51 protein-coding genes and 1 pseudogene (2 of these 52 only partly in view) are annotated in these 57,671 nt (G+C 70.7%); 22 read left to right on the top strand and 30 right to left on the bottom strand.

From position 1 onward, the window contains the following. Window positions 1–2,143 carry the 5' portion of a S8 family serine peptidase gene (locus KCH87_RS05295; protein ID WP_210584541.1) on the bottom strand. It extends 1,652 nt beyond the left edge of the window, so the window shows 2,143 of its 3,795 coding nt (coding positions 1–2,143); it begins with the start codon at window positions 2,141–2,143; its stop codon lies off the left edge, out of view. Window positions 2,144–2,347: 204 nt separating this feature from the next. Here KCH87_RS05295 and KCH87_RS05290 point away from each other — a divergent pair, with 204 nt between their 5' ends. The 3 genes from KCH87_RS05290 to KCH87_RS05280 all read left to right on the top strand — a co-directional run bounded on the left by KCH87_RS05290 (window position 2,348) and on the right by KCH87_RS05280 (window position 4,384). Next, entirely contained in the window at window positions 2,348–3,337 is a 990-nt protein-coding gene (locus KCH87_RS05290; protein WP_210584540.1) for a LuxR family transcriptional regulator, read from the top strand. Window positions 3,338–3,373: 36 nt separating this feature from the next. Continuing rightward, a complete protein-coding gene (locus KCH87_RS05285; RefSeq protein ID WP_210584538.1) occupies window positions 3,374–3,856 on the top strand; it encodes a DUF456 domain-containing protein in 483 nt (160 codons plus the stop codon). Window positions 3,857–4,012: 156 nt separating this feature from the next. Next, entirely contained in the window at window positions 4,013–4,384 is a 372-nt protein-coding gene (locus KCH87_RS05280; RefSeq protein WP_210584536.1) for a PPOX class F420-dependent oxidoreductase, read from the top strand. Between the two features lie 90 nt (window positions 4,385–4,474). Here KCH87_RS05280 and KCH87_RS05275 read toward each other — a convergent pair whose 3' ends face one another. The 12 genes from KCH87_RS05275 to KCH87_RS05220 all read right to left on the bottom strand — a co-directional run bounded on the left by KCH87_RS05275 (window position 4,475) and on the right by KCH87_RS05220 (window position 18,304). Then, window positions 4,475–4,954, bottom strand: a complete 480-nt coding sequence (locus tag KCH87_RS05275) for a methylated-DNA--[protein]-cysteine S-methyltransferase (protein ID WP_210584534.1) — start codon at window positions 4,952–4,954, stop codon at window positions 4,475–4,477. Further along, complete coding sequence (locus tag KCH87_RS05270) at window positions 4,951–6,327, bottom strand: DNA-3-methyladenine glycosylase 2 family protein (RefSeq protein WP_210584532.1); 1,377 nt, start codon at window positions 6,325–6,327, stop codon at window positions 4,951–4,953. Before KCH87_RS05270 ends, KCH87_RS05275 begins: the two co-directional genes overlap by 4 nt. 63 nt (window positions 6,328–6,390) lie before the next feature. Continuing rightward, the gene (gene rsgA, locus KCH87_RS05265; protein ID WP_210584530.1) at window positions 6,391–7,503 is read right to left on the bottom strand and encodes a ribosome small subunit-dependent GTPase A; all 1,113 of its coding nucleotides are present in this window, start codon (window positions 7,501–7,503) and stop codon (window positions 6,391–6,393) included. A gap of 235 nt (window positions 7,504–7,738) precedes the next feature. After that, entirely contained in the window at window positions 7,739–9,211 is a 1,473-nt protein-coding gene (locus KCH87_RS05260; RefSeq protein ID WP_210584528.1) for an aldehyde dehydrogenase family protein, read from the bottom strand. A gap of 1 nt (window position 9,212) precedes the next feature. Beyond that, entirely contained in the window at window positions 9,213–10,556 is a 1,344-nt protein-coding gene (locus KCH87_RS05255) for an MmgE/PrpD family protein (protein WP_210584527.1), read from the bottom strand. A 124-nt stretch (window positions 10,557–10,680) separates the two neighbouring features. Beyond that, complete coding sequence (locus KCH87_RS05250) at window positions 10,681–12,291, bottom strand: thiamine pyrophosphate-binding protein (RefSeq protein WP_210584525.1); 1,611 nt, start codon at window positions 12,289–12,291, stop codon at window positions 10,681–10,683. A gap of 1 nt (window position 12,292) precedes the next feature. Then, a complete protein-coding gene (tcuB, locus tag KCH87_RS05245) occupies window positions 12,293–13,330 on the bottom strand; it encodes a tricarballylate utilization 4Fe-4S protein TcuB (RefSeq protein ID WP_210584523.1) in 1,038 nt (345 codons plus the stop codon). After that, window positions 13,317–14,705: an FAD-dependent tricarballylate dehydrogenase TcuA gene (gene tcuA / locus KCH87_RS05240; protein WP_210584521.1), complete on the bottom strand. Its 1,389-nt coding sequence runs from the start codon at window positions 14,703–14,705 to the stop codon at window positions 13,317–13,319. The genes tcuB and tcuA overlap by 14 nt, the downstream gene beginning before the upstream one ends. Continuing rightward, window positions 14,702–15,736 (bottom strand): ABC transporter substrate-binding protein, encoded by a 1,035-nt coding sequence (locus KCH87_RS05235; RefSeq protein ID WP_210584519.1) that lies wholly within the window; start codon window positions 15,734–15,736, stop codon window positions 14,702–14,704. The genes tcuA and KCH87_RS05235 overlap by 4 nt, the downstream gene beginning before the upstream one ends. Then, window positions 15,733–16,599: an ABC transporter permease gene (locus KCH87_RS05230; protein WP_210584517.1), complete on the bottom strand. Its 867-nt coding sequence runs from the start codon at window positions 16,597–16,599 to the stop codon at window positions 15,733–15,735. The genes KCH87_RS05235 and KCH87_RS05230 overlap by 4 nt, the downstream gene beginning before the upstream one ends. Continuing rightward, window positions 16,596–17,357 carry an ABC transporter ATP-binding protein gene (locus KCH87_RS05225; protein WP_210584515.1) on the bottom strand — a complete coding sequence of 254 codons (762 nt, stop codon included), beginning with the start codon at window positions 17,355–17,357 and terminating at the stop codon, window positions 16,596–16,598. Before KCH87_RS05225 ends, KCH87_RS05230 begins: the two co-directional genes overlap by 4 nt. After that, window positions 17,354–18,304, bottom strand: coding sequence for a DUF6282 family protein (locus KCH87_RS05220; RefSeq protein ID WP_210584513.1), 951 nt, complete (start codon window positions 18,302–18,304; stop codon window positions 17,354–17,356). Before KCH87_RS05220 ends, KCH87_RS05225 begins: the two co-directional genes overlap by 4 nt. A gap of 112 nt (window positions 18,305–18,416) precedes the next feature. Between KCH87_RS05220 and KCH87_RS05215 the strand changes: the two genes are divergently transcribed. After that, entirely contained in the window at window positions 18,417–19,214 is a 798-nt protein-coding gene (locus KCH87_RS05215) for an NAD(P)-dependent oxidoreductase (protein ID WP_210584511.1), read from the top strand. Window positions 19,215–19,252: 38 nt separating this feature from the next. Here the strand turns inward: KCH87_RS05215 and KCH87_RS05210 are convergent, their stop codons facing one another. The 3 genes from KCH87_RS05210 to KCH87_RS05200 form a co-directional block, all read right to left on the bottom strand. Continuing rightward, window positions 19,253–20,749, bottom strand: coding sequence for a cellulose-binding domain-containing protein (locus KCH87_RS05210; RefSeq protein ID WP_210584509.1), 1,497 nt, complete (start codon window positions 20,747–20,749; stop codon window positions 19,253–19,255). A gap of 116 nt (window positions 20,750–20,865) precedes the next feature. Continuing rightward, window positions 20,866–21,264 carry a hypothetical protein gene (locus tag KCH87_RS05205; protein WP_210584507.1) on the bottom strand — a complete coding sequence of 133 codons (399 nt, stop codon included), beginning with the start codon at window positions 21,262–21,264 and terminating at the stop codon, window positions 20,866–20,868. Window positions 21,265–21,292: 28 nt separating this feature from the next. Further along, window positions 21,293–22,612: a radical SAM protein gene (locus tag KCH87_RS05200; protein ID WP_210584506.1), complete on the bottom strand. Its 1,320-nt coding sequence runs from the start codon at window positions 22,610–22,612 to the stop codon at window positions 21,293–21,295. A 163-nt stretch (window positions 22,613–22,775) separates the two neighbouring features. Here KCH87_RS05200 and KCH87_RS05195 point away from each other — a divergent pair, with 163 nt between their 5' ends. The 10 genes from KCH87_RS05195 (at window position 22,776) to KCH87_RS05150 (ending at window position 36,355) form a co-directional block, all read left to right on the top strand. Beyond that, complete coding sequence (locus tag KCH87_RS05195) at window positions 22,776–24,020, top strand: FAD-binding protein (protein ID WP_210584504.1); 1,245 nt, start codon at window positions 22,776–22,778, stop codon at window positions 24,018–24,020. Window positions 24,021–24,223: 203 nt separating this feature from the next. Continuing rightward, window positions 24,224–25,471, top strand: coding sequence for an ROK family protein (locus tag KCH87_RS05190; RefSeq protein ID WP_210584503.1), 1,248 nt, complete (start codon window positions 24,224–24,226; stop codon window positions 25,469–25,471). Window positions 25,472–25,488: 17 nt separating this feature from the next. Further along, entirely contained in the window at window positions 25,489–27,333 is a 1,845-nt protein-coding gene (locus KCH87_RS05185; RefSeq protein WP_210584501.1) for a glycoside hydrolase, read from the top strand. Between the two features lie 227 nt (window positions 27,334–27,560). Continuing rightward, window positions 27,561–28,823, top strand: coding sequence for an ABC transporter substrate-binding protein (locus KCH87_RS05180; RefSeq protein WP_210584499.1), 1,263 nt, complete (start codon window positions 27,561–27,563; stop codon window positions 28,821–28,823). A 20-nt stretch (window positions 28,824–28,843) separates the two neighbouring features. Then, the gene (locus tag KCH87_RS05175; protein ID WP_210584498.1) at window positions 28,844–29,809 is read left to right on the top strand and encodes a carbohydrate ABC transporter permease; all 966 of its coding nucleotides are present in this window, start codon (window positions 28,844–28,846) and stop codon (window positions 29,807–29,809) included. Next, entirely contained in the window at window positions 29,806–30,702 is an 897-nt protein-coding gene (locus KCH87_RS05170) for a carbohydrate ABC transporter permease (RefSeq protein ID WP_374198957.1), read from the top strand. Before KCH87_RS05175 ends, KCH87_RS05170 begins: the two co-directional genes overlap by 4 nt. Window positions 30,703–30,729: 27 nt before the next feature. After that, window positions 30,730–33,594, top strand: a complete 2,865-nt coding sequence (locus KCH87_RS05165) for a glycoside hydrolase family 2 TIM barrel-domain containing protein (RefSeq protein WP_210584497.1) — start codon at window positions 30,730–30,732, stop codon at window positions 33,592–33,594. 131 nt (window positions 33,595–33,725) lie between these two features. Further along, complete coding sequence (locus KCH87_RS05160; RefSeq protein WP_210584496.1) at window positions 33,726–34,733, top strand: ATP-binding cassette domain-containing protein; 1,008 nt, start codon at window positions 33,726–33,728, stop codon at window positions 34,731–34,733. 1 nt (window position 34,734) lies between these two features. Beyond that, window positions 34,735–35,538 (top strand): ABC-2 family transporter protein, encoded by an 804-nt coding sequence (locus KCH87_RS05155; RefSeq protein WP_210584495.1) that lies wholly within the window; start codon window positions 34,735–34,737, stop codon window positions 35,536–35,538. 1 nt (window position 35,539) lies between these two features. Continuing rightward, a complete protein-coding gene (locus tag KCH87_RS05150) occupies window positions 35,540–36,355 on the top strand; it encodes an ABC transporter permease (RefSeq protein WP_247195709.1) in 816 nt (271 codons plus the stop codon). Window positions 36,356–36,358: 3 nt separating this feature from the next. Here the strand turns inward: KCH87_RS05150 and KCH87_RS05145 are convergent, their stop codons facing one another. Further along, entirely contained in the window at window positions 36,359–37,045 is a 687-nt protein-coding gene (locus tag KCH87_RS05145) for a TetR/AcrR family transcriptional regulator (RefSeq protein ID WP_210584494.1), read from the bottom strand. Between the two features lie 120 nt (window positions 37,046–37,165). Here KCH87_RS05145 and KCH87_RS05140 point away from each other — a divergent pair, with 120 nt between their 5' ends. Continuing rightward, window positions 37,166–37,801, top strand: coding sequence for an NADPH-dependent FMN reductase (locus tag KCH87_RS05140; RefSeq protein ID WP_210584492.1), 636 nt, complete (start codon window positions 37,166–37,168; stop codon window positions 37,799–37,801). Window positions 37,802–37,806: 5 nt separating this feature from the next. Beyond that, window positions 37,807–39,222 (top strand): DHA2 family efflux MFS transporter permease subunit, encoded by a 1,416-nt coding sequence (locus KCH87_RS05135; RefSeq protein ID WP_210584490.1) that lies wholly within the window; start codon window positions 37,807–37,809, stop codon window positions 39,220–39,222. Window positions 39,223–39,224: 2 nt separating this feature from the next. On the opposite strand, the gene KCH87_RS05130 is transcribed toward KCH87_RS05135, so the two are convergent. From KCH87_RS05130 to KCH87_RS05095, 8 genes are all read right to left on the bottom strand, one after another. After that, entirely contained in the window at window positions 39,225–40,496 is a 1,272-nt protein-coding gene (locus KCH87_RS05130) for an MFS transporter (protein ID WP_210584488.1), read from the bottom strand. A 37-nt stretch (window positions 40,497–40,533) separates the two neighbouring features. Then, entirely contained in the window at window positions 40,534–41,256 is a 723-nt protein-coding gene (locus KCH87_RS05125) for a hypothetical protein (RefSeq protein WP_210584486.1), read from the bottom strand. Between the two features lie 7 nt (window positions 41,257–41,263). Further along, entirely contained in the window at window positions 41,264–41,902 is a 639-nt protein-coding gene (locus tag KCH87_RS05120; protein WP_210584484.1) for a sigma-70 family RNA polymerase sigma factor, read from the bottom strand. Continuing rightward, window positions 41,899–42,096: a hypothetical protein gene (locus KCH87_RS05115; RefSeq protein WP_210584482.1), complete on the bottom strand. Its 198-nt coding sequence runs from the start codon at window positions 42,094–42,096 to the stop codon at window positions 41,899–41,901. Before KCH87_RS05115 ends, KCH87_RS05120 begins: the two co-directional genes overlap by 4 nt. Window positions 42,097–42,433: 337 nt before the next feature. Beyond that, complete coding sequence (locus KCH87_RS05110) at window positions 42,434–43,705, bottom strand: MFS transporter (RefSeq protein ID WP_210584481.1); 1,272 nt, start codon at window positions 43,703–43,705, stop codon at window positions 42,434–42,436. Further along, entirely contained in the window at window positions 43,702–44,298 is a 597-nt protein-coding gene (locus tag KCH87_RS05105) for a helix-turn-helix transcriptional regulator (RefSeq protein WP_210584480.1), read from the bottom strand. Before KCH87_RS05105 ends, KCH87_RS05110 begins: the two co-directional genes overlap by 4 nt. Before the next feature lie 87 nt (window positions 44,299–44,385). After that, window positions 44,386–44,898 carry a hypothetical protein gene (locus tag KCH87_RS05100; protein ID WP_210584479.1) on the bottom strand — a complete coding sequence of 171 codons (513 nt, stop codon included), beginning with the start codon at window positions 44,896–44,898 and terminating at the stop codon, window positions 44,386–44,388. Beyond that, window positions 44,895–46,613 (bottom strand): PHP domain-containing protein, encoded by a 1,719-nt coding sequence (locus tag KCH87_RS05095; RefSeq protein WP_210584478.1) that lies wholly within the window; start codon window positions 46,611–46,613, stop codon window positions 44,895–44,897. Before KCH87_RS05095 ends, KCH87_RS05100 begins: the two co-directional genes overlap by 4 nt. Before the next feature lie 260 nt (window positions 46,614–46,873). On the opposite strand from KCH87_RS05095, the gene KCH87_RS05090 reads away from it, so the two are divergent. The 5 genes from KCH87_RS05090 to KCH87_RS05070 all read left to right on the top strand — a co-directional run bounded on the left by KCH87_RS05090 (window position 46,874) and on the right by KCH87_RS05070 (window position 51,916). After that, complete coding sequence (locus KCH87_RS05090) at window positions 46,874–48,190, top strand: jacalin-like lectin (RefSeq protein WP_210584477.1); 1,317 nt, start codon at window positions 46,874–46,876, stop codon at window positions 48,188–48,190. Between the two features lie 140 nt (window positions 48,191–48,330). Further along, entirely contained in the window at window positions 48,331–48,915 is a 585-nt protein-coding gene (locus KCH87_RS05085) for a TetR/AcrR family transcriptional regulator (RefSeq protein WP_210584476.1), read from the top strand. Beyond that, complete coding sequence (locus KCH87_RS05080) at window positions 48,908–49,723, top strand: alpha/beta fold hydrolase (protein ID WP_210584474.1); 816 nt, start codon at window positions 48,908–48,910, stop codon at window positions 49,721–49,723. Before KCH87_RS05085 ends, KCH87_RS05080 begins: the two co-directional genes overlap by 8 nt. Before the next feature lie 51 nt (window positions 49,724–49,774). After that, window positions 49,775–51,154 carry a hypothetical protein gene (locus KCH87_RS05075; RefSeq protein WP_210584473.1) on the top strand — a complete coding sequence of 460 codons (1,380 nt, stop codon included), beginning with the start codon at window positions 49,775–49,777 and terminating at the stop codon, window positions 51,152–51,154. A gap of 36 nt (window positions 51,155–51,190) precedes the next feature. Beyond that, complete coding sequence (locus tag KCH87_RS05070; RefSeq protein ID WP_210584472.1) at window positions 51,191–51,916, top strand: hypothetical protein; 726 nt, start codon at window positions 51,191–51,193, stop codon at window positions 51,914–51,916. On the opposite strand, the gene KCH87_RS05065 is transcribed toward KCH87_RS05070, so the two are convergent. From KCH87_RS05065 to KCH87_RS05045, 5 genes and pseudogenes are all read right to left on the bottom strand, one after another. Next, window positions 51,903–52,328: an NUDIX hydrolase gene (locus KCH87_RS05065; RefSeq protein ID WP_374198956.1), complete on the bottom strand. Its 426-nt coding sequence runs from the start codon at window positions 52,326–52,328 to the stop codon at window positions 51,903–51,905. The two genes, KCH87_RS05070 and KCH87_RS05065, sit on opposite strands and share 14 nt — an antisense overlap. Before the next feature lie 127 nt (window positions 52,329–52,455). Further along, window positions 52,456–53,205, bottom strand: coding sequence for an isocitrate lyase/phosphoenolpyruvate mutase family protein (locus tag KCH87_RS05060; protein WP_210584471.1), 750 nt, complete (start codon window positions 53,203–53,205; stop codon window positions 52,456–52,458). Window positions 53,206–53,262: 57 nt separating this feature from the next. Next, window positions 53,263–53,634 carry a VOC family protein gene (locus tag KCH87_RS05055; RefSeq protein WP_210584470.1) on the bottom strand — a complete coding sequence of 124 codons (372 nt, stop codon included), beginning with the start codon at window positions 53,632–53,634 and terminating at the stop codon, window positions 53,263–53,265. Between the two features lie 461 nt (window positions 53,635–54,095). Continuing rightward, window positions 54,096–55,878: pseudogene (locus KCH87_RS05050) on the bottom strand (DUF2264 domain-containing protein). Between the two features lie 143 nt (window positions 55,879–56,021). Continuing rightward, the gene (locus KCH87_RS05045) at window positions 56,022–57,086 is read right to left on the bottom strand and encodes a rhamnogalacturonan acetylesterase (protein ID WP_210584469.1); all 1,065 of its coding nucleotides are present in this window, start codon (window positions 57,084–57,086) and stop codon (window positions 56,022–56,024) included. Between the two features lie 197 nt (window positions 57,087–57,283). Here KCH87_RS05045 and KCH87_RS05040 point away from each other — a divergent pair, with 197 nt between their 5' ends. Continuing rightward, on the top strand, window positions 57,284–57,671 hold the start of the coding sequence (locus KCH87_RS05040; RefSeq protein ID WP_210584468.1) for a rhamnogalacturonan lyase B N-terminal domain-containing protein. Its footprint extends 1,292 nt past the window's final position; only the first 388 of its 1,680 coding nucleotides appear in the window; the start codon lies at window positions 57,284–57,286; its stop codon lies off the right edge, out of view.

Below are 57,671 nucleotides of genomic sequence, written 5' to 3'. Positions count from 1 at the left end.
CCAGCTGCGGACGGGCCACGAAGGCGAGGGAGTTGATGAGCGTGCCTTCGGTCTCCGGCGTGGTGATGAAGCTGGAGAGGAAGTAGCTGCCCGGGCGGATCGCGTACGTCTGGTCGGTCGCGCCGTCGTTGAACCGCCGCTCGCCGCTGAGCGAAGTCGGCAGCGGTTCGGCATCGCCCTGAAGGGGCGCGGGGAACTGCGCGACCAGCCACGACGGACCCGCAGACGACCGACGCCCAATCGTGGCACTTCCCGCGGAGCGCTCGGTGCCGATGACGTCGACGGAGGAGGCGCCGTCGGCGGGCTTGCCGAGGCGGTCGACGAGCTTGACCCGCAGGGTGACCGTCTCAGGCTGGACGTAGAGGGAGAAGGGCGTCGAGACGGTGACGCCGTCGGCCGTGGCGACGACGCGGCCGGTGATGTCGCCGTACTGGGCACGCTTGAGGCTCGCGGTCGGGTCGACGGCGAGCGGGACCTCGACGGTCTTCCCCGCCGGGACGGCGACGGAGCGGGCCGTGAGGTGGGCGATCGGTGAGCGGACGGTGGAGCCGTCGTTGCCGGTTACGGCGGGCACCGACAACTTCAACTCCACCGCCCTGTCCGTGGTGTTGGTGTAGGGCACGGCGACCGTCGTGCGGTCGCTGCGGTCCTGCGGCCAGTTGAAGCTGCCGCCCTGGACCGCGGGGGCGCCGAGCACCGGCTGGTCGATCGCGGTCGCCACGTCGAGTCGTCCGCCGCCCGCCTCCCGGACGTCGCCGGGGATGTCCGCGTCGGCCGAGGAGACCAGGGCCGCCTTGATCTGCTGGGCGGACCAGTCGGGGTGGCGCTGCTTGACCAGCGCCGCCGCGCCCGCGACATGCGGCGTCGCCATCGACGTACCACTCATGGACTGGTACGCGTAGACGCCACGGCCGCCCGCGTTGGCGGCGGAGATGCCGACGCCCGGGGCGGTGATCTCGGGCTTGAGGGTGTGGGAGCCGTACGCCGGGCCGCGGCTGGAGAAGGAGGCTGTGGAGTCGTCGCGGTCGACGGCGCCGACGGTGAGGACGCTCGGGGCGCAACCGGGCGAGGAGACGGTGTTGTTGCCGGGTCCGGTGTTGCCGGCGGCGATGACGAACAGGGTGTCCTTGCTCGACCTGGCGAGTTCCTCGGTGGCCTGGGCCATCGGGTCGCCGCAGTCGGTGCGGGCCGGGTTGCCGAGGCTCATGGAGACGACGTCGGCGCCCTGGTCGACCGCCCACTGCATGCCGGCGATGATCCAGGAGGTCTCGCCGTAGCCGTAGTCGTTGAGGACCTTGCCGTTGAGGAGTCCGGCGCCCGGCGCGACGCCCTTCTTCCTGCCGTCGCTCGCCGCGCCCGTGCCGCCGACCGTGGAGGTGGTGTGGGTGCCGTGGCCGTCGCGGTCGGCAGCGTCCTCGGAGTCGGTGAAGTTCTTCGCCGCGGTGATCCGGCCCTTGAGGTCCGGGTGGTCGGCGTCGGCCCCGGTGTCGAGGACGGCGACCTTGGTGCCCTTGCCGTCGTAGCCCGCGGCCCAGGCCTCGGGGGCATGCACCTGCCGGGTCGAACGGTCCAGCGTGGCCTGCACCTTGGCGTCGAGCCACAGCTTCTTCACGTCGCCCCGGCTGACGTCGGCCCAGAAGTCGGCGGTCTTCGCCTTGTCCGTCTTCAGTGCCACGCCGTCGATCGGGTCGAGGACGAGTTCGCGTTCGGCGCCGCGCGGCGTGGCGGGGACGCTGCGGGCCACGGACCGGTCGTACGTCGCGATGAGCGGGAGCGTCTCGCTGTGCGCGTCGTCGTAGCCCTGGCGGACCAGGCCGGTGACATTGAAGAGTTCCTCGTCGACGCGGCCGGCGGCGAGCGCCTCGATCGCGCTCTCGGGGTAGACGTACAGGTCGTCGCCGGAGCGGCGGGTCTGGGTGACGGGGGTCGTGCCGTCCGGGCCGGGCAGGGTGACGGCCCCGTCCTTCGTGACGAGGACCCGGTCGCCGGTGACGAGGGTGACGACGGAACCGGCGCCGGGGGTGGCCCGGCTGCCGGTCGGCGGTCTCGGCTCGTCGGTCGCGTGCGTGGGCACGGCTGTCGTGACGGCCAGGACGGCGGCGGTCGCCGCCCCCAGGGCCGTACGCCGTAGGGCTCTCCCCAAGATCGCCTTCTTCCCGTGCGGCCGCCTGCCCGCGGGCGTATCTGCGCAGGCCAAGGAGGCCCAATACGGGCAATGCGGACGGTGGTTGATGCTGCGGTGGCGTCACCTTGGCAGAGTGGCGGGTGGTACGGCGATGATGTGCCGAGGCGGGTTTGCGCCGTGGCCGGTTTCCGCCACGGGGTCATTGGGGAGGGACGGCGCCGCATGCTGGCAGCGATAGGCCTGGACGAGACGCACGAGTCGGCGTACCGGGCGCTGGTGTCGGTGGGCGCGGCCGACGTACCCGATCTCGCCCGGCGGCTGACGCTCGGCGAGTACGACACCGAGCGCGCCCTGCGCCGACTGGAGCGGCACGGACTCGCGGCCCAGTCGTCGGCCCGGCCGGGGCGCTGGGTCGCCGCGCCGCCCGGGGTGGCGCTGGGCGCGCTCCTCACCCAGCAGCGGCACGAACTGGAGAAGGCGGAGCTGGCGGCCGCGCTGCTCGCCGAGGAGTACCGGGCGGCGGCCGCCGAGCCCGCCGTCCATGACCTGGTCGAGGTGGTGATCGGGTCGGCCGCGGTCTCCCAGCGCTTCCTCCAGCTCCAGCTCGGGGCGAGCGAGGAGGTGTGCGCGCTGGTCACCGGCAACCCGGTCGTGGTCACCGGCACGGAGAACGACGCGGAGGAGCAGGCGGCCGGGCGCGGGGTGCGCTACCGGGTGGTCGTCGAGCGGTCGGTCCTCGATCTGCCGCACGGGATCACCGAGCTGTCCGACGCGCTCGGCCGTGACGAGCAGGTGCGGATGGTGGACCGGGTGCCGACCAAGCTGGTGGTCGCCGACCGGACGCTCGCCATGGTCCCGCTGACCTCGCACACCGCCGAGCCCGCCGCGCTGGTCGTGCATGCCAGCGGGCTGCTGGAACTGCTCTCCGGATTGTTCGAGTCGGTGTGGCGGGACGCGCTGCCGCTGCGGATCGGGGCCGCCGGAGTGTCGCAGGACGACCCGGACGGTCCCGACGGCACCGACCTGGAGATCCTCTCCCTGCTGCTGGCCGGGCTGACCGACGCGAGCGCGGCCAAACAGCTCGACCTGGGCCTCAGGACCGTGCAGCGCCGGGTGAAACGTCTGATGGAGCTGACCGGGGTGACGACCCGGCTCCAGCTGGGGTGGCACGCGTACGAGCGGGGGTGGGTGGCGCGGGACCGGCGGGGGTGACCTGCGCTTTCTCCTCCACTCCGGCACCCTGGACAAATGGGAGTCCTGGACCTCCTGCTGGTCGGCCTGGTCATCCTGCTCGGCCTGTGCGGAGTGCTGGTGCCCGGGGTGCCGGGGTCGTGGCTCGTGTGGGCCGCGGTCATGTGGTGGGCGCTGAAGGATCCGCAGCCCGTCGCCTGGTGGGTGCTCGTGGGCACCACCGTCGCGCTGTTCCTCTCCCAGGTGGTCCGCTGGTCCCTGCCGCCCCGGCGCCTGCGCGCGAGCGGCGCCACGCCCCGGATGGGGGTGTACGCCGGTGCGGGCGCGCTTCTCGGCTTCATCCTGATCCCGGTGCTGGGCGCCATCCCCGGCTTCATGGCCGGCATCTACCTCTACGAGCGCTTCCGGCTGGGCCGCCACGGCGAGGCGAAGGCGGCCCTGCGCACGGCGATGCGCAACGGCGGCTCGAGCGTGCTGGCGGAGCTCTTCACCTGCCTGCTGATCTTCGGGGCGTGGCTGGGCGCGGTGCTCTGGGGCTGACCTAGCGGATCGCCATTGGCCCCCTTACTCCTGGCGTCACACCCGTACGGCCCAACGAGGGCGCGCCCCGCTGGGGGCTGCCCGGCACGGAAAGGTAACCAGTCCTAGGTCCACGATCCGATGCGCCCGGTGCGGACGCCATGCTTGGCTGCCGTCATGGCGGAATTCACCGAGGCCGAACGCGCGTATCTGAAGACCCAGCGGCTGGGGCGGCTGGCCACCGTCGACCCGCAGGGTCAGCCGCAGGCGAACCCGGTCGGGATCTTCCCCCAGGACGACGGGACGATCCTGATCAGCGGCCGGGCGATGGGCACCACCAAGAAGTGGCGCAACCTCCAGAAGAACCCGAAGGTCGCTCTCGTCGTCGACGACATGATCAGCGCCCGCCCCTGGAAGGTACGCGGCGTCGACATCCGCGGCGAGGCCGAACTCTTCACCGGCCCGCACGACCTGGGCCCACACTTCAGCGAGGAGGTGATCCGCATCCATCCGCGGCGGATCCACAGCTGGGGGCTGGAGGAGAGCTGAGCAGGCCGGGTGAAGTCGGCTGCGGTTCGGCAGCGCCCCAAAGGGGCGCGGGGAACTGCGCGACCAGCCACGACGGCGCCGCAGCAGAACTCACAGCACGCCCTCAAGCGTCAGCAACCGGACCTTGCGGTCGAGGCCGCCCGCATACCCGGTCAATGAGCCGTCCGCGCCGATCACACGGTGGCAAGGGCGGAGGACGAGAAGCGGATTGGCGCCGATCGCGCCGCCGACCGCCCGTACCGCGGCGCGGGACGCTCCGATGCGGGCGGCGATCTCACCGTAGGTCGTGGTGGCGCCGTACGGCACGGAGTCGAGCGCGGACCAGACCCGCTCCCGGAACTCGGTGCCCTCGGCACGCAGCGGCAGCCGGAACTCCTTCAGGTCGTCGGCGAAATAGGCGGCGAGCTGCTCCTCCGCCTCGCGGAAGGGGCCGGGGTCGTGCTGCCAGCCGTCCTGGACGGTGCGGCCGCCCTTCTGGCCGGGCATGGAGAGGGAGGTCAGTGTGGAGTCGGCGTCGGCGGTGAGGAGGAGGGGGCCGAGGGGGCTGTCGAGGGTGGTGTAGTAGGTCATCGTTGCTCCAACTCCCCTGCTGCGCGCAGGTGTTGTAGTGCGTAGGAGCGCCAGGGGCGCCAGCTGTCGGGGACGTCCGTGCCGGGCACGGCCACGTCCGGGTCGCCGAGGGCGCGGGTGCGGATGACCGCCACCGTGCGGGCGTCCATCCCGGGCAGGGCGAGCAGCGCGTCCTGCGCCTCGTCCCGGTCGGCCCCCGGGTCCAGTCGTACGGAGCCGTCGGCGAGGGCGGCGGCGAGCGCGCCCAGGGGACCGTCCGGCTCGGCCTCCGCGAGGACGGCGGGCTCGGGGAAGACATGCGTGAGGCTGCCGCAGGGCGCGTCCAGGGCCTTGCCGTAGCGCCGTACGAGCTGCTCTGCCGCCGTACGCCCCACCAGCGCCCGCACCGCCAGCTCCTCCGGATCGGCGGCGCCCGGTGACCGCAGCCCGGGCCGGGCGGCGACCAGCGGGGCGAGCCGCGGATCGGCGCCGAGCCGCTCGTCCACGGCGTACGGATCGGCGTCCAGGTCGAACAGCCGCCGCAGCCGCTGCACGGCCGTCGTCAGGTCGCGCAGGTCGGTGAGGTGCAGCCGGGCGTCCAGCCACCCGCCGGGCCCGGGCCGCGGCAGTCCCGGCCGCTCTTCGACGGCGACGATTCCGGTGCCGTACGGAAGGCGGAGGGTGCGCCGGTACGTCCGCCGCCCGCGCGGTCCACCGATGTCCTCGACGCCGGGGACGGCCTCGTCCGCCAGCAGATCGAAGACGGCTTCGGCCTGGTACGGGCCCCGGTGCGCGAGGCGCAGCGGAACACCGGCCGTCGGAGTGGCCGTACGGCCCTTGGGCGCGGACGACCTCAGTCCGGTGGGCGTCGCGGCGTACACGGCCCTGATGGTGTCGTTGAACTGCCTGACGCTGGCGAACCCGGACGCGAACGCGATCTCCGTGACCGGCAGCGAGGTGGTCTGGAGCAGGACGCGCGCGGTGTGCGACCGCTGGGCGCGGGCCAGTGCGACGGGCCCGGCGCCGAGCTCGGCGGTGAGCTGCCGCTGGACCTGCCGCGCGCTGTATCCCAGCCGTACGGCGAGCCCGGCGACACCCTCCCGGTCGACCACGCCGTCCCCGATCAGCCGCATGGCCCGGCCCACGACATCCGCGCGCACGTTCCACTCGGCCGACCCCGGCACCGCGTCCGGCCGGCACCGCCGGCAGGCCCGGAAACCCGAGCCCTGCGCGGCGGCGGCGGTCGTGAAGAAGCGGACGTTACGGCGCTTGGGGGTGACGGCGGGGCAGCTCGGGCGGCAGTAGATGCCGGTCGTCTCGACGCCGAAGAAGAATTCGCCGTCGAACCGGGCGTCCCGGCTGCGGACCGCTTCGTACCTGGTGTCTTCGTCCATCACGTGTTCCAGTTTCCGCCGGATGAGATGTCCGGGCTGGCGGAAATCGGACGTGGAGACAACCTACTGCCAACGCCCCCGCTTCGCCTCCATCGCCGCCTTCCCCTCCGCCCCCTTCCGCTTCCAGTCCTTCCGGATCTCGGCCCTGACCCGCGCATCCGTCTTGGCCACGATCCGCTGGTTCTCCCGCAGCAGCTTGCGGTAGCTCTCCAGCCGCCGCACCGGCAGCTCCCCGGAGTCGATCGCGGCCAGGACCGCGCACCCCGGCTCGCTCTCGTGCGCGCAGTCCAGGAACCGGCACCGCTCGGCCAGCGCCTCGATCTCGGAGAACACCTGCCCGACGCCGGTCTCCGCGTCCCAGAGCCCGACGCCCCGCAGCCCCGGTGTGTCGATCAGGACACCGCCGCCCGGCAGCACCAGCAGGTTGCGGGTGGTCGTCGTATGGCGGCCCTTGCCGTCGGCGTCCCGCGTGGCCTGTACGTCCATGACGTCCTCGCCGAGCAGCGCGTTGGCGAGGGTCGACTTGCCCGCGCCGGACTGTCCGAGGAGCACGGACGTACCGCCGGAGGCGACCGCGGCGAGCACGTCGAGCCCGGCGCCGTCGACAGCGCTGACCGGCACCACCGGCACACCCGGCGCCGTGGTCTCCACGTCCTGGACGAGATGGGCGAGGGTGGCCGCGTCCGGCACCAGGTCGGCCTTGGTGAGCACGACCACCGGCTGTGCGCCGGACTCCCAGGCCAGGGCCAGGAAGCGTTCGATCCGGCCGAGGTCGACCTCCAGGGCCAGCGACACGGCGACGATCGCGTGGTCGACGTTGGCCGCGAGGATCTGCCCCTCGGACCGCTTGGAGGAGGTGGAGCGCACGAAGGCGGTACGGCGCGGCAGATAGGCCCGTACATAGCGGGGGTTGCCGCCGGGTTCGACGGCGGCCCAGTCGCCGGTGCACACGACCCGCAGCGGATCGTGCGGGGTGACGAACGCGGTGTCGGCGCGTACGGCGCCGACCGGGGTGAGGACGTCGCACTGGCCTCGGTCGACCCGTACGACACGGCCGGGCAGAAGACCCTGCTCGGCATAAGGGGCGAACGCGGCCTCCCAGTCCGCATCCCAGCCGTACGGCACGAGCGGATGCGAGGAGGACGAGAGCGAACCCTGGAGGGAAGAGAAAGACAAGGGGTGACCCTTCACACGGGTGGCCCCGGCACCGCGCTCATGGGCGCGGGAAAGGAGTGAGGTCAGCCGGAGACCACAGGGGTGGACTGAATGAACTTCCGGATGCGGGCAGCGCCCATCTCGACGACAGCCATCGGTCACACCTCCCGAACCAAGCCAGGTCACCTGCGGCAACAACCGGTCGCCGCTCGAACACCGCCGACTGTAGCGGTGCGCGGTCCGCGGCACCACCGAATTACGCGCTGGTCCCGGGCGGTACGACGGGTTCGCGGGGTGCACGATGCCGGATCAGGACGGTTCGTGATTCGGTCATGTCGGGGACGGCGTAGGCGGGCCCTTCGACTCCCTGGCCGCTGTCCTTGACCCCGCCGTACGGCATGGGGTCGGGGTGGCAGCTGGACGTGTCGTTGATGATGACGCCGCCCGTCCGAAGCCGGCGGGCGAAGGTGAGGGCGACGTCGAGGTCCTGGCAGAACACCCCGGCCTGGAGGCCGTAGTCGGTGGCGTTGGCCAGGAGTACCGCCTCGTCGAGGGAGCCGACCCGGGCGATGGCGAGCAGCGGGGCGAACGCCTCCTCGGAGGCGAGGCGGGCGCTGCCCGGCAGCCCGGCCAGAACCGCCGGGGCGATCATCGTGCCGGCCCGGGTTCCTCCCGTGAGGAGCAGGCTCCCTCGGCCGACGGCGTCCTTGACCAGGTCCTCCGCACGTTGTGCCGCCGGCGGGCCGATCAGCGGGCCGACCTGGGTTCCGGGCGCCCGCGGATCGCCGTACGGGATGGCCCGGACGAGGGCGGTGAGCCGTGCGGTGACCTCGTCCGCGATCGTCTCGTGTACGAGGAGGCGCTGCACGGAGGTGCACACCTGCCCGGCCTTGCGGTATCCGGCGCGTACGACGAGCGGCAGGGCGTGGTCGAGGTCGGCGTCGCGCCAGAGCAGGGTCGGGGAGTTCGAGCCGAGTTCCAGGTGGGTACGGGCGAGACCGCTGACGGCCCGGATGTGGCGGCCGACCGCGGTCGACCCGGTGAAGGTGATGTAGCGGACGTCGGGGTGCCGTACGAGCTGGTCGCCGACCGTCTCGCCGGGGCCGGGCAGCAACTGCACCAGCCGCTCGGGCAGTTCGGCGTCGAGCAGTGCCTGTACGAGGGCGACCGCACTCAGTGGCGTCTGCTCGGCCGGCTTGAGCACCACCGCGTTGCCCGCCGCGAGAGCGGGTGCGATCTTGTGGGCGACGGTGCTGAGGGGCGCGTTGAAGGGCGTGATGGCGGCGACCACACCGACCGGGACCCGCAGGGTGAAGCAGAGCGAGTCGTCGTGCCCGGTGGCGGCCTGGACCGGGACCAGCTCGCCGGTCAGCCGCAGGGCCTCCTGGGCGCAGAGCTCGAAGATGAGAAGTGTGCGGTCGAGTTCGGTGGTGGCGTCCGACGGGGTGAAACCGGTTTCGGCAACGTACTGCGCGACGATCGTGTCGCGCCGCTCGTCCAGGAGCCGGGCGGCCCGGCGCAGGACCATCGCACGTTCCCCGCACGGGAGTTGGCCCACTGCGCGGGTCGCCGACGCGACGGCCGCGGCCACCTGGTCCGGTCCGGGGACATGGAGTGCGGCGATCGTCTCACCGGTGTACTTGTCCGCCACCGGGAGTCTGCCGGTGCCGTGCGTCCAGGTCCCGTCGACGAGAAGTCCCGTGCCGTGGTCCACCACATCAGCCCCCACTTCAACCCCAGTCCAGAGCGCTCATCCGCGGCAGCGCGGCCAGGTTCCACAGCGCGCCCGCGATCGCCCCGGCCCGCCGCCGGCCGATGAACGCGGGCACCAACTCCTCGTACTTGTCGCGCAGTTCAGCGTCGCTCAGCGGGTCGTCCGGGTCGCCCTTGCGCGTGAGCCGCAGCCGTTCGCGCGAGGCGCCCTGCCGGTCGGTGACGCACACCCGGGCAGCCCGGCGTCCCGGGGCCAGCGCGTCCAGCTCCGGGGCGACCCGTGTCCTGGTGCGCGCCATGAGGTCGCGGATCGCCGGGTTGCGCAGCGCCCCGGGTTCGAAGGCTCGCAGCCGCACGCTGCCCAGCACCAGGGCGGCGGCCACGGTGTACGCCAGGCTGAACCGGGCCTCCCCGGCGTCGCCGGGGTCGGTGCGGCCGGCGACCCGGGTGGCGGTCGCGTAGGTCTCGATCTCGATGGCCGCGATGTCCTCGAAGCCCTCCGCCCGTACCCCGTCGGCACGCAGTTCGAGCGCGGCGTCGATCGCGGCGAAGGTGTGCCCGCAGCAGGCGTGGTACTTCACCGTCGTGGCCGTGACGCAGAACGGATCGCCCAGGCCGGTGACGGCGAGGTCGGTCACCCCGGCGGTGGCGACACCGAAACCGGCCGGACCCTCCAGGACGTCCAGGGCGCCCGCGAGGCCCTTCTCGGCGGCGAGTACGGCCACCACGCCGGCTTCGGCGGCGTGCCCCGCGTGCAGCGGCTTGCCCGTGGACGGCGAGCGGAAGGTCTGTTGCAGCCCGGCCGCCATGGTCGCGGCCAGCGCCAGCGCGCCCGCGAACCGGTCGGGGCCCAGCCGGAGCAGTTCCGCCGCCGCTGCGGCCGCGCCGAAGGTGCCGACCGTTCCCGTGGTGTGCCAGTTGCGGTAGTGGGCCGGTCCTACGGCGAGTGCGATCCGCGCGCCGATCTCGTACCCGATGGTCACGGCACGCAGGAAGTCCTCGCCGGAGGCGTCGACGAGGTCGGCGACCGCGAACGCCGCCGCGATGGTCGGAGCGCCTGGGTGGTAGAACGCGTCGCGGTAGATGTCGTCGAGTTCCGCGGCGTGCGCGGCGGTTCCGTTGAGCAGCGCGGCCGTTCGTACGTCGGCTGTGTGCCCCGAGGGGATGAGGCGGGCGGGGCCGGATCCCGGGCTCGGGGCGAGGGCCTCGGTGAGTCCGCGGGCGGCCGGGGTGGTCGCGCCCGGGACCGTGGCCGACGCCCAGTCCACGATCGCGCGTACGGCGGCGTGCCGTACGTCGGCCGCGAGGGGTTTGCGCCGCTGGGCTACCGCGAACTCGGCCAGTTGCTCGACGACGGTCAATTCGGGCTCCCTCTTGCCGATGAGACGCTCTGAGCGTTCTGTTGCACGTGCCGTGGGGGTCGTCTTTCGTCTGCGGCAGCGTCGTGGCTGGTCGCGCAGTTCCCCGCGCCCCTTACGGGGCGCTCTAGAACTGGGTCTCGTACTGGGCCGGGTCGACCCGCGCCTCGATCAGCAGCGGCCTCGTCAGGCCCGCCAGCCCCGCCGCCGCCGCCTTCTCCAGTTCCGCCGTCGAGGTCACACGCACCCCGTCGCAGCCCATTGAAGCCGCGAGCGCGACCAGGTCGATGTCGTTCAGGCGGGTCGCCGTGCTCGGATAGCCGAGGGCCCGTTGTTTGAGCTCGATGCGGTTGAGGCTGCCGTCGGCGAAGACCACCACCGCGAGCCGCAACCCGCGCACGGCGGCGAGTCGTAGCTCGGTGGCGGCCATCGCGAACCCGCCGTCGCCGATCAGCGCGACCACGGGAACCTCGCCCAACGCCATCTGGGCGGCGATCGCCCCGGGGAGTCCGAAGCCCATCGAGGACAGTCCGTTGCTCATGAGGACACTCCGCGGTCGGCGGGCCTGCCAGCCCTGGCCCACGAGGAGCTTGTGCGAGCCGACATCGCAGGTGACGACGGTTTCGGGGGGTGCGCTCGCGCGTACCACGTCGATGACGTCGGTGGGGTTGAGGCGGCCGGAGACGCGGCCCGCGTAGTACGCCGTGCGGAGCCGTTCCCGGTGCACGGCGACGTCCCGCTCGCTCCAACGGGGTTCGCCGCGCCATCCGTCGGCGAGCCACTCCAGACTCGCGGACACATCCCCGACAACTTCGCAGTCGCTGGGGTAGATCTGGTCGGTGTTGGGGGTCGTGTCCACGTGCAGCACCGGCACCGTCACGGACCACGGCCTGATCAGCTCGACCGGGTCGAATCCGGCGGCCACGACGAGGTCGCTGCCGCCCAGGAACTCCCACACGACCTGATTGCACGCCATGTCGAGGACGCCGGCGAAGAGCGGGTGGTCCTCCGGGAACACGCCCTTGGCCATCGGTGACACCACCACCGGGGCGCCGACGCCCTCCGCCAGCCGGAGCAGGGCCCCGGACGCGCCGCACCGGGTCGCGCCCGCCCCGGCCAGCAGCACCGGACGCCGGGCGGAACGCAGGACGGCCGTGGGGTCCGGGCCGCCCGGGACCCGATACACCCGCACGCCTCCCCCGGCGCCGTCGAGCGGCGGCGGGGCGATGCCGACGTCAGGTGCGGACGCGGCGAACGTCTCGGCGGAGCCGGTGAGATGGACGGCCCCCGGCCGTTCGGCGACGGCCAGGCGGAGTGCCTTGCGCATCACCGCGTCCACGGATCCGGGGTGGATCCGGCCGGCCCACTTGGTGACCGACGAGAAGAGCAGTTTGTGATCCACCACCTGATGGGTGATCAACTCCTCGCGTCCGGCGTCGATCTGGCCGGAGATCGCCAGCAGCGGAACCCGGTCCCAGGTGGCGGCGGCCACCCCGTTGACGATCGCGGTCGACCCGGGCCCGAGCGTCGACAGACAGACGCCGGGCCGCCCGGTCACCATCGCCTGGGCCTCGGCCATGAACACGGCGGTGCCCTCGCGGCCCGCGAGCACGACCTCGACGTCGGCGGCGCGCAGGGCCTCCATCAGCTCGATGATCGGATCTCCGGGGTAGGCGAACACGAACCGGGCCCCGGCGGAACGGATGTAACCCGCGACCGTCGCGGCGGTGTTGCCCATGTCAGCGCTCCAGGTTGTCGTGGTGGATGGACAGCGTCCGGAAGATCCCGTGGACGAATTTCGTGTACGGCGCGATCCCGAACGCGACGACGACCGCGGCCACATGCAGCAGAAGCACCGGGCCGAAGGCGACGGTCTCGCGCAGGAGGAGGGTGAGCATGCCGGAGGCGGCGAGGACGATCAGCGCCCACAGAAAGCCGCTGCCGCCGCTCCGCAGCCACAGCCCGGTCCCTCCGACGATCATCGCGATCCCGCCGACGCTGCCGCTGATCACGGGAACGGACAGCCAGGGGTACGGCGGATGCGCGCCGAGCACGTTCTGCAGGAACGCCGCCGCAGTCGTCGACACCACGCACAGCCCGAAGCCGTACAGCAGCACCACATGGAATCCCCGCCGGCCGGGCACCTCGCAGCCCGCGTCGCCCCCGGTCATGTGCCGCAACTGCACGGCCTGCGTGAACGTCGTCAGCCATACACGGAGCCGGAACAGGTCGGCGAGGGGGCCATGCACGTCCCGCCAGTACCGAAGCGTCGCCCAGCCGAACATGGCGGCCGCCCACAGGCTCGGCACCCCCACCGCGATCAGCAGTGGTGTGTGCGGAAGGATCTCGTACGGGTCCCCGGGCGTGTCCGCCACCGTGAACGGGCGGCCGGTGAACAGCCAGGACAGCAGGGCGAGTACGAGGCCTACGACGGTGAAGGCGACGCCCGTCGCGAAGCCTCCCGGCGTGCGGTGCGGCCAGATGTAGCGGCGGTACGTGTCCTGCCGGACCTCGGTGAAGACGCTCGGCGGGTCCACCGCGAACTCGTGCGGCGGGGCGTACATGCAGGCGCTGAGGCAGTCGCCGCAGTCGTGGCAGAGGTTGGCGAGGTGGGTGATGTCCTGGACTTCCAGGGCCGTACGCAGCTCAAGGGCGGGCCAGACGGGGCAGTAACCGGCGCAGTAGCGGCAGGAGTTGCAGATGGTGAGCTGGCGTTCCGCCTCACCGAAAAGGTTCTCGCTGAAGAGGTTCTTGCCGGAGAGGTCATCCGAGGGCATGGCGGGCGGCCTCCCTTCCCGCGATGCGTCCCCACACGGTGCCGATGGTCATGCCGAATCCGGCGAGGTAGCCGGTGGAGAGGATGTTCCCCGACATGATCTCGCCGGCGGCGAAGAGGTTGCGGAAGACTCCGCCGTCCCTGCGGCGTACCCGTGCCCGGTCGGTGACGGCGACGCCGAGGTAGGTGAAGGTGATCCCGGGGCGCATCGGCACGGCGTGGAACGGTGAAGTGTCCAGGCGTTGGGCCCAGTTGCTCTTCGGCGGATCGAGTCCGGCGGTTGTCCTGCCGTCCGGCTCGGCCATGGAGAAGGGCCGCGCGGGGGCGCCGCCCCGGTCGACCGCCGTGTTGAAGGCGGTGACGGTCTCGGCCACGGCCCGCTTGTCCAGGCCCAGCACCTCGGCGAGTTCCTCGACCGTGTCCGCCGAGTAACTGCCGTACATGGGCGGCAGGAAGGCTCCCTGGACCTTCGCGTCCCACAGTGCGTAGGCGATCTGTCCGGGCTGGAGGGCGATGTTCCGTCCCCAGATCGCGTACCGCTTGGGCCAGATGTCCTCGCCCTCGTCGTAGAAGCGGCGGCCGTCCCGGTTGACCACGATGCCGAAGGGGATGGAGTCGATGCGGGTGGCGATCCCGCCGTCGTACTTCGGGCTGCGGGCGTCCACCGCGACGGCGTGGAATCCGCGTTCCTCGCCTGCGTGTTGAGCACCGGCGTCCAGTAGCTCCCGCAGCACTCCCCCGTCGTTGTACGACGGTCCGCGCACGTGGAAGCCCTTGGCCGCCTCACCCCAATAGCGGCCCAGCCAGGCGAGGTCGGCCTCGAACCCGCCGCTCGCGCAGATGACGGAGGCGGCGCTGATGCGGCGGCCGTCGTCGGTGAGTACGCCGGTGCAGGAGTCGCCGTCGAAATCCAGGTGCGTGACCCTGCGGTCGTATTCGATGCTCACCGCCGCCCGTTCCGCCGTCCGGTAGTAGGAGTTGAGCAGTGCCTTGCCGCCGCCGAGGAAGAACCTGTTGGTGCGGGCCAGGTTGAGCGTGCCGGTGAGCGCCTGCTGCCAGTGGGCGCCGTGGGCGGCCATCCAGGCCGGGGCGGACGTCGACTGACGCACGGTCAGCTCGGCGAGCCGCTCGTCGCTCGGCCCGTCGCCGACTCCGCAGAGGTCGCGCCAGAGCTCGTCGAAGGGGTAGGGGCCGGTCGTGAACTCGTCGCCGGTGTCGTGCGCGCACCGGATGTTGCGGGTGTGCCGGCTGTTGCCGCCGCGGAAGACCACGGGTGCGCGTTCGAGGAGCAGCACCCGGGCTCCGGTGTCGGCGGCGGTCAGCGCGCTCACGATCGCCGCGTTGCCGCCGCCGATGACCACGACGTCCGGAGTCACGTTTCGCGCAGGTTCGACGGGACGAGTCGGTCGTAGTCGGGGTCCTTGTCGATGAGGCCGGAGAACTTGTGGAACTCGGCCGCGGTGTCGAAGGAGGAGCGCTTGAAGCCGTTGGTCGCCGGGATCTCGTCCTTCAGCAGGGGAAGCAGCGCGTCGAGTGTCGTTTCGGACATCCCGCTGCGGTACTCGGCGAGCAGCTTCCTGACCTCCGCGGAGTCGTCGCCGTGGATGTCTTTCCTCGCCCGTGTCAGCGCTCTCTGGAAGGCGGCTATCTCCTTGGCCTTGTCCTTCTGGATGCTCGCGGTGGTGTAGAGGACACCGTGGGAGGCGTGGACCAGGTCGGGGATGTCGCCGCGGCACGGGGAGATGTAGGTGGTGCCGACGCCGTCCCCCTCCGCCTGCTGGGCGAGCGGCTGGGCGAAGGAGAGGGCGTCGACCTGGCCGGACTTGAGCGCTCCGAGGGCCGCGCTGGGTTCGCTGCCGAGGTTGACGAGTTCGGCGTCCTTCTTGGCGTCCATGCCGCCCTTGGTGAAGAGGTAGACGACGAGTGCCTCGGTGCCGCTGCCCGGCCCGGTGATGCCGATCTTCTTGCCGCGCAGCGACTCGATCCGCTTCTCCAGGGTGGCGTCGACCGCCGCGCCGTCGAACTTCTCGCCGGTGACGATGTCGATGTAGTACTTGTCGACGAGGTTGGCGACGAGGCGGATGTCGCTCTCGACCTCCGACAGTTTGAAGACGTCGGTCATCACGGAACCGCCGAGTTCGATGCTGCCGGACTTCAGCGCGGCCGCCACCTTCGAGCCGTTGCCGAGGATCGGCGGGTCGTCGAAGGTGACGCCCTCGTCCTTGAAGTAGCCCTTCTCGGTCGCGATGAACATCGGGAAGAACGCGATCGACGCGCTGACCTGACCCACCGACAGCTTGCCGACCGCTGTCGAGGCGCCGGACTCCGCGCAGCCCGCGCCGGTCAGGGTGACCGCTCCGGTCGCGAGGATGCCCTTGACGAGTTGCCGACGGTTCAGATCGTTCATTTGCGGACCTCCAGAGGCTTCCAGCGGTTGGCCCTGCGATCAAGCACACCGACGAGCAGGTTCAGGACGGTGGCGATGGTCCCCAGCACCACGAGCGTCGCGAAGACGCCCGCCGTGTCGAAGTTGGCGGCCGCGTCGCTGATCAGGTAGCCCAACCCCCGGTTGGACGCGACCAGTTCGCCGATCACGGCACCGATCAGCGAGTAGGGGACGGCGACCTTGAGACCGGTCAGCACACCGGTCATCGAAGCGGGAAGGACCACCTTCAGGACCACGTCACGGCGACGGCCCCCCATCAGCCGGACCGCGTCGATCAGTCCCCGGTCGACCTCACGCACCCCCACCGCGGTGTTGAGGAAGACCAGGAAGAACACGGTGACGGCGGCGAGGAGCACCTTCATCTGCATGCCGATGCCGAACCAGACGATGAACAGCGGTGCGAGCGCCACCTTCGGCAACGAGTACAGCGCGACCATGAAGGGGTCGACGACCCGGTAGAAGGTCGGCAGGGAGGCGAGGACGAATCCCGTGACCGCTCCGGCCGAGGCGCCGAGTGTGAACCCGAGGATGACTTCCTTGAGGGTGACCCAGGTGTTGGACCAGAGCAGTCCGTCCCGCTGGTACTCGGCGAGCCGGTGGACGACGTCCAGCGGCCGGCTGGTGAAGGTGATGTCGAACAGCCGGCCGGCGGACAGCTCCCAGGCGACCAGCAGCACCGCGACGAAGACCAGCCGGCCGACCCAGATGATCACCTTGCCGCCGTGTCTCTCCCACCAGCTGCGGTCGAGCGGGACGGTGACCGACTGACCAGTGGTCTTCTCGGCGTCCACCGTCGTCTCGGTCTCTCCGTCGACCGTGCTCATCGCGCCTCCCGCAGCGCCGCCGTCATCTCCTTGTGCAGGCCGACGAAGTGCGGGTCCACCCGCAGTTCGTCGGCGTCGCGCGGCCTAGGCAGGTCGATCACCTTGTCCAGGACCACCCGGCCGACCCGGCCGAGCACCACGACCCGGTCGCCGAGCAGCAGCGCCTCCTCGATGTCGTGCGTCACGAACACCACGGTCTGCCCGCTGCCCTGCCACAGCCGCAGCAACTCGGCCTGGAGAACGGAGCGGAGCTGCGCGTCGAGTGCGCCGAAGGGCTCGTCGAGCAGCAGCACCTCCGGGTCGCCGGCCAGCATCCTGGCCAGGCTCGCCCGGCGCCGCATACCGCCGGACAGTTCGCGCGGATAGTGACGTTCGAAGCCGGTCAGGCCGACCCGCTCGATGAGATCCACCGCGCGTGCGCGCCGCTCCTTCGCCTGCACTCCCTGGATCTCCATCGGCATCTCGACGTTGTGGACGACGTCGCGCCAGGGCATGAGGGTGTCGGACTGGGTCATGTAGCCGACCTCGGTACGCGGACCGGACACCGGCTCGTCCCGGTACGTCACCACGCCCGAAGTGGGGCGCATGAGCCCGGACATCAGGTTCAGCATGGTCGACTTGCCGCAGCCGCTGCGGCCGAGGACCGTGACGAAGCAGCCCTCCTGGACCCCGAGGGTCAGGTCGCGCAACGCGACGATCCCCAGGTCGTCCTTGACGAACTGCTTGGTCAGCCGCCGGATCTCCAGGACGCCGTTCATCGTTGCTGTCGATCCTTCGCCACCCCGGCGAGCCAGTGGGTGTTGTCCACGGCCATGGTCCGTATCTCCGGCTCGCTGAAGCCCGCGGCGAGCAACCGGTCGGCGAGCAGCGCCAGGCCGTCCTCCACGGGCGGGTTGAAGGGCTGCCCGAGATCACTGGAGAGCACGGAGTGCTCCGGGCCGGCCGCCCTGATGTTCTCCAGCCACAGATCCCAGGAGACCTTGCCGGTGTAGGGGGTGGTGAAGCACCGTTCGAGCAGGGCGCCCCGGGCGGCGAGTGCGCGCTGACGCTCCACGCCCACGCGCTGAGAGGTGAACTCCGGGTGGGTGACCACGATCCGGCGTACGCCCTCCTCGACGGCGGCGTCCACGACGGCGGCGATCTCGTCGGAATGGAGATGGCCGGTGGCGAGCGTCATGTCGTGCGCCGCGATCACCCTGAGCACCTGCCGGGTGATCTCCAGTACCCTGCCGTCCCGCCCGGTCACGTCCACCGGGTCGGCCGCCATGCCCGCGTCCCGCAGTTCGTTCTGGAGCTGAACCCACATGGGCGGGGTGGCGCCCTCGGGACTGCTCGCCGTGCAGGCCCGCTCGTTGGCGCTGTCCACCGTCGGCAGCCAGACGAACTGTGCCCCGCCGCGACCGGCGATCTCCACGGCGACCGGGTTCATCCCGCCCACCGAGCCGTTCAGGGTGATCGCCCCGACCGCGCCGAAGCCGGGGACGGCGTTGCGTACCACCTCGGCCCGTTCCGTCGTCGGCACGTAGTGCGACTTGAGCACGAATCCGGTGAGGCCGACCTCGACGAAGCGGGACGCGAGGGTCAGATCGTCGATGCGGCGGTTCATCAGGTCGGGCGCGATGTGCAGATGGATGTCGTAGGCCCCCGCGACGAGTGCGCGGGCATGATCCGACGGTGTCGGATGTGCGGCTGCTCGGTCGGTCACGCCGCCTCCCTGTCACCAATTTGGTGGGCCAGATTGTTAACAATCACCTGGGATGCGTCAATGGGTTGCGCAGAAAGTGTTCCGCCCACGCAGACGACGAGGAGCAGTACCCGTGATCTCCAACGCTGTTGAGGACCTGCGCATCGCTGTACTCGGCCTGGGAGAGGCGGGTGGCGCCATCGCGGGCGATTTGGTCGCCGCGGGTGCGCGCGTGCGGGGCTACGACCCGAAGGTGTCGGCGCCCCCGGGCGTGGTGGACACCGGCAGCGAGGCGGAGGCGGCCGCCGGCAGTGACCTCGTCCTCAGCGTCAACAGCGCCTCGGACGCCGTGGACGCCCTCCGGGCGGGCCTGGCCGGCGCGTCTCCCGACAGCCTCTGGGCCGACCTCAACACCGCGTCACCCGCGCTGAAGCGGCACCTCGGCGAGATCGCCGGGGACAGCGGCATCGACTTCGTCGATGTGTCCTTGATGGCCACCGTGCCCGGGCGAGGTCTGCGGACGGCCATGCTCGCCTCCGGACCCGGGTCCGCGCGCTACGCCGGGCTGCTCCGCCCCCTCGGCGCCGACGTGGACGTGCTCGACGGGCCGGCGGGGCTGGCAGCCGAACGCAAGCTGCTGCGCAGCGTGTTCTACAAGGGCCTGGCGGCGGCCGCCGTCGAAGCCCTCGACGCGGCCCGGGCCGCGGGCTGCGAGGACTGGCTGCGGGAGATCATCGCCGAGGAGCTGACCCGGGCGGACGCCACGACCCTGGATCGGCTGGTCGAGGGCAGCCGCCGGCACGCCGTGCGCAGAACTGCCGAGATGAAGGCCGCCGCCGACATGCTCGGTGACCTCGATGTGCCCCCGCTGATCGCCACGGCCAGCAGGGATCTGTTGCGCCGGCTGTCCCGCGAGGAGCGGGACGAGTAGGACCTGGGGCGCCCGCCCGGTGCCGGGCAGGCTGCTGATCAGTTCACCCGGTCGCAGCTGTGGCCGTTCAGCGTGAAGTCGTACGCCGGCGAGTTCTTGCCGCGCCAGGAGGAGATGAAGCCGAAGGCGAGGGAGCCGTCGGCGGGGACGGTCTTGTTGTAGTCGGCGGCGGTGGCGGTGACGCGGGTGCCGTTCTGGGCGAAGGTCGCGTCCCACATCTGGCCGACCTGCTGGCCGTCCTTGAAGGACCAGGCGACGCTCCAGGTGCCCAGGGCCTCGGCCGTGGTGACGGTGACGGTGGCCTGGAAGCCGTCGGGCCACTGGTTGACCAGGTCGTAGTCGACCTGGCAGGTGGCCGGTTCGCTGGTCTCGGGGGCGGGGTCCGGTTCGGAGCCGCGGGCGGTGGAGGAGGTGGTGCCCTGGGGTTCCGGGTCGGAGGCCGTGTGTTCCGAGCGGTCCGAGGCACGGGTCACCGACGGCTCGGGCGACACGGTCGCCGAGTCCGAGGGCTTCGCGGTGACGGACGGGGTGGTGATGCCGGGGTCGGCCACCGGCTGGCGGTCGGAGCCGTCCGTGGGCGCCGCGGCCCCGTCGTCGGTGGCGCCGCCGGGCATCATCGACACGGCGAGTGCCAGCAGGGAGACGAGGACGGCGGCGACGAGGAGGCCGCCCCGCAGGACGCGCGCCTTGTGCGCACCGGGGTTCGGAGGTCCGTCCGGGTCCACCGGGTCAGGGCGCCCGGCGCCCAGCCGTACCTCGGCGGCTCTGCGGCGGCGCTCCAGATAGGCGAGGCCGCCCCAGCCGATCACACCGCTCGCGAGGGCGGCCGGCAGCCCGCCGCCCTGCAACCGCAGACAGGCGGCGGCCTCCGCGCAGTCCACACACCGGGCGAGGTGGCGGGAGAGGTCGTCCGGGGTGTCGGCGAGCGGCGAGCGGGTGACCGCGTCGAGCAGCCGGGCGTAGCTGCGGCACTGCGCGGCCATCGGCGTGTCGAGGTGGTTGCGGTGGCAGCGGTCCCTGAACAGGACCCGCACCTGGTCGAGTTCGTCGGACACCGTGGCCGGGTCGAGGCCGAGCCGCCGGGCCACGATGTACAGCGGCACGGCCTCCACCTCGGCCAGCCACAGCAGCGCCGCGTCCGGTTCCTGCATGTCGCGCAGGCCGCGCAGCGCGAGCGGGCGCCGCAGCGGGGGTCCGGTGTAGCGGGCGGCCTTCTCGGAGTTGAGCCACAGCCGCAGCTCGGGGTCGAGCTTGTGGCCGTGACCGTCGGTCTCCCAGGCCGCCGCCGTGGTGCGAACGGCGGTCAGCAGCGAGGGGATCCGGGGCAGCCGGGCCGGGCGGCGGCCGCTGTTCCGGGTCGTGCCGGTCTCGGCGGCGCGGGCCTCGCGTATGCCGAGCGCGAAGGCCTCCGTGGCCAGCCGGGTGGCCGCCACGGATCCGGCCGTGCACAGGTCTGCGTACGAGAGCACGGCGTCCCAGCACTCGGAGAACAGCGCGGCCTCGGCGGCGTCCTGGGGGGTCGGCAGGTCGGGCATGGGTCTCCTGCATCCATGAGCGAGGTCAACTCACCATACTGGCAACGGAGTTGGGGGGAACCTCGGAGCAGAGCACGAGCCTTTCACGTTCCCCACACAACTGACAAGCGCGCTATTCAAATCCTGTGACCGACGGATACGCGGCGCGACTGCTCCACCGCCACGACCCGGCCGTCGGCGTCGAGGAACTCCGTCCTGTACTGCTCCACCCACTCTTCGTTACTACGAGAGTCATACGGAAGGAACGCCAAGAAGTATCGATCCCTGCCGACATCAATGTGATCCAGGACCCGGCCGCCGTCCCAGGCGACCCGGACGCCGGCCGCTCCCCGCGGCGCGAGGCCGTAGACCGTGACCCAGTCGGTCATCGCGTTCGTGTCCACGACGGACCAGGTCATGGGCTCCATGTGGTACTCGCCGCCGCGATTGCACGACGACCGGCCCTGCTCCAGGGGATCTTCGTGACGGTCGAGGACGCGGACGAACTCGCAGGTCCCGCCGGACGGGTTCGGCAAGGTCTCCGCGGCTACGTCCTGTGCGGTCTCAGACCTCGGCGGCGTCCTGTGCCTTGAGGCTGTCCATGAAGGAGCTGACGGAGAACACCGCGCGGCCGGGTCCGGGCGGGCCGTATCCGGGCGGCGAGGACAGACCGAAGTCGTCCATGGTGGCGCGGTAGGCCTCCAGGAGCCGGATGTGGTACTCCAGCGGGGCACCCTGCGGGTTGGCCTTGCCGAGCGGGGTCGTGGGCTCGGGGCACCAGGTGGTGAACCGCGGCGTGATGCCCTGCGACATGAAGAAGCGCAGGCCCTCGGTGGTCGACGCGATGGCCTCGTCGACGGTGGTGAAGCCGAAGGGCTCGGCCATCTCCACGCCCGCCACGAAGTTGGGGATCACGTTGCGCGCGCCGAAGATCTCCGCCGAGTCGAGGATCCGCTTGTGCCACTCGTCGCGGCCGACGTAACGCTCCTTGCCCGGGCAGTACATCTTGAAGAGGTACTCGTCCCACACCTCGTAGTTGGGGTGGTAGATCTGCACGCCGTAGTCCTTGAACCGCTGGACGTCGTCCTTGGGCAGCGCCTGGGCGACGACCTTGCCGATCCAGCGGCCGGGGAAGTGCTCCTCGATGGCCTTGGCGTACCGCCCGTAGAAGTCCGCCTCGTCCAGGCCCTGGACCTTCGACGTGATCGCGCCACCGGTGAGCGTGTACGCGGTGGACGTCTTCGCGGTGTCGTACTTGTCGATGATCTCGAGGGCCTCAAGGACCTCGTCGACGTCCTTCACGCCCGTGTACGGGCGGCCGGCCGCCTTGTGCTGGCGCCAGTTGTGGTTGATGTCGCAGTACTGGCACTCCTCCTTGGCGCCGAAGTACTGGCAGACTCGGAACGCGGTCAGGTAGATCAGGTAGCCCCACTGGATGGTCGGGGCCACCTCCATGACCGACTTTCCGTTGGAGAGTTTGTGGCGGTAGTACTCCGGCATGGGGGGCACGCCCACGTCGGCGATGCGCTTGCCGTCGAGGTAGAGGCCGAGCATGCCGTCCTCGGAGGCCGCGACGCGGTACGGCGACGCCGGGTTCACGCGTACGGAGACGACGGTGCGCCGCAGGTCGTACGGCCCGCCCGTGAGGACGATCTCCTCCGGCGGCCGGCGCAGCGCGGCCTCGCCCAGCTCGGGCAGGGTGCCGTGGTCGAAGGAGAAGATGAAGTACGACTTCGGCTTCACCTCCCCGCCTTCGTTGTCACTCAGCGCGGAGGGGTCGAAGGCCACACCGCCGCGCAGCAGGTCCTCTTTGAAGACGGCCTCCCGCGGCACATGCGGAAAGCGCTCCATCAGATCCTCGACCAGCGCGGTACGGCTGCCCATCCCGTGTCTCCTCCCGGCTCAGGCGTTCGACTCCTCACGGTATGCCCCCGCGGAAGCGCGGGTGGGGGCGGGGGGCCTCGTGTTGCCGGCCAGGGTAGTTTCCACCTGGGAATTCCTGGTTCTCGCATTCCTCGTTCTCGCATACCTCGGGAGGGGCGACCGCATGGCCGAGACCGTGACCAACTGGGCGGGCAACATCACGTACACCGCCAAGGAACTGCACCGTCCGCACTCGCTCGACGCGCTGCGCACGCTCGTGGCCGAAAGCGACCACGTACGGGTGCTGGGCAGCGGGCACTCCTTCAACGAGATCGCCGAGCCGGGTGTCGACGGGGCGCTGGTGTCGCTGGCCGGGATGCCGGCCGAGGTCGACGTCGACACGGCGGCCCGCACGGTACGGGTGGGAGGCGGCGTCCGCTACGCCGAGCTGGCCCGCCGGATCCACGAGCACGCTCTGGCGCTGCCGAACATGGCATCCCTGCCGCACATCTCCGTGGCCGGTTCGGTGGCGACCGGTACGCACGGGTCGGGCATCCGCAACGGGTCGCTCGCCGCCCCCGTGCGAGAGGTGGAGATCGTCACGGCGGACGGTTCGACCGTCGTCGTCGGGCGGGGCGACGAACGGTTCGGCGGCTCCGTCACCTCCCTCGGCGCCCTCGGTGCCGTCACCGCGCTCACCCTGGACCTGGAGCCGGACTTCGAGGTCGAGCAGCATGTCTTCACCGAACTGCCGCTCGCCGGGCTGGACTTCGAGACCGTGGCGGCGACGGCGTACAGCGTCAGCCTGTTCACCGACTGGCGCGAGCCGGGCTTCCGGCAGGTGTGGCTGAAGCGGCGTACCGACCAGCCGCTGCCGGACTTCCCGTGGGCGGCGCCCGCCACCGAGAAGATGCACCCGGTGCCGGGTATGTCCGCCGTCAACTGCACCGAGCAGTTCGGGGTGGCGGGGCCGTGGCACGAGCGACTGCCGCATTTCCGGGCGGAGTTCACGCCCAGCAGCGGCGCCGAGCTCCAGTCGGAGTACCTGCTGCCACGGCCGTACGCCCTCGACATGCTGCACGCGCTGGACGCGATCCGTACGACGATGGCGCCCGTGCTCCAGACCTGCGAGGTGCGCACGGTCGCCGCCGACACACAGTGGCTGAGTCCGGCGTACGGGCGGGACACCGTGGCCGTGCACTTCACCTGGATCGAGGACCTGGAGGCGGTACTGCCGGTGGTGCGGGCGGTGGAGAAGGCGCTGGACGGCCTCGATGCACGGCCCCACTGGGGGAAGGTGTTCGCCGAGGCCCCGCGGGTGGTGCGGGAACGGTATCCGCGGCTGGGCGACTTCCGCGCGCTGGCCGGGGCACTCGACCCCAGCGGCACATTCGCCAACGCCTTCGTGCGGGACATCCTGGCCGACTGAACCGGCAGGGACTTTCTCCACCCCCTTTCCTAACCCCTTGTCGAAAGTCCGGGCAGCCCATAACCTTGCGCCGCGCCGGTGCCGATGTCGACCCCGGCCCGGCTGGAAGGGATGGGGCACCCGGTGCTGTGTCTTCCCGGGGGACAACCCCCGGACCCCCGGCCGAAGTACGCGCACCGGCGCGCGTGAGCGAAGGGACCTCGATGAAGCGCGGCACATCACGCGACATCCGCACCGCGAACCGCTATGAAGTGCTGCGCCAGATCATCGCCCGGTCCCCCACCTCCCGGCAGGAGCTGGCGGCCGCCACCGGGCTGAGCCTCGCCACGGTCGCCACGCTCGTCGGTGAACTGCTCGACCTCCGCATGATCACGGAGGTCGGGTTCGAGGACTCGGCGGGGGGCCGGCCCCGGGGACTCGTGGCGGTCAACGCGTCGGGGGGCGCGTTGATCGGCGTCGACATCGCGGAGACGTACGTCCATGTCGAGCTGTTCGACCTCGCTCTGAACGTGCTGGCCCGCGCCGAGGAGGACGTCCGCCCCGGCGAGAGCCTCCCCGAGCAGATGGTCGGCCATGTCGCCGCCACCGTCGGTTCCGTGGTCGCGCAGGCCGGGATCGAGGGCGCGCGGGTGCTGGGCGTCGGGGTGAGCGTGCCGGGGCAGGTGGACCGGGCGACCGGCATCTCGGAGTACGCCCCCAATTGGGACTGGCACGACGTACCGCTGCTCGACCTGCTCACCGAGCAGATCGCCTACCCCCTGTACCTGGACAACCCGCTGCGGGCCGGCGCGGTGGCCGAGCTGTGGTTCGGGGCCGTGCGCGGGCGCGGGGACGCCGTGGTGGTCAACCTCGGGACCGGAGTGGGCGCCGGGCTCATCCTGGGCGGCGGGCTGCACCGCGGGGTGAGCAACAGCGCCGGCGAGTGGGGCCACAACACGATCGTCCTGGACGGACGGCTGTGCCGCTGCGGCAACCACGGCTGTGTGGAGACGTATGTCGGCGCACCCGGAATCATGCTGAACCTACGGGAGTTGAGTCCCGGCAGCACACTGCTGCACCCGGAGGACCAGACGGCCACCATCGCCGCGCTGGCCCGGGGCGTACGGGATCACGACCCGGTGGCGATCAAGGTGGTCCGGGACACCGCCCGTTACCTCGGCGCCGGCATCGCCGACCTGGTCAACCTGTTCAACCCCGAAGTGGTCGTGCTCAGCAGCTGGGTCGCGGCCGCCCTCGGCGAACCCCTGGTCGCCGAGGTGCGCGAGGCCGTCGCCCGGCACGCGCTGCCGCGGCCGATGGCCGCCACCGAGATCGTCCTCTCCCCGATCCCCACCGACCCGGCGTGCCTGGGCGCGGCGACGTTCGCGCTCGAAGGGGCCCTCCAGTCCGTCGGGCAGAGGACCGCCAAACGCACCACCCCCGCAAGGAGCCGTACCGCACCGCCTTCATGACGACGGAAGGGATGCACATGCACATGACTCACCCCCGCACCCACAGATCAGCCCTCCTGACAGCCGCAGCCGCACTCGCTGTCGCGGGCCCCCTCATATCCGCCCCGCCCGCGAGCGCCGCCGCCCCGGTGGCCGCCGAGGTCTCCCCCTACGCCGCCCAGACCATCGACAACATCGGTGCGTCCGGCGCCTGGTGGGTCAACGACCTGAAGAACTTCGACCCGAAGGTCCAAGCCCGGGTGGCGAAACTGCTGTTCTCCTCCAGTGGCCTCGACCTGAGCAACTACCGCTACAACATCGGCGGTGGCGGCACCGCGGTCACCACCCCGTCCCGCGCCCCCGAGGACTTCCGGGGCGACGACGGGACGTACGACTGGAGCAAGGACAAGGGCGGCCGTACGTTCCTGTCCTACGCCGCGAAGTACGGCGTCGAGAACCTCGTCGCCTTCGTGAACAGCGCGCCCGCCGAGTGGAAGACCAACGGCAAGAGCTGCGGCGGTTATCTGAAGGCGGAGAACGAGCAGGACTTCGCGGAGTACGTCGCCGACGTCACCGACCACTTCGGCAAACTGGGCCAGAAGTTCGACCACATCAGCCCCTTCAACGAGCCGACGAACAGCTTCGACTCCTGCGGCCAGGAGGGCATGCTGGTCGACGTCGATCAGCGCGACGACATCGTGCGGGCGCTGGGTGCCGAGCAGGACGCACGGCACCAGAAGACCGGCATCATCGCCGACGAGTCCACCAGCACGGTCAAGTTCAACGACGAGGTCCCCCGGTGGATCTCGCAGCCGGACACGGCCCGGTACGTCGACAAGCTCGCCCATCACACCTACGACAACCCCAGCGACGCCAACCGGGCGCAGGTCTACGAGACGGCCAAGCAGGTCGGCATCGAGTCCTGGTCGACCGAGGACTGCTGCTTCGGCAAGGGCGGCACCGGCTGGGCGCAGGAGTACGACCCGACGATCGACGGCGGTCTGAACCTCTCCCGGATCATCTACAAGGACTTCGCGACCGCGCACGACTCGGCGTTCCACTGGTGGGTCGCCCTGTCGGAGATGATCGGCAGCGACCCGTACGCGAAGAACGACGACGGCTGGAACGACGGCCTGATCTACTACGACCCGAACTACGCCGCCAACGGCAACCAGACCCTGTACTTCACCAAGCGCTACTACGCACTCGGCCAGTACAGCAAGTTCGTGAAGCCGGGCTCGGTCGCGCACAACGTGACCGGGGCGCCCGACGGGGTCGAGGTGTCGACGTACGACCGGAACGGCAAGTGGGTCGTCGTGGTCAACAACCACAACACGACCGAAAGTTCCCTGAACCTGCACTTCAACAGCAAGACGCCCCTGCGGGCGACGCAGGCCGTGCGAACTTCGGCGGATGAGAACTGGGCGAAGGCCGCCAGGCCGGAGGTGAGCGGATCGACCGTCTCCGCCTCGCTCCCCGCCCGCTCCATCACGACGTACGTCTTCGACCAGAAGCGGCACGGCAGTTCGGCCGTCACCGGCGCCTGGCAGGGCGCGCAGTCCGGCAAGTGCCTGACGGCGGACGCCTCCGGGGCCGCGATCAACGCCTGCACGGGCGAGGACGCGCAGGACTGGTCGTACGACGCGAAGGGCGCGCTGAAGGGCGCCGGCGGGTATCTGACGGCCGGGAGCTCGGGCCTGACGACGAGCGCGGCCTTCACGGGTGACGCCGGTCAGCGCTGGCTGCTCAATTCCAACGGGCAGATCGTGAGCGAGGCGTCCGGCAAGTGCCTGGACGTCGGCGGACAGGCCACCGCCGACGGCAGCAAGGTGATCCTCTACCGCTGCGGCGGCGGGACCAACCAGGCCTGGTTCCGTCGGTAACCCTTCCTGATCGACGGGTCGGCGGGCCGCTGGTGCGGCGGTCCGCCCCCTTGTCACGTCCGGTATTCCGAACACTGCACAACGCTTCGCACAGGCTTCGTCCAACCCCTTGCCGAAGCCTTAGCCGAAGGTTAACGTCCCGCACCGCAAGCCGAATTGAGCCACCGGTTGAGCCACCGGCCGCCGAGCCGTGGAGCCGCAGCCGCACTCGAGACAAGGACGTCATCATGTCGGCACTGAGCAACAGCAACTGGGACCGCCGATCCGTTCTGCGGGCCGCGATGGGTCTGGCCGCCGCCGGGGGGCTGGCCGCGTGCGGCGGCAACACCGGTCGCAGCGGTGGGGGTTCGGGCGACGCACTCGTGCAGTACTTCCACGCGTACGGCGAGGCGGGGACCGAGCAGGCGATCAAGAAGTACGCGAAGGCCTACGGCGAGGCGAACGTCACCACGCAGTGGATCACCAGCGCCGACTTCGAGAGCAAGCTCTTCGCGACGCTGCTCACCGACAACGCGCCGGACCTCTTCGAGTTCCACCCGCAGATCCAGATGGTGAAGAGCGGCCAGGTGGCGGACCTGACCGACATCGTCGAGCCGGTCAAGGACGACTTCAACCCGGCCGACATCACCTCCCACACGGTGGACGGCAAGATATACGGCGTCCGCATGATCGACGACCCGCAGTTCTTCTTCTACCGCCCCTCCCTCTTCGAGAAGGCCGGCGTGGAGGTGCCGCAGACCCTCGACGAGCTGATCGAGACCGCCGCCAAGCTCACCACCAGCAAGGTCAAGGGCCTCTACCTCGGCAACGACCTGCATGCGGTCATCAGCCCGATGATCTGGTCGGCAGGCGCGGACACCCTCGACGAGAAGAACGAGATCGCCTACCACACGGACGGCGTCATCGAGGGCCTGAAGAAGATGCGCAAGCTGTTCACCAGCGGCGACCTGCTCCTCGACGCGCCCACCGACTACTGGGACCCCTCCGCCCTCAACCAGGGGCTGTGCGCCATGCAGTTCTGCGGAATGTGGGCGATGCCGCAGTTCCAGCAGACCCTCGGCGACGACCTCGGTGTCTTCCCCTTCCCGAAGACCGTCGACTCCGGCAAGCAGTCGGTCTACAACGGCGGCTGGTCGATGTTCGTCAACGCCAAGGGCAAGAACGTCGACGCGGCCAAGGAGTTCGTGAAGTGGCTGTGGATCGACCAGAAGAAGTACCAGGAGGAGTGGGCCACCGCCTTCGGCTTCCACATACCGCCGCGCACGTCGATCGCCGAGAGCGCCACCAAGCTCAAGTCGGGCCTGCCGGCGGAGGGCGTCAAGCTCTTCAACGAGTTCGGCCACTTCGACAACATCGGCTGGACCCAGGCCATGATCACCGCGCTGGAGGACGTCTTCGCCGACTCCGTCCGCAAGGACGGTGATCCGGAGGCGTCTCTCGACAAGGCCGACAAGGCGATCAACCGCGAGCTCAAGAAGCTCTTCGGATAGGCCGGCGGACGGACAGCGACATGTCGACGAGCACCGAGCTCGACCTCGCGAGCCCTGCCCCGGCGAAGGCCTCACCGGCCAAGCCGCGGCGGGGGCTGCGGGGCAGCAGCACCTTCAACTTCTGGCTCTTCACGGGTCCGTTCCTGATCGGTCTGGCGATCTTCGTCTACGTACCGATCATCTGGAGCGCCTATCTCAGCTTCTTCGAGGCCCGCTTCACGGTCACCCCGGAGAGGTTCATCGGCTTCGACAACTACGTGCACATGCTGACGAACGACGACTTCGTCGGTTCGCTCGGCACCTTCACCGTCTTCGCCGCGTTCATCGTGCCCACCACCTGGGCCTTCTCGCTGGCCCTCGCCCTCGTGGTGAACCGGCTGCGGTTCATGCGGGCCTTCTTCCGCTCGGTCTTCTTCCTGCCGACCGCGGTGAGCTATGTCGCGGCCTCGCTCATCTGGAAGATGTCCATCTTCAGCGGCGTCCGCTTCGGCCTGATGAACACGGTCCTCGGCTGGTTCGGGATCGAGAACATCGCCTGGCTGGCCGACCCCAATCCGCCCTGGTACTGGCTGGTCATCGTCAGCGCCCGGCTGTGGCTCCAGTCCGGCTTCTACATGATCCTGTTCCTGGCCGCGCTCCAGAACATCCCGGACGAGCTGTACGAGGCGGCCGCCATCGACGGCGCCAAGCCCGGCTGGCAGACCTTCCGGTACATCACCCTGCCCCAGCTGCGGGCCACCTCGACCGCCGTGGTCCTGCTGCTGCTCATCGCCGCGTACCAGGCCTTCGACGAGTTCTTCAACCTGCTCCAGAAGACCACATGGGGCCGTCCGCCCCTGGTCGAGCTGTACTACAAGGCCCTCGGTGAGAACCAGGACTACGGCGCGGGCAGCGCGGGCGCGGTCATCCTGACCGTTCTCATCTGTGTCGTGACCCTGCTCCAGGGCAAGATCATGGGCTTCGGAAGGGGTGAGGAGTCCAAGTGACCACCACCATGCCCGACACGCAGAAGACCGCCCGGCCGGCGGACAAGCCCCGCCGCGTCAGGCGCGGAGGCGGCGTGATGAGCTCCACCGGCCTCTACATCGCCACCGGTGTCGCCGCACTCCTCTTCCTGGTCCCGTTCTACATCCTGGTCCGCAACGCCCTCTCCACCGATCCCGAGATCACCGGAGAGAACTGGCAGTTCTTCCCCACGGACCTCCAGTGGGGCAACATCAGCGAGCTGTTCAACGACCCGATGGTCCCCTTCGCCCAGTCGCTGTGGAACTCCACGGTCGTCGCCGTCCTGCACACCGTCGGGGTCCTGCTGGTGTGCTCGCTCGCGGGCTACGGCCTGGCCCGTATCCCGTACAAGCACGCCAACAAGATCTTCTACGCCGTCCTCGGAACCCTGATGGTCCCGACCGCCGTGACCTTCGTCCCCAGCTTTGTGCTGGTCTCGTCGCTCGGCTGGGTGGACAGCTATCGCGGTCTCATCATCCCGGGCCTCTTCAGTGGTTTCACCTGCTTCCTGTTCCGGCAGTACTTCCTGGGGTTCCCCAAGGAGCTGGAGGAGGCGGCGCGCATGGACGGGCTGGGCTACTGGGGCGCGTACTGGCGTGTCGTCGTGCCCAACTCGCTGAACTTCTTCGCGGCGATCGCCACCATCACGTTCATCAACGGCTGGAACGCCTTCCTCTGGCCGCTGGTCATCGGCCAGAGCCCGGACGCGTGGACCGTTCAGGTCGCGCTGTCCAACTACATGACCAACCAGACCGTCGTCTTCCATACGATCTTCATGGCCACCGCCATTTCCATCCTGCCCCTGCTGTGCGTCTTCCTCTTCCTCCAGCGCTGGCTGGTCCAGGGGATCGCACAGACCGGCATCAAGGGCTGACGCCCTCTTCTCAAGACCAGGAGACCGATGACTGTCCGCACCACCCCGTCCGTCGACTACGTCGAGAACGTCTCCCCGGGCAGCGGCGCCCTCCCGCCCCGCGCCTGGTACGCGTCCTCGGACGCCAAGTCGCTCTCCCTCAACGGCAACTGGCGCTTCCGGCTGTCCGCGACGGCCGGCGCCGAGGACGAATCCTTCGCGGAGGAGGGGTACGACACCGGGGACTGGGCCGAGGTCGCGGTCCCCGGCCACTGGGTTCTCCAGGGCGGCGGCGTTTTCGGGTCGCCCATCTACACGAACCACCTCTACCCCTTCCCGGTGGACCCGCCGCACGTCCCGACCGAGAACCCGACCGGCGACCACGTCCGGGTCTTCGACCTGCCGCCGGACTGGCCCGGCGACGGCGGCGCCGTGCTCCGCTTCGACGGGGTGGAATCGTGCGCCCGCGTCTGGCTGAACGGCACGGACCTCGGCGAGTTCAAGGGCTCGCGCCTGCCGCACGAGTTCGCGGTCGGGCTGCTGCTGAAGCCGGCCGGCAACGTCCTGGCCGTCCGCGTGCACCAGTGGTCCGCGGGTTCCTATCTGGAGGACCAGGACCAGTGGTGGCTGCCCGGCATCTTCCGTGATGTGACGCTGCTGCACCGTCCGGCGGGCAGCGCGCTCGACTTCTTCGTGCACGCCGACTACGACCACGTCACCGGTGAGGGCACCCTGCGCGTCGACTCCGACGTCGACGGCAGGGTGACCGTGCCCGCCCTGGACATCGATGTCGCGACGGGCGAGCCGGTGACGGTCCCGGTGCGGCCGTGGACCGCCGAGACCCCGCACCTCTACGACGGCGTGCTGGCGACGGAGGGCGAACGCGTCCCCCTGCGCATCGGCTTCCGGACGGTCGCCCTCGCGGACGGACTCATCAAGGTCAACGGCAAACCCCTCCTCTTCAAGGGCGTCAACCGCCATGAATGGCACCCGGAGAAGGGCCGCGCCCTCGACGTGGAGACGATGCGGGCCGACGTGCTGCTGATGAAGCGGCACAACCTCAACGCCGTCCGCACCTCGCACTACCCGCCGCACCCCGCCTTCCTGGACCTGTGCGACGAGTACGGCCTGTGGGTCATCGACGAGTGCGACCTGGAGACCCACGGGTTCACCGAGCAGGCCTGGCGCGACAACCCCGTGGACGACGACCGCTGGACCCCGGCCCTGCTCGACCGCGCCGCCCGGATGGTCGAACGCGACAAGAACCACCCGTCGGTCGTCATCTGGTCCCTCGGCAACGAGGCCGGCACCGGTCGCGGCCTGACCGCGATGGCCGAGTGGATCCACGGCCGGGACGGCTCGCGCCTCGTGCACTACGAGGGCGACATCGACTGCCGTGACACGGACCTGTACTCGCGGATGTACGCGGGGCACGCCGAGGTCGAGCGGATCGGCGAGGGACTGGACGGGGGGACGCACAAGCGACGCCAACTCCCCTTCATTCTCTGCGAGTACGGCCACGCCATGGGCAACGGCCCGGGCGGCATCGCCGACTACCAGCGGCTCTTCGCGTCGCACGACCGGCTCCAGGGCGGCTTCATCTGGGAGTGGATCGACCACGGGGTCACCCACCCGCAGCTGGGGTTCGCCTACGGCGGCGACTTCGGCGAGGAACTGCACGACGGCAACTTCGTCTGCGACGGGCTGGTCTTCCCGGACCGGACGCCGTCCCCGGGACTCGTCGAGTACAAGAAGGTGATCGAGCCGGTCCGGATCGAGCCGGACGGCGCGGACGGCACCGTACGGGTGACGAACGCGTACGACTTCGCCGACCTGTCGGCGCTGGCCTTCGAGTGGTCGTACCAGGTGGACGGCGAGACCGTCGAGGCCGGGGCGCTGTCGGTGCCGGCGCTCGCGCCCGGCGAGTCGGCCGAGGTGAAGCTGCCCCAGCCGGACGGACCGAGCGGTGAGGGTCAGTGGACGGTACGGGCACGGCTGGCGGACGAGACTGCCTGGGCCCCGAAGGACCACGAGGTCGCCTGGGCCCAACTCCGCGTGACCGAGCGGGTGAAGCCCGCCGTCACGGCGAGCGAACGCCCCACCGCGAGCGAGAACCTCATCCACCTCGGCCCCGCCTCCTTCGACGCCCGCACCGGTGCCGTGAAGTCCATCGGCGGCGTCGACGTGACCGGCCTGCGCCTCGACGTGTGGCGGGCGCCCACCGACAACGACGACGGAGCGCCTTGGCAGTCGGACGTCCGATTCGGCCTGCTGTGGCGCAAGTTCGGCCTGCACCGCATGCAACACCGCCTGGGATCCGTGGAGTTGGCAGACGATTCCCTGACCGTACGGACTCGGGTGGCGCCCGCCGCCTGGGAGGTGGGTCTGGACACCGTGTACCGCTGGACCTCCGACGGGACCCGGCTGAAGCTCATGGTCTCCGTGCGCCCCGAAGGTGACTGGACCGTGCCGCTGCCCAGGCTGGGCATCCGGTTCCAACTGGCGTCGGCGGACGCGGTGACATGGTTCGGCGGCGGTCCCGGTGAGGCGTACCCGGACACCAAGTCGGCGTCGATGCTGGGGCGTTGGCAGTCGACCGTGGACGGGCTACAGACGCCGTACGTCCGTCCGCAGGAGAACGGTGCCCGGTCCGACGTCCGCTGGGCGGAGCTGGGCGGGCTGCGGATCGCGGGCGACCCGGAGTTCTGGTTCAGCGCCCGCCGCTGGACGAACGAGCAGCTGGACGCGGCCGGGCACCTCACCGACCTCACGCCCGGTGAAACGGTGTGGGTCAACCTCGACCACGGACAGCACGGCATCGGCTCCCAGTCGTGCGGGCCGGGCCCGCTGCCGCAGTACTTCCTGAAGGCCGAGCCGGCGGAGTTCTCGTTCGTGTTCTCGGTGATCGAATAGTCCAACTGGACGGCCCATTAATCCATTGACCGATTGATCGACATTTTGCAACAGTCGTGATGCGCCAGCGGCCGGTCGGCCCTCCAAGCCGACCGGCCGCAACTTGTGTTCGAGGCAAGGGAATTCACGACGTGAACCGAAGCATCGAGGTCCGCGGTCTGTCCCGTACGTTCCACACCACCGTCCGCAGACCGGGCTTCGCCGGGGCACTGCGGTCCCTGGTCAACCCGGAGCGGGTCGCCAAGCACGCCGTCCAGGACGTCACCTTCGACGTGGCCCCCGGCGAACTCCTCGCCCTGCTCGGCCCGAACGGCGCCGGCAAGTCCACCACCATCAAGATACTCACCGGCATCCTCACCCCCACGTCCGGCGAGTGCCGGGTCGCGGGCGTGGTGCCCTACGAGGAGCGCGAGCGCAACGCCCGGAACATCGGCACGGTGTTCGGGCAGCGCACCCAGCTGTGGTGGGACCTCCCGGTGCGCGAGTCGTTCGCGATCCTGCGCGACATCTACGAGGTACCGAAGGCCGAACACGCGGCGAGGCTGAAGGAGTTCGACGACCTTCTGGCCCTCTCCTCCTTCTGGGACACCCGGGTCCGCCACCTCTCCCTCGGCCAGCGCGTCCGCTCGGACCTGGCCGCCGCTCTGCTGCACGACCCGCCGGTGGTCTTCCTCGACGAGCCGACCATCGGCATGGACGTCGTGGTGAAGGAGCAGGTGCGGGAGTTCCTGCGGCACCAGGTCGAGCAGCGCGGCCGCACCGTCCTGCTCACCACCCACGACATGACGGAGGTCGAGCGGCTCGCCGAGCGGGTCGTCCTGATCAACCACGGGCGGCTCGTCCTGGACGGCACCCTCGACGAGATCCGCCGCAAGTACGGCTCGACCTGGCAGGTACGGGTGACGCTCACCGACCCGCACACCGAGGTCGGCTCCCTGCCGGGCATCGCGCTGCTCCGGCACGACGGCCCACAGGCGGTCTTCGGCCCCGACGGTCCCGACGCGCCGACCGTGCACCAGGCGCTGAAGCACGTCATCGAGCGGTACGAGGTGACGGACCTCGCCCTCGACGAGGCCGACCTGGAGGACGTGATGCGGGCCGCGTACGTGCATGCCGAGCCCGCGGCGGAAGGAGCCTGAGATGGCGGTCCTGCACGGCTGGCGCGCCGCCCGCGTCACCCCGCTCGGAGAGTTGCACACGCCGCCCCGGATGACCGCCGTGCTGCTCCGGCTGACCGTCCAGGTGGTCCTGGTGGCGTCGCTGTGGCGCGGCCTGTACGCGCACACCGGCACCACCGCCGGACTGACCCGCGACCAGGCGGTCACGTATGCGGTGATGGCCGTACTCGCCTCCCGGCTGCGGGAGTTGGACCAGTACGCGGGCCGGGACACCGTGCTTCAGCACATGCACTTCGGCACGATCGTCTACTGGTACCTGCGCCCGCTGCCGCCCCAGCGCTACTACGCCCTGCGCGCGCTCGGCGAGCAGTTGTACGGGCTGGCGTGGGCACTGGGCGGGTACGTGGTCTGTCTGGCCGCGGGAGTCGTGGAACCCCCCGTGTGGGCGGCCGTGGCAGGGGTGTTCCTGGTGAGCATGCTGCTCGGCCAGTGGGTCCTGTACTACGTGATGCTGGTCCTCGACCAGATGTGCTTCTTCACCATCCGCAACAACTCCGCGATGCTGATCCTGATCTTCGCGCAGAACCTGTTGTCCGGGGTGTACGCGCCGCTGTGGTTCTTCCCGGACTGGTTCATCAGGCTGAGCGGCTTCCTCCCCTTCCAGGCGACGCTGAGCGTGCCGCTGTCGATCTATGTAGGCCGGATCGAACTGTCCGACGCGGGAGCCCAGTTGGCCGTTCAGGCCGCCTGGGTCGTCGTGCTGGCGCTGTTCACCCGGTGGGTGTGGCGGCGGGCCGCACAGCGCGTCATCGCGCAGGGAGGCTGAGATGTCGCTGAAGGCCGTGAAGTCTCTGCGCATCACGTGGCGCATCACCTTGCTCAACATCCGTGCCGCGATGGAGTACCGCACCGAGTTCCTGCTGAACATCGCTGTCGGCGCGATCTGGCAGGTGTCGGTGATCGTGTTCGCGACGGTGCTGCTGGCGCGGTTCACCGGGATGGGCGGCTGGGACAGCTCGGACGTCCTGCTGATCCCTGCCATCCGGATGCTCGCCCACGGGTTGTTCGTACTGCTGCTGGGGCGGTTGCCGTTCATCGGCCGGCAGATCCAGGAAGGAATGCTCGACGTCTATCTGGTCCGCCCCATGCCGGTGCACCGCCAGGTCCAGCTCGCCTACTTCCCCACCAACGCGATCGGCGATCTGACCATCGCGGCGGGCCTGATGGTGGGCGCGCTCAGCCGCAGCCGGCTGGACTGGACGACGGGCCGGATCTCGTACCTGATCGCCGCCGTGCTCGGCGGCATGCTCCTGGAGGCGGCCCTGTTCACCGTGGTGGCCTGCGCCTCGCTCCGCTTCCCCGCCGCCGACTACTGGGGCCGCTGGCTGGAGGAGCTCCTCGGCACCTTCGGCAGCTACCCCCTGAACGTCCTGCCGAAGGCGGTGGGCGGCTTCCTGACGTACGGCCTTCCGCTCGCGTTCGTCGCCTACGTCCCGGCCGCGGTCCTCACCGGCCACGGCCACGACACCGGTGCCCCGTTCTGGCTGGCGGCGGCCTCCCCGCTGCTGGGCGTGCTGGCGTATGCGGGGGCGCGGCTGCTGTGGCGGTGGGCGCTGCGGCACTACACGGGAGTGAACGGATGACGGTCAGCCGGCCCTGTACGCCCTCAGGAACGCCGACACACCTCCCGTGACCATGCGGTCGATCTCACCCTTGGGGAGGGGCCGCACGCCGTAGTGGGACTGCTGGACGACGGAGTGCGAGATCAGGGCCAGGAAGTGGATGCCCGCCATGGGCGCGTCGCCGTGCAGGTCGAGCAGCCCGGCCTCCTCCAGGCCCGTCATCGCGTCGGCCATCTCCTGCTGGACCGGGCTCGGACCCGCCTCCTGCCACGCCTGGAGGACCTCGGGCGGCACATGGTCGGCTTCGGCGTGGATGTGCCGGACGAGCGCGAAGTGGTCGGAGAAGTCGGTCATGAGGGCGACGAAGGCGCGCGCGAGGGCCACCAGGTCGCGCTCCAGGTCCTCCGGGCGGGGCGGCCGTTCAAGGTCCAACAGGGTGTGGAGCCGGGCGAGTTGGGCGTCCCGCACAGCGGTCGACGTCCAGGTCACGACCGTACGGAAGAGCTCGGCCTTGCCGCCCGGGAAGTGGTTGTAGAGCGTGCGGGTCGAGACGCCCGCCTCGGCGGCGAGCACGTCGACCGAGGCGCGCGCGTAGCCCTCGCGGCCGAAGACCTTGCAGGACGCGCTCGCGATGGCCATCTGCTTCTCCAGCCTGCGCGGCGGAACCTCACGCCGCGCCTGCTCCACCCGAGCCTCGTTGCCCTTGCCCACATTCGCCTCCTCGCGACCCCTGAAGTACAACGCTCATTGTAATTCCTACAACGATCGTTGTACCTTGCTGGTGCGGGCGGCCGTATCGGGCGGCCGGCCCACTGACGAGGGGATACTTCCATGCCTGCCACTGAGACCACGCCCACCGCCGCCCCCGGGGGCGGCACGGAAACACCGCTGCGCCTCGCCGTCATCGTCGGCAGCGTCCGCGAGGGCCGCCGGGGACCCGCCGTCACCGACTGGTTCCGAGGGGCCGCGGAGGGTTACGACGGGGTCGAACTGGACGTCATCGACCTCGCGGACGTGCCGCTGCCGCTGGTCATGCCCGACTGGGGCGGCTCCCCGAGCCCGGAGGCCGTCGCCGCGCTGGAGGACGTCACGCCGCGCATCGCCGCCGCCGACGCCTTCGTGATCGTCACCGCCGAGTACAACCACAGCTTTCCTGCCGCGCTGAAGAACTTCATCGACTGGCACTACGTACAGTGGCGGGCCAAGCCGGTCGGCTTCGTCTCCTACGGCGGACTGGGCGGCGGCCTGCGCGCGGTCGAGCAACTCCGGCTGGTCTTCGCCGAGTTGCACGCGGTGACCGTGCGCGACTCGGTCAGCCTGCACTGGCCGTGGTCGGGCCTGGAGGAGGACGGCACCCCGCGCGACGCGGCCGTCTGCGAGGGTGCGGCCAAGGGCATGCTCGGTCAACTGAACTGGTGGGGACGGGTGTTGCGGGAGGCGCGCACGACACGGCCGTACGAGGGCTGAAGCAGATGACCTCCACCGAGTCGGCGCGGGCTCCGGCGGAGCCCGCCACCCCCTCCGCCGCCCTCCACCGCACGGTCGTCGTCGTGATCACCGGCTCGGTGATGACGGTGCTCGACATGACCATCGTGAACGTGGCACTGCGCAGACTCTCCGAGGCGTTCCACGCCCCGCTGGAGACGATCCAGTGGACCGCCACCGCGTACACGCTCGCGCTCGCCGCCGTCATCCCGACCGCGGCCTGGGCGATGGACCGGATCGGCGTCAAGCGCACCTACCTCACGGCACTGTCGCTGTTCACGCTCGGCTCGCTGCTCGCCGCATGCGCCTGGGACGCGGGCAGTCTGATCGCCTTCCGGGCCGTGCAGGGGCTCGGCGGCGGGCTGATCATGCCGGTCGGCATGGCGATGGTGATGCGCGTCGCCGAACGCGAACGGATGGGGCGCGCCATGGCGTTGCTCGGGCTGCCCATCATGGTCGGGCCGGTCGCCGGTCCGGTGCTCGGCGGCCGGCTGATCGACATCGCGTCCTGGCAGTGGATCTTCCTCGTCAACCTGCCGGTGGGAGCGGCCGCGCTGGCCCTCGCGGCGAAGCTGCTGCGACCGGACGCGCCCCATGGGTCCGCACCGGCGCCGCGGCTGGACGTGCCGGGACTGCTGATGCTCTCGCCGGGACTGGCGCTGCTGCTGTTCGGGCTGGCGCGGGGCGGGGAGCGCGGCGACTTCGCGGCGCCGGGCGTCCTCCTGCCCACGCTCGCCGGCGCGGTCCTCGTCGCCGCCTTCGTGCGGCGGGCGCTGACGACCCACGACCCGCTGCTGGACCTACGGCTGCTGCGCGACCGTACCTTCGCCGTCGGCATCGGCACGCTCGCGCTGTTCACGTGCGGCTACTTCGGGTCGATGCTGCTTGCGCCGATGTACTGGCAGGAGGTGCGGGGAACCAGCGCGACGGCGGCCGGTCTCCTCGGCGCACCGGTCGGTCTCGCCGTCGGCGTGACGATGCAGATCGCCGCCCGCCGTATCGACAAGGTGTCGCCGCGCCGCCTGGTCCCGGCCGGGACCGTGGTGGGGGCGCTCGGCATGGCGCTGACGGCGCTTCAGACGGGCGTCGACGGCGCGGCGGCCTGGCGGGTCGTGGGCGCGTCGGTGGTGATGGGCGTCGGCGCGGGCATGGTCCTGATGCCGACGATGACGACCGCCACCCGCGACCTGCCGAAGGACCGTATGGCCGCGGCGAGCACGGCGCTGAGCATCAACGCGCAGGTGTGGGCATCGGTGGGAACGGCACTCATGTCGGTGGTCCTGGGTGCCGCGGGCACGGACCCGTCGGGCTTCCGCATCACGTTCGCGGTGGCGGCGACCCTGCTGGGGCTCGCGCTGCTGCCGGCGTGGTTGCTGCCGGGCCGAGGGCCGCAGCGGCCCTGAGGTCAGCCGGCGCCCGACCGTCGTACCGGCGTGAACAGCGCGGCGACCGCGATGAGTACACAGCAGCCGCCCCCGATCAGCGCGACGGGCCCCGTGCCCTCGCGCTCCGCCGCCCAGGTGAGGACGGCCGCGCCGATCGGGGCCGCCGAGTAGTGGAGGGTCCAGAAGGCCGAGGTGACCCGGCCGAGAAGAGGCTCCGGGGTCACTTCCTGGCGCAGTGACATCGAGCAGGTGCCCGCGACGGCGACGCACGCCAGGAAGGCCGCGGCGAGGACGGCCACGACGGGTACCTCGTTCGCCCGGCCGAGCCCGGCGAAGGCGAGTCCGCAGACCGCGACCGCACCGGTCCAGGTCAGGCCGAAGCCGAGCCGACGGCGGACCCGGGCCACGAGCAGGGAGCCGGCGATCGTGCCGAGCGCGCCGGCGGCCATCACGGTGCCCACCGTGCCGTCGTCATGGCCGAGGTCGTGCTTGAGGTGGTAGATGACCAGGTCGTTCAGGCCGAGGGTGAGGAAGCTGAAGAGGAACAGCAGGACGGTCAGCGAGCGGAGCACCGGATGTCCGTACAGGAAGGCGACCCCGGCTCGCAGGTCCCGCCACAGCCCGGTGGGCTGCCTCGGCCCGTCGTCGCCGGGGCGCCCCCGGAACCGTACGACTGCCAGACAGGCGGCCGACACCCCGAAGCTGGCCGCGTCGACGCCGACGGCGGTGGCCGGGCCGGACCAGGCGGCCACGAGCCCCGCGCACAGCGGCCCGAGCACCCCGGCCGCGGCGGCGGTCGCGTTCAACCGGCCGTTGGCCTCGGTGAGTTGCTCGGTGTCGACCAGGCTGCGGACGACGGTGACGTAGCCGACGGCGAACAGCATGCCGACCGCCTCGCACAGCGGCAGCACCACGTACAGCAGCCAGATCTTCGGTCCGAAGAGCCACACCACCGGGATCACCCCGTACAGCACCATCCGTACGAGATCGCAGCCGATCAGCAGCTTGCGCCGGTCGACCCGGTCCACCACGGCCCCCGCGAACACCGCCGCCACGACCATGGCCGCGCCACCCACCGCTGTCAGCAGCCCCATCCGGGCCAGCGAACCGGTCGCCTGGAGGACCAGCAGGGGCAGTGCGATCAGGGCGAAGGAGTCGCCCAGTACGGAGAGGGTCTGCGCGGCCCAGAAGATCCCGAAGTCGCGGCGTCGCCACAGCGGACGGCTGTCTTTTGATGCCAAGTCGGGCTTGCGGCTGCCGGGTTCGTCCGTCCGCGGCGCGTCGTAGGTCAAACCGGTCTCCCCCCTGCCACTCCGGTGCCCGGCAACCTTACGACGCCACGGTGACCAGGTCCTCCCAGTTTTCGGCGAGGGCGGGAATGGGCTGGGGGACGGGGCCGAGGCGGCCGTCGTGGGGGGCTTCGAGTTCGTCGACCGCGTCCCTCACCGCGCGTTCGGAGAGGGCGGGGGGCGGTGCGGGGAGGGTGTAGTGGACGCTCGGGCCGCCGGCGGGGCGGCCGGGGGCGGTGTCGGCGTGGTGCGGGACGGGGGTGTAGCCGTTCCAGTCGAGGCTGTTGAGGTGGTGGATCTGGCCGGCCCAGTGCTGGGCGTCGCGCATGTCGCCGTGGCGCAGGTGGAGCAGGTACAGACACAGGGCGGCGGTGACGCTGCCGGCGCCGGCGGTGTACTGCCACCAGAACTGGGCGCCTTCCTCCTGGTCGGCGAGGTAGAGCAGACAGGCGAAGGTGAGGGCGCCGTCGGGGTCACGGGCTCGGTCGAAGGCGGTGATGCGGCGAGCGGCACCGTCGTGGTGGACGGTGCCGCGGCACAGGCCGCGCAGGTCGTGCGCGGCCTGTTCGTGCAGGGCGGCGGGGAGCGGTCGGGCTCGGCAGCCGTGTGATCCGGCGGGGTGGAGGAACCGCACCCAGCGCAGCTCGTGCAGGTCGCGTTCGAGGCGGTGCCGGGCGGCCTCCAGATCGGCGTACAGGTACTCGCCCCGGAAGACGCGGGAACGGCGCAGGGCCTCCTCGATGCTGCGCGGGGTGCGGTTCACGGGTGGGTCACTCCTTGTCGTCGTCGGGGGTGCCGTCGGGGGTGCCGTCGACCTGGTAGCCCATCGCGACCGCGAGCCGGTTTTTCGCGGTACGGCGGGTGGACCGGACGGTGGCCTCGCGGATGCCCATGATCAGGGCCGTGTGTCTGGTGTCGAACTCGAGCAGATCGCGCAGCACGAGCACGTCGAACTGCCGCTCGCTCAGCCGGGTCATCTGACGGAACAGGCCCAGGCCCTCCTCCAGTTCGGCGATCTCCGTGCCGTGCTCGGCGTGGAAGGCGCTGCGGAAGGCGTCGAGCAGGGGTGCGCTGGCGGCTCTGATGGCCCGCTCGAACGCCAGGGTCTCGGTGGTGGCCGGGCTGCGGCCCTGGTCGGCGAGTTCGCCGTGGACGCGCTGCTTGAACAGCGCCCAGGCGTAGGCGCCGGGGTTCTCCATGGTCTCCAGGCGTGTCCAGATGGTGGCCAGGTACAAGAAGGTGCGGTCGACCAGCCGGCGGGCGGCCACGGCGTTGCCGCCGAGGTGGATACGGCTGTATTCGAAGCACGCCCGGTCGTAACGGGCCTGGAAGTCCCAGAACTCGGGTGGCATCCAGGAGCCGGGACTGCGCGTCGTGGGTGCTGCGGGGTCGGGCTGCCGGCCGGTCATCGGTGGCCTCCTTCGTTCCAGGAAGCCGTGGTGGCGGGTGGCGCAAGGGGCTGGGGCTGCTGCTCGCTCAGGGCGGTGGCCCCGATCCGGACTCCGGCGCCGAGCAGGCGCCTCACTAAGAACCACACGTCGGGTGCGAAAGACCGCACCGCGGCGGCGATGGCCAGCACCAGGCTGACTACGTCGTAGTTCACAGTGGATGTATTCCTTCGCTGTCTGACGGTGCCTTGACCGCTCCCTCCCCCGCGCGTCGCGGGCCGGGCACCTGGAGCGTCGTTGCTCTGGAGAACAGACAAGCGGACCGGCACCGGCAAACGTGCAGTCCATGGAACAGATCTTTCTAACGGAGGGTAGCTCTCCGCTGACTGTTGGCCATGGGTGAATTCGCAATCGCTCACCGCCACCCGCCGCAACCCCGGACGCCTCCCGCGCCACCCCTGCCGAACTGGGCATCCGTCGAAAGAGAAGAACTTCGAACGCCGTTTGCGCGAACGTGACATCGCACTGCTCGATTTCCGCATGTGTCACAGATCACGTTTGGCCGGGTGCGACATCCAGGGATCGGATCCCCGGTATCGGCGAGGGCAGCAGCCACAGCAACGACAGGCTCCCGCCGACGGCCGCCGTGACGAGGGTCGCCCTGAGCCCGACGGCCTCGGCGAGCACCCCTCCGGCGACGGAGCCAAGGGGGCGTACGCCGTAGTTGACGGTGCCGTAGGCGCCGGCCACGCGGCTGCGCAGGGCGTCCGGGATCACCGCGGCCTGAAGGGAGTTGAGGTTGACGTCGAACAGCATCACCCCGAGCCCCACAAGGAAGTGCGCCCCGCCCAGAATCCCGGCACGCGCCCACATCGGGCCGTCGGCGAACGCGGCGACAGCGAAGGGCGCCGGGAACAGAACGGCCCCGACGGCGATACCGCGTCCCACACCGATGCGCCGCGACAGCCAGGGCGCGATCAGCGCGCCGATCAGAGAGCCGGTCGCTCCGATGCCGAGCGTCAACCCGATGGCTGCCGGGGAGAGTTGGAGGACCCGGTCGGCGAACAGCACGACGAGGCCGGTGCCCGACATGAGGGTGAAGAAGTTCAGCGTCGTCGCACAGCCGAGGCTCGCCCGCAGCACCGGGTGGCGGACCACGAAGGCCAGCCCTTCCCGGGCCTCGCGCCACAGCGAGGGCTTCTCCCCCTCGGCCTCCGGGGCGGGCTCGTCGACCGCGACCGGCGCGAGCAGTGCCGCGGAGGCCAGGAAGGACACGGCGTCGGCGACGATGGCGACCGGCCCCGTCAGCGCCTGCACGAGACCGCCGCCGACAGCGGGACCGGCGACGAACGAGGCCGAACGGGCCGCACTGAGCTTGCTGTTGGCGTCGACGTACGACGAACGCGGCACCAGATGGGCGAAGAACGGCGGCCACGCACAGTTGAAGAGCACCCCCGCGAAACCGGTCAGCAGCGCCACCGCATACAGCTGCGCGAGCGTCAGCCCGCCCGTCAGCCAGGCGACGGGCACGGTCAGCAGCACGCCCGCGCGGATCAGATCGGCGGCCACCATCAACCGGCGTTTGTACCGCCTGCGGTCGACCCACGCCCCCAGAACCATCGCGAGCAGGTTCGGCGTCCACACGAGCGCGGTCAGCCACGCCACCTGCCCGGCCGAGGCGTCCAGCACCCCGACGGCGATCAACGGCAGCGCCAACTCCGAGATCCGGTCGCCGAACTGGGACACGGCACTACCCGTCCAGCACCGGACGAAACGCCGGTCACGCCAGAGGGAGGACGCGGGGACGAGGCCGCGGCGCGTCACGCGGAGGGGCCGGACTCGTCGTCCGCCTCCGGCAGCACGTACCGCAGCAACCGCACCCCGCGACTCCCCGGCGGCTGCTCCGCCGCGTCCCGTGTCACATACGGCGCGAGTACGGCCTCGATCGCGTCGTGGATCGCGGCGAGTTCCTCGGCCGACACCGCGACACGGGTGTTCGCCAGCCCTCCGAGCCGCCGCCAGGCCGGTTCCAGGCCAGGCTCGGTCTCAGTGGCCCACCGCTCGGGCAGTGCCGCGGCCCGGGCGAACATCTCCCAGGACAGCGCCCGTGCGGCCGCGGCACCGTCCTCGTCGTCCGGCCGCTCGAACCGGAAGCCGCGGGCCATCGCCTCCCACCGCCGCTCCCGCCGGTCCGTGCCGCCCTCGGCGTCACCGACGAGGCCGAAGCCCGCCAGGTGGCGCAGATGCCAGCTGGTCACGGACGGGGTGGCACCGACGTGCGGGGAGAGCTGCGTGGCCGTGGCGGGCCCGTGCCGCTGGAGGCGTTCGAGGATCGCGAGGCGTACGGGATGCGCCAGCGCCCGCATGGCCTTCGGGTCGGTGATCTCCATGTCGCCGAGACGGTTGCCGGGTTCCATGATGTGAGAGTGTTCTCTCAGAAACTGTGAGAGTCAAGTCTCACATCTCAAGTCTCCTTTCAGCGCGGGATAGGGAAGGAAAACGGTTCAGTGGTCCGCGCAGCACGGTGTCGGATCGGGGACCTCGAAGGGGACGAGGACACCGCCGACGGCGGGCATGGCGGTGAGGACCAGTTCACCGTCGGTCCACTGCGGCCGTACGTGATCCTGCGTCACCAGAGGGACATCCGGGGCCGGTTGGCCCGCCGCCCCCAGCACGGTCACCTTGTCGATCGCGGAGCGCGCCAGCACCTGCGCGACCGTCAGCGTGCCGGTGAGCGACGAGACGCCCGGGTAGACCACCGCGCGGCCGACCGCGTCGGGCGCGCCGCCCGTCACCTCGTACCCCTGCTCCGCGAGCCGCTCCTGGGCGGTGCGAAGGAGCGACTGCGACGGCAGGGTGAGGGACAGGGCGACGCGTGGCCGGTCGCCCCGCACCAGATGCGTGCAGCCGAACTCACCCTCGGGGAGGGCGAGTTCGACCGCAAGCGTCTGAAGCAGGTGGTCGGACGCGCGCAGGTCCGTGCTGCCCGCGTCCACCGTGAGGACGTACCCGGTCACGAGGGCAGGACCCACACCGGGTTGGAGTAGAACCACAGGTCGGCCCACGGGTCGGCGTCGCCGACGACGTCGAGGGCGGGGCCGTTCGGGTCGACGGCCGCACCGTTCGGGCCGACGGCGCCCCGGTTGCCGTCCGTGCCGCGCAGCCGGACGTAGACCGGGCGGTCGACCTTGCCGAGGTCGTAGGTGAGCCGGACCGTGCCGGTGGACTTGTTCACCTCGTACGACTTGACCACCTTCGCGGTCGGCGCGGTGAACGTGTCCTTGTCCTTGACCTCGCCCGTGACATCGCCCTGAATGACGTCCACACGGGCCAGCTTGGGTTCGAAACCGGCCCAGTTGGGGCCGCCGGCGAGGGCCACGTCCACCGTCAGGGTCACGCTGGTGCCCTTGCGCACATGCAGGGCGCCGCCCAGCGTGGCCCAGCGGTAGCCGCCGGCGACGCGGACGTCGAGGCCGCTGATGAGCTGGCCGTGGTCGACCCAGATGCGGCCCGCGCGGATGCCGTCCATGACGGCGGCGTAGGAGAAGCCGTCCGAGCCGACGTGGGTACGGCTGTAGTAGCCGGGCCAGTAGTCGCCCTGGGCGAGGTCGATCTTGCCGGCGTAGACCGGGTCGTCGTAGCGGCCGTTGGTGTCGAAGCTGCCGCCGCCGCGCGCGGCGGTGTCGGCGTAGACCTGGTGGGAGTCGGAGTTGGCGGTGATCCACCAGGGCTTGCCCTCGGCGATCAGGCTGTCCCACAGGCCGCCGACCGTGGCGGTCATCCAGTCGAAGCCGCCCCAGGTGCGGTAGCTCTCCAGCGGGTAGCCGGCGAAGGAGTCGGCGCTGGGGTTGTTGTCGTAGATGCCGCGGGCCCGGCCCATGCCGAGCGGTGCCGGAATGCCGGCGGCCTGGTGGCCGGGCGCGCCCTCGAAGCCGACGGCGATCTGGTGGCTCGCGGGGGTCGCGTCGCGCCAGGCGCGTATCTCGTGCGGGGAGTCGACGCCGCGCCGCGCCGGGTGGTTGGCGAGCATCAGCGCGTCCTTGACCTTGCGCCGCTTCACCTGGTCGGAGAGGAAGGCGAGGCCGGCGACCGCGAGGGCCTCGTTGGCGGCCGAGCTGCCCGAGGCGTTCTTGACGCTGCCGTCGTAATCGGTTTCGAACTGCTTGAGGACGGAGACCTCGTTCTGCCCGGGGTGCACGAACACCGTGCCGTGCTCGGCCGACGGGATGTTCCACTCCAGGCCCTGGAAGACGAGCGTGTCCTCGTACGCGGAACGGGCCTGCTTGATGTCCGGGTTGACCTTCTCCACACCGATCTTGGCGTGCGTGGTGCTGCCGTGGTCGGTGATGACCAGCCAGTCCATGCCGTGCTTGGCGCCCTGGCGGACCTGGTCCACGACGCGGTACTTGCCGTCGCTGCTGTACTGCGTGTGGATGTGGTGGTCGCCGGACAGCCAGAGGAACCCGTCCTTGCGGCCGCCGGAAGCGGGAGCGGCGGCCGCGGGGGCGGCACCGGTCGTGCCGGTCAGCACACTGGAGGCCGCCAGACCCGCACCGAGCAGGCCCGCACGGCGCAGCATCGTGCGACGCGACTGCTGCTCGGGAGACAGGGCCTCGTCGGGCACGGAGGCGTCGAAGGCGGCGGGCAGCGCCGAATCCGTCTCGTGGGCGTGGTCATGGCCGTGGCCGTGGTCGTGCCCGTGACCGTGTCTGTGGTGGTGTCCGTGACCCATGGTGCGCCTCCCGGATGCCGCTGGCTGCCGCGGCTGCCTTCTGCGATGCGAACGCACCGCCTGAGGAGAATCGAGGCGAAACGTGAACATTGAACGACCGTGGAGTGATCACCGGGTTTTATGGACACGGCGGGTAGGCCCGATTCTCACTGTTCTCCCAACCGGCCTTTACCGACACACTCGTTGACGATGAATCTGAGCACTGTTCAACTTCTTTTCGCAACCTTCCTCCATATCCTCCGACCGGAGATACCCCCACCATGAGAAGACTGCTGGGCACCCTCGCGGCCGCGGCGCTGGCCCTCACCGGCCTCGCCACCACCGGCTCGACCCCCGCGGCAGCCGCCACCGGCTCCTTCAACGTCCTCACGTACAACGTCGCGGGCCTCCCCCTCGGCCTCGGCGACAGCGACCCGGAGACCAACACCCCGCTGATCGGGCAGCGCCTCGGCCCGTACGACATCGTGAACGTCCAGGAGGACTTCAACTACCACGCCTCCCTGTACGCCAACGACGCCCACCCGTACCGCACGGCGACCAGCGGCGGCGCGGGCATCGGCGACGGCATGAACACCCTCTCCGACTACGCCTTCGAGGACTTCGAGCGGGTGAAGTGGAACGCCTGCACCGGCACGAACTGCCTGACCCCGAAGGGCTTCTCACTGACCCGGGTCCGGCTCGCCGAAGGCGTTTTCATGGACCTGTACAACGTCCACACGAACGCGGATGCCGACGACGCCGCGCTCGCGGCCCGTCGCGCCAACGTCGAGCAGCTGTCGGACTTCATCCAGGCCAACTCCGCCGGCAACGCGGTGATCGTCATGGGCGACACGAACACGCGCTACACGCGCGCGGGCGACAACATCCGCACGCTTGTTTCCGAGAACGGTCTCACGGACGCGTGGGTCGACCTGGTCAAGGGCGGTACACCGCCCGCGCAGGGCAGCGACGCCCTGGTCTGCGACGCGGCCGCCCCGACGAACGACTGCGAGGTCGTCGACAAGGTCCTCTACCGCGGCAGCGACCTCGTCTCCCTCGACGCCACCCGCTACAACAACGAGTGGAAGTCCTTCCTCCGCTCCGACGGCGAGCACCTCTCCGACCACTTCCCGCACACGGTCGACTTCTCCTACACCGTCAACTCGTCCCTCAAGGCGAGTGACTTCTTCGGCGGCCCGCACGGCACGGCCTTCAACGACGCGGACGACCTGCCGGCGACACTCTCGCCCCGCACGCTGACGCTGCGCGGCGGCTCCCGCCTGGACGCGGTCTCCCTGACCCACGACGGCGGTACGACGCTGAGCCACGGCGGCACGGGCGGTACGGCGGCCTCCCTGACCCTCGCTTCCGGCGAACACCTCACCTCGGTGAAGCTGACGCAGGGCCAGAAGGACAGTCGGACCCGGATCTTCTCGGCCGCCTTCACCACGGACAAGGGCCGCACCCTGACCTCCGGCACGGCGACCTCCGACACGAAGACCTTCACGGCCCCGTCCGGCCGGCAGATCGTCGGCTTCACGGGACGCGCGGGGGACGAGATCGACAAGCTGGGTGTGCTGTACGCGCCGATCGGCTGACGCGAGCCGGCATGAGGTGGCGGTCCGCTGCGGCGACCGCCGCCTTGGCGTTTCCGGGGGCACTCCTCGGCGTTTCCGGGACGGGTGCACTAGGGTATTGCCTAGAGATCCTAGGAAAGCAAGCAGACCGAGGAACCCCCATGCCCCGAGCCGGCCTCACCACCGACCGAGTTGTGGCCGCCGCCGCCGAACTCGCCGACGAGGTCGGCTTCGAGAACGTCACGGTGTCCGCACTGGCCCGCCAGTTCGGCGTCAAGGACGCAAGCCTCTACTCGCACGTCAAGAACCTCCAGGACCTGCGCACCCGCCTCGCCTTCCGCGCCGGCGGCGAGCTGATCGACCGGATCGGTGCCGCCGTCGCCGGGCGGGCCGGGAGGGATGCGCTGGCCGCGTTCGCCGGGGCGTATCGCGCGTACGCGCTCGAGCACCCGGGGCGGTACGCCGCCACGCAGATCCGCATCGACCAGGCCCTCGTCGCCGACTCCCCGGTCCTCAGGCGCACTGCCGAGATCACCTACGGCATGCTCCGCGCATACGGCCTCGAAGAGCCCGATCTCACGGACGCCGTACGCCTGTTGCGGAGCACCTTCCACGGCTACTGCGCGCTGGAGGCGAACGGCGGCTTCGGCGCGCCTCGCGATGTGGAGGAGTCATGGGACACGGCGGTGGCGGCACTGCACACAGCGCTGGAGCACTGGCCCCACAAGAAGGAGAAGCGTGACTGACCTGTACTACGACATGGCCGGCAGCGGCCCCGTCCTGCTCGTCGTCCCCGGCGGCGCCGGGCACCCCATGGGCCTCGACCCCCTGACCGCCCGGCTCGCCGAGCAGTTCACCGTCGTCACCTACGACCCCCTCGGCCTCGCCCACGGCCGCCTCGGCGAACCCGTCGCCGACCAGCGGGTGGAGGCGTGGAGCGACGGGGCGAGCCGGGTGCTCGACGCCGTGCTCCCCGACGGACAGTCCGCCTACGTCTTCGGCACCAGCGCCGGCGCCGTCGTCGCCCTCGATCTGCTCGCCCGGCATCCCGAACGGCTGCGGCACGTCATCGCGCACGAACCGCCGAGCGTGGGCGTACTGCCCGACGGGGCACGGCACCAGGCCATGTTCCGGGAGGTGTACGACCGTTATCGCGCGCAGGGACTCGCGGCCGCCGCCGCCGTGATGACCGCCGGGCTGACGTCGAGTGAGCCCACGGAGGTCCCGGAGATCCAACACCTCACACGCGACGAGGAGTTGGCCAACCCCATGGCTCTCTCCGTCATCCATGTGCTGCGCCAGTTCACCTCGTACACCCCCGACCTCGGGACGCTCACCTCCCTCTCCGCCCGGCTCACCCTCGCCGCGGGCACCGGTTCGCGCGGTCAACTCCTGCACCGCACCGCCTCCTTCGTCGCCGAACGCACCAGGAGCCCCTTCGCCGAGTTCCCCGGCGGGCACATCGGTGCCGTGGAGGAGCCTGCCGCTTTCGCGGAGCGGATCGCGGAGACGCTGGTTCCGGTCGACACCCCAGGCGCCACGCTGACCACTTAGACTGGAAACTTCGCGGATGCCACGTGCCGCCCAGGGGGGAGGGAGCGCGCCTTGTCACAACAGCAGTTGGGCCGCAGGCCGCCCGGGCACAGTCCGGTGCCCCCGACGCCCGACGGCGACGCCGGCCGGCAACCCGCCCGGTTCGTGGGCTGGCTCGGCGGGCTCGGCGCCCTCGCCGCCGGCTACGGGGTGTTCCAGTTCCTGTTCGAGGTGCTGCCCGACTCCCTCGACGGCGAGCCCGCCAAGTATCTGATCGCCGGGGTGAGCGGCGTGGGCACGGGCCTGGCCGCCTGGCTGGCGGCGGCGCTGGTGCGGGCCCGGTCTGTCACCGTGGCCGCGCCGGGCACACCGGCTGCCGCGCCCGGCCCGCTCCCCCAGGTCTTCGCCGCCGCATACGACACCCTCGCCGAGCAGCTCTCCGTGGACGACGACGCGGACCGCGGGCCGCTCATCGGCTGGTCGCACGCCCTGGGCGAGAGCAGCTCCGCCCGCCCCACCGCGGTCGGCACGGCGTACGGCCTGCACATCATGCTCGACCTCGGCGTGCCCGACGGACGGCTGTCCACCGGGGACCTGGTGGACACCCTGTGGCGGCTGCGGCTCCCGGACGGCGGCTGGTCGGCGCGGTCGCAGGGGTCCGAACCGCGTCCGGAGGTCACCGCGCTGGTGCTGGGCGCGCTGGCCCGGGCCGGGGCGTCCCGGGCCAGGCTCGCGGACGAGGTGGCCCGGTGCACGGCAGGATTCAGCCATGAACTCGACCGCGCGGGCCGGGAGTCGACCCATGTCGTGACGACCGTGCTGCGCGGACTGCTGCGCGCCGCGCCGGACTCCGCCCTGCTGCCCCGGCTGCGCGAGGCGATCGTCGACGGCGCGCTCAGCGACCCGGGCCGTGAGCACCTGCGCTGCTGGGACTACCGGCTGGACCTGGAGAACGGCCGGGCGTCCGCGCTGCACACCGCCCAGGCGGTGGTGGCGCTCGACCGGGCCGCCCGGATCCTCGGCGACAACGCGGCCGCCCGCGCCACCCGAGAGGACGGCGTCCGCTGGCTGCTGGCCTGTCCGGACGGGCCGCACGACGGCTGCGCCGACCTGTCCAACCTCCGCGAGGAGGTGCGTCGCACGCGCACGGACGACCCCTCGCGCCACGAGGTGCTGAACGTACGGCACTTCACCGCCGCCTGGGTGGTGCGTGCCCTGATGTCCCCGACCGCCGTGCGGATCGCCCGCGCCGAAGGACTGGAGGAGCGGTGGCGGGAGCGGCTGGACGGTGCGGTCTCCGCGGTGTGGGCCGGACAGACCGACGGCATCTGGACCTGGGAGCTCGGTGACGGCACCGAGCTGCGCCGGCCGATCTGGATGACGTATCAAGGCCTTTGCGCGCTCCGCGCCCATGCCGTATGGATGTATCAGCCGGATCAGCCGGGCCACTGAACCTGCCTGTACCAGGCGGGAGTTGGGGGATGACGCATGGGCGGTCGGCAGGTCCTGGCGGCTCGGCGGCTGCTGGCCTCGGCGATGGACGGTGCGCTGTCCGAGCGTGAACTCGTCATCGCCGCCCGCGCCGCCGTCGCCGAACTGGGCTCGTCCGAGCGCCTGTTGGAGCTGGTCGCCGAACTCGCCTGCGGGGAGGGCGATCCGGAGGGCTGTGCCCGGCTGTCGTACCGCCATGTGCTCGGTTTCGACAAGCTCCTGCTGATCGACGGCGGCCCCCGGCACATGCTGCGCGCCCACCTGTGGCATCCGGGCGCCGACGGGGTCGGCACGGAGGACATCCACAACCACCGTTCCCCGCTGGCCTCTTACATCGTCCGGGGGCGGCTGGCCATGGAGCTGTACGAGGTACGGGGCGACGGCGGGATCGCGGCGGACCGGTACGAGGAGTCCCTGGCGGAGCGGTCGGCGGACTGGCGGCTGGCGCCGACGGGTCCGGCCCGGCTGCGGCTGACGCATGTGGGGCAGTACGCGGCGGGCAGCTCGTACGCCCTGCCGCCGCACACCCTGCACCGCGCCTGGTGCGACACGGACCAGGCGACGGTGACGCTGTTCCTGGAGACGGGGAGCGAACGGCGGCGCAGCACCGACGTGTTCACAGCGGCGGGACCGCATCCGGGGGCGGTGCAGAAGGTGCCGCTGAGCACGGCGGACTATCTGGGCGCGCTCGGCTCTCTGGCGGAACTGCTCAGAAGTTCGTGAGGGCCTGGCGTACGACGTCGAGATTGTAGTCGTCGATGTCGACCTGGGTCAGCTGGGACGGCCGGAGCCAGATGTGTTCCTGGTCGGGCTCCGGGAGGGTGACCTGCCCGGACAACGGCCTGATGAGGAAGTTGTCCTGCCAGTTCTTGGTCTCCTGGCCCCGATAGTCGCTGGCGAAGGACGACTCGCCGACCTTGCGGACGATCTCCCCGAGCAGCCCGGTCTCTTCCTTCAGCTCACGCAGCGCGCCGTCCTCGGGGCTCTCCCAAGGCTCCAGCTTCCCGCACGGGACGCCCCACACCCGGGGCAGGAACCGCTCCTTCTCACTGCGGCGCACCAACAGGACCTGCTGCTCGTCGTTCATCACGACAGCAGCCGCCAGTCGCCTGTTGCCGGGGATGTCCATGTCCATGGTTCCTCGGTCCCTCGCCGGAGATGAGTACAAAGGTTCTGATACCCAGGAAAGCTTCTACGGTACCAGCCGGGGCGATTCCGGGCCTGTGCCGTCGGTCTCATGGTGCCGGTCCGCGCCGAACGTCTCACGGCGTACGGGCGAACGCCTGCACCTGAGCGACCGAGGGTGCCGCACCCCGCGGCGTACGGCCGGCCCGGATGTCGGTAACCGTTTCCAGGGCCGCGCCCAGCGCCCGCCGGTACAGCAGCGAGCCGAGGCTGATGCGCCGCACGCCGAGGTCGGCGAGGTCGGGGACGGTCGGGCCGACGGGTGAGTAGAGGATGTTGAGGGGGACGTCGAGGTGCTTCACCAGCCGGGCGATCTCCCGCGGATCGGTCAGCCCGGGGACGAACACGCCGTCCGCGCCCGCCTGTTGGTAGGCGTCCAGGCGGCTCAGCGTGTCCTCGCCGTCTCCCAGCCAGTACGCGTCGGTGCGCGCGTTGACGAAGAGACCGGGCGCCGCCGACTTGACCGCGGCGATCTTCGCGGCGTGTCTGCCGACGGGCCCGAGACCGTCTTCCAGATTGATACCGACGGCTCCGACGACCGCCAGTTCGCGCGCGTACTCCCCCACCTCGTCGGGATCCTCACTGAAGCCGTCCTCGGCATCGACGGAGAGGAGGAACGGCTCCGAGCCGAGCGTGAGGGCGAGTTGGAGGGTGTGTTCCCGGGTCACCGACGCGCCGTCGAGCAACCCCACGGCCGCGGCCACACCGAGACTCGTCGTGGCGACCGCGGGGAAACCCTGGGCGGCGAGGACCGACGCCGAGGCATGGTCCCAGGCGTTGGGCAGGAGCAGAGGCTCGTCTGCATGGTGGAGTTCGGCGAAGCTCATACCGGCGACCGTACGGGCGGGTTGCTTCGGTGCCCGCCGAACTGTTCCGGTGGCGTATCAGCGGCCCGCCAGTTCCCCCGCACTCCGCTCCACACAGAACTCGTTGCCCTCGGGATCGGTGAGTACCGCCCAGCCGGTGCCGTCCGGGTTGCGGCGGTCGTCGAACATCGTGGCCCCGAGGGCCAGGATCCGCTCGACCTCCTCGTCACGCGTACGGTCCTGCGGCTGGAGGTCGAGGTGCACGCGGTTCTTGACGGTCTTGGCCTCCGGCACGGCGATGAAGAGCAGGCCCGCACCCTCGATCAGCACATCCTCGTCGCCGGGCTTGTCGTCCTCGTGCACGGACAGGTTCAGGACCTGCGACCAGAAGACGGCGAGTGCGTAGGGGTCGGCGCAGTCGAAGCTCGTATGGCGAATGGCGGAAGTCATGCGGGGATTCTTGGACAGACAACGGTTCCGGGCAACGCATTAACGGACGGGGCGCGGCAACCTCGCGCCCCCCGGCAGCGGCGCCCCGGACAACGCGCCGGTCGTGCGCGCGAGACGGTCTGCCTCTCCGACGCGAAGAGCACGGAACACGTCCCCCGATCGTGGTCTCCTTCACCGGGTCGACGATCACCGCGGCGCTGCGCCGCTCCTTCCGCGCGGGAGTCCAGACCACGGCATGGACCGCGCTCCTCGCCACCCTGCTCCTCTTCGTCCTGTGGCTGGTGGAGGCACTGCACTGGTACGGCGTCGACGGACGGCTCCTGCTGGACGGCGAAACCGGTTACCCGATCGGCGTGAACGTCAAGGACGCCGTCTTCTGGGTCCTGGTGTTCGTTCCGCTGTGGGGCCTGCTGCCCTTCGGCATCCCGGGCTCGGCTCTCGGCGCACGGCTGCCCGGGTGCTCACGCTCGTACGGTGACGTCCACCGCCCCGTCGTCCAACTGCGCACGCACCTCGGGCCCTTTACTCCAGCGGACCGTCAACTCCCCTGTCCCGTCGAGATGTACGGCGACCGTGTCCGCGAGCGGGGCCGGATCCGGGTCGCCGGTCAGCCGGGCGAGCGCCACGAAGAGGGTGCCGCCGGCGGTTGTGACGCCGGTGAGGGTGTCGCTTTGGGTCGTGACGCCGGTGAGGCTGTCGCCCTTGGGCGTGACACCGGTGAGCGCATCGGTCAGGCCGGCCACCGGGACGAGTTCGGCCCGGACTCCGTCCCCCGCGGCCCAGCCGGTGATCCGCACGGGGGTTCCCTCCGGGGCGCCGGTCACGCGGAAGGCGCGTACTTCCACGGCCCCTCGCGCCAGCACCAGGCTCGTCACCCGTGCACCACCGGCCGCCCGGTGGCGTGAGGCGACCCAGCCCTCCCCCACGCCCAGCGGCACGATGTCCGTACGGCTCGGGTCGTCGCCGACGATCACGCTGTTGTCGTACGACGGTGAAGGCTGCGTCACCGTCGAGTACGCGAGCCGCGTGTAGTACGGGTCGTAGCGGACATCCTCGCTGCCGTGGTTGTGGAGGCGGACCAGCCCGTCGGAACCGGTCGAGTGGATCAGCCAGTTGACCGGGTGGATCGCGGAAACCGCATCGGAGCGTTCCGCCGGGCCCGGCTCCTCGACCGCCGTCCACACCTGGTGGTCCGGCGGGAGGAGCAGGCCGAGGAAGCCCTTGCTCGCCCAGTACGGGGACGCCGGGCCCGAATAGCCTTGCAGGAGTGCCTCGTCGGGGCCGTGCCAGCCGAGGGTGAGGAGGCCGCGGTCGTCCACGGCACCCCGGTCGAGGAAGTACCGCAGGGCGCCCGAGGCCAGGCGTCGGGTCTCGCCGGGCGACAGGGGCGTACGGCCGGTCAGCGCGCCGAGCCACAGCGGGGACGTCGTGGCGAACCGGTACGTCAGGGAGCGGCCCTGGTGCATGGGGGCGCCGTCGCCGCCGAACAGGCGGGCGTAGTCCTCCAGATGCCGTGCGAGCCTGTCGCCGTAAAGGTCGAGCAGCTTGGTGTCGTCGGCGAGCCAGGCGTGCAGCACCGGGTAGAGGTGCATGGCCCAGCCGTTGTAGTAGTCGAACTTGCGGCCGTCGCCGTCGGTGTACCAACCGTCGCCGACATACCACTTCTCGATGCGTTCCAGCCCGCGGTCGATCGCCTCGCCGGACGCCTCGGTTTCGTAACCGATTTCCTTGAGGAAACCGCCCACCGTGACCGGGAACAGCTCCCAGTTGCAGGGCCAGGCCGCGGCGGTGAGTGCGTCGCCCAGCCAGGCCGCGGCGCGCTGCCGTACACCGTCGTCCAGCCGGTCCCACAGCAACGGGCGTGTCAGACGCAGGGCGAGGGCGATCGAGGCCGCCTCGACCAGCGGCGAGGGCGATCGAGGCCGCCTCGACCAGCGGCTGGCTGCGGTCCTCGATGCGCGGCCAGACGCCGGAGACGCCCGCCGCGAGACCGTTTGCGTAACGCTCCAGGGCGGTCTCGTCCCGACGGAAGGCCGCCAGCAGCAGCGTACGGGCGTACCCCTCCAGGCCGTCCGACAGCCGGCCCGACCAACTCGTGCGATCCCCGGGCAGGTGGTACAGCGCACGGTCCTCGGTCGCGTACGGCTCGACCGCGGCGAGCAGGGCGTCGGCCGCGGCCTCCCAGTGCGCGCGGGTGTAACCGGTGCAGGGGCTCAGGTCACGGTCGTCGCGGGGCAGTTCCATCAACAGCGCTTTCCTTCCGGCAGGGGCCTGGGGCGCTCCGGTTCCGGTCGAAGCGCCCCAGGGGCTCATCCCACCCGCATCGAGCTTAGGGCCTGTCTTTCGGACCAGCCCTGGGCCGCGGGGTCTGGCACGCACACCCTCGCTCAAGAGGCGCCGTTGGACAACGTCGGGCTGGTCCGAAAGACAGGCCCCGGCACCAGATGCTGGGCGACGAGTTCTTCACGGACCAGTTCCGCATACACCGTGGCCCCGTGCACGGAGGTGTGCGTGTTGTCCCGCTTCTCGTTGTACAGGTACAGCGCCTTGGACGCCTCGACGCCCAAGGATTCCACCAGCGCCTTCGTCTTCGCCGTCAAGTCGACGAGCGGGACGTCCCGGTCGGCGGCGATCGAGCGGGCGACGGCCGGGTGGTCCACCCCGAGGCCGTTGACGAGGAGCGCGGTGTCGTTGTTCAGGGTGCCGTCGGAGTTGAACCAGCGTCGCACGATGGGGGTCACCAGGACCGGGGTCCCGCCCTTCTCGCGCACGCCCGACACCAGTGTCTCCAGGTTGGCCCGGTATGTCGCCCCGTCGGTCGTCTTGTCGTTGTGGGCGAGCTGGAGCAGGACGAGGTCGTCGGGGTGGATCAACGGCCGGACGGTGGCCCAGAGTCGGGGATTCGCCAGGTAGCTGACGGTGCTCTCGCCGGAGTCGGCGTAGTTGGCGACCGACACGCCCTTGCGGAGGAACTGCGGCAGTTGCTGGCCCCAGCCGGCGTACGGGTCGCCCGGCTGGTCGCAGACCGTGGAGTCGCCGACGAGGAGGATCTGGCGGGAGTCGCGGCGGGCCGGGGTGACGCGGATGTCGGCGAGCGCGGGTGCCGAGCCGCCGATCACCAGGTCCAGGCCCGCGGTGCCATCGGGGCCGGTCGGCTCGCCCTCGGGGGTGCGGACGTTCACGGTGAAGCTGCGGGCGACGCGCTCACCGGCCGCGGCGGGCGTTTCCGGGAGCAGGGAGCGTCGGGTTTCGCCGGTGATGCCCGTGCTCGACTCGGCGGAGCCGCCGAGGAGCACTTTCACGTCGTACGTGCCGGGCGGGACCGCGAAGTGGCAGGCGGTGGCAGTGCAGTCGGCCAGGTCCGGAGTCTTCTCGTGTGCGTGGGCGGGTACGGCGGACAGCGCGGTGCCCAGCGTGACCGCCGCCAGGGCGGTCAGGGTGAAACGTCTCATGCGCGGCTCCCTCCGACGAAGGCCAGGTCGACAAGGCCTGGCGGCTGGACCGTACCGCGCCGGGCAAGCGCTTTCTAGACCTTGGATAGATTTCGCGCGATTGCCGACTCCCGCGCCGCGAAAGCCCTTTCGCGAAATCGATTCAACTGTCACTCTGCGAGGCGCCCGCACCCCAGATCTCCGAAGGAGGCACCCCCATGTCCGGATCCGCGAACAGACCGGTCCGACGCCGTACCTTCGTGCTCGGTACGGCGGCCGCCGCAGGGTCGGCGGCGCTCGCCGGACCACTCGCCGAAACCGCTTCCGCGGCGGCCTTCGGCTGGAGCGACGACGGCTCGCACTACGTCGTCGACACCGGCGCCAACCTGGTCTTCAAGGTCAGCAAGTCCAACGGCGACCTGACCTCGCTGGTCTACCGGGGCACGGAGTGCCAGGGCTACGGCGGCATGAACTCGCACATCGAGTCCGGCCTCGGCAGCTCCACCGTGACGATCACGCAGTCCGGTTCGACGATCCTGGTCTCCGTCAGCTACGGCACGCTCAGGCACTACTACGCGGCCCGCAGCGGCGAGAACAACGTCTACC

It is taken from the genome of Streptomyces sp. GESEQ-35 (assembly GCF_017948485.1).
GTDB lineage: Bacteria > Actinomycetota > Actinomycetes > Streptomycetales > Streptomycetaceae > Streptomyces.
This window is presented reverse-complemented; position numbering and strand designations above follow the sequence as displayed.

Excerpts from the sequence above, each read along its gene's own strand:
- KCH87_RS05140 (WP_210584492.1), top strand. The coding sequence starts at position 37,166 with ATGCCTGCCACTGAGACCACGCCCACCGCCGCCCCCGGGGGCGGCACG.
- KCH87_RS05235 (WP_210584519.1), bottom strand. The coding sequence starts at position 15,736 with ATGAACGATCTGAACCGTCGGCAACTCGTCAAGGGCATCCTCGCGACC.
- KCH87_RS05175 (WP_210584498.1), top strand. The coding sequence starts at position 28,844 with ATGTCGACGAGCACCGAGCTCGACCTCGCGAGCCCTGCCCCGGCGAAG.
- KCH87_RS05195 (WP_210584504.1), top strand. The coding sequence starts at position 22,776 with ATGGCCGAGACCGTGACCAACTGGGCGGGCAACATCACGTACACCGCC.
- KCH87_RS05070 (WP_210584472.1), top strand. The coding sequence starts at position 51,191 with ATGGGCGGTCGGCAGGTCCTGGCGGCTCGGCGGCTGCTGGCCTCGGCG.
- KCH87_RS05060 (WP_210584471.1), bottom strand. The coding sequence starts at position 53,205 with ATGAGCTTCGCCGAACTCCACCATGCAGACGAGCCTCTGCTCCTGCCC.
- KCH87_RS05225 (WP_210584515.1), bottom strand. The coding sequence starts at position 17,357 with ATGAACGGCGTCCTGGAGATCCGGCGGCTGACCAAGCAGTTCGTCAAG.
- KCH87_RS05270 (WP_210584532.1), bottom strand. The coding sequence starts at position 6,327 with ATGGACGAAGACACCAGGTACGAAGCGGTCCGCAGCCGGGACGCCCGG.
- KCH87_RS05190 (WP_210584503.1), top strand. The coding sequence starts at position 24,224 with ATGAAGCGCGGCACATCACGCGACATCCGCACCGCGAACCGCTATGAA.
- KCH87_RS05200 (WP_210584506.1), bottom strand. The coding sequence starts at position 22,612 with ATGGGCAGCCGTACCGCGCTGGTCGAGGATCTGATGGAGCGCTTTCCG.
- KCH87_RS05055 (WP_210584470.1), bottom strand. The coding sequence starts at position 53,634 with ATGACTTCCGCCATTCGCCATACGAGCTTCGACTGCGCCGACCCCTAC.
- KCH87_RS05210 (WP_210584509.1), bottom strand. The coding sequence starts at position 20,749 with ATGCCCGACCTGCCGACCCCCCAGGACGCCGCCGAGGCCGCGCTGTTC.
- KCH87_RS05155 (WP_210584495.1), top strand. The coding sequence starts at position 34,735 with ATGGCGGTCCTGCACGGCTGGCGCGCCGCCCGCGTCACCCCGCTCGGA.
- KCH87_RS05285 (WP_210584538.1), top strand. The coding sequence starts at position 3,374 with ATGGGAGTCCTGGACCTCCTGCTGGTCGGCCTGGTCATCCTGCTCGGC.
- KCH87_RS05185 (WP_210584501.1), top strand. The coding sequence starts at position 25,489 with ATGCACATGACTCACCCCCGCACCCACAGATCAGCCCTCCTGACAGCC.
- KCH87_RS05230 (WP_210584517.1), bottom strand. The coding sequence starts at position 16,599 with ATGAGCACGGTCGACGGAGAGACCGAGACGACGGTGGACGCCGAGAAG.
- KCH87_RS05120 (WP_210584484.1), bottom strand. The coding sequence starts at position 41,902 with ATGACCGGCCGGCAGCCCGACCCCGCAGCACCCACGACGCGCAGTCCC.
- KCH87_RS05250 (WP_210584525.1), bottom strand. The coding sequence starts at position 12,291 with ATGGGCAACACCGCCGCGACGGTCGCGGGTTACATCCGTTCCGCCGGG.
- KCH87_RS05045 (WP_210584469.1), bottom strand. The coding sequence starts at position 57,086 with ATGAGACGTTTCACCCTGACCGCCCTGGCGGCGGTCACGCTGGGCACC.
- KCH87_RS05180 (WP_210584499.1), top strand. The coding sequence starts at position 27,561 with ATGTCGGCACTGAGCAACAGCAACTGGGACCGCCGATCCGTTCTGCGG.
- KCH87_RS05065 (WP_374198956.1), bottom strand. The coding sequence starts at position 52,328 with ATGGACATGGACATCCCCGGCAACAGGCGACTGGCGGCTGCTGTCGTG.
- tcuB (WP_210584523.1), bottom strand. The coding sequence starts at position 13,330 with ATGCCCTCGGATGACCTCTCCGGCAAGAACCTCTTCAGCGAGAACCTT.
- KCH87_RS05150 (WP_247195709.1), top strand. The coding sequence starts at position 35,540 with ATGTCGCTGAAGGCCGTGAAGTCTCTGCGCATCACGTGGCGCATCACC.
- KCH87_RS05280 (WP_210584536.1), top strand. The coding sequence starts at position 4,013 with ATGGCGGAATTCACCGAGGCCGAACGCGCGTATCTGAAGACCCAGCGG.
- KCH87_RS05275 (WP_210584534.1), bottom strand. The coding sequence starts at position 4,954 with ATGACCTACTACACCACCCTCGACAGCCCCCTCGGCCCCCTCCTCCTC.
- KCH87_RS05165 (WP_210584497.1), top strand. The coding sequence starts at position 30,730 with ATGACTGTCCGCACCACCCCGTCCGTCGACTACGTCGAGAACGTCTCC.
- KCH87_RS05105 (WP_210584480.1), bottom strand. The coding sequence starts at position 44,298 with ATGGAACCCGGCAACCGTCTCGGCGACATGGAGATCACCGACCCGAAG.
- KCH87_RS05095 (WP_210584478.1), bottom strand. The coding sequence starts at position 46,613 with ATGGGTCACGGACACCACCACAGACACGGTCACGGGCACGACCACGGC.
- KCH87_RS05090 (WP_210584477.1), top strand. The coding sequence starts at position 46,874 with ATGAGAAGACTGCTGGGCACCCTCGCGGCCGCGGCGCTGGCCCTCACC.
- KCH87_RS05135 (WP_210584490.1), top strand. The coding sequence starts at position 37,807 with ATGACCTCCACCGAGTCGGCGCGGGCTCCGGCGGAGCCCGCCACCCCC.
- KCH87_RS05290 (WP_210584540.1), top strand. The coding sequence starts at position 2,348 with ATGCTGGCAGCGATAGGCCTGGACGAGACGCACGAGTCGGCGTACCGG.
- KCH87_RS05085 (WP_210584476.1), top strand. The coding sequence starts at position 48,331 with ATGCCCCGAGCCGGCCTCACCACCGACCGAGTTGTGGCCGCCGCCGCC.